Consider the following 57671-nt stretch of genomic DNA (forward strand, 5'->3'; position numbering starts at 1 on the left):
CTGGAAAACCTTTTGCGGTTCGAAGACGACGGTTTTTCGGTGTCGGTTGACGACATCCGCGCCTTTGGCGATTGGGCCAAAAACGGCGGTAATAACCCGCGCGAAATCGCCTATCGCCCTGCCCGCGTATTGATGCAGGATTTCACCGGCGTGCCTGCTGTTGTGGACCTTGCCGCGATGCGCGACGGGATCAAAGCGTTGGGCGGCAATCCCGAAAAGATTAACCCGCTGGTCCCCGTTGATCTGGTGATCGACCATTCGGTCATGATCGACGAATTTGGCAACCCGCGCGCGTTCCAGATGAACGTGGACCGCGAATACGAACGCAATATGGAACGCTATCAGTTCCTGAAATGGGGCCAAACCGCGTTCCAGAATTTCCGCGTTGTGCCGCCAGGCACGGGCATTTGTCACCAGGTGAACGTTGAATATCTGGCGCAAACCGTTTGGTCGGACACAGACCAGAACGGCGATATGGTCGCCTATCCTGACACTCTGGTCGGGACAGACAGCCACACCACCATGGTCAACGGCATGGCCGTTTTGGGCTGGGGCGTTGGCGGGATCGAAGCAGAGGCCGCCATGCTGGGCCAGCCGATTTCCATGCTGATCCCCGAAGTCGTCGGTTTCAAACTGACCGGCGCGATGGTCGAAGGCACCTCTGGCACCGATTTGGTTCTGAAAGTCGTTGAAATGCTGCGCGCCCACGGCGTTGTTGGCAAATTCGTGGAATTCTACGGCGACGGTCTGGACAATCTGCCACTGGCACAACGTGCGACGATTGCGAACATGGCGCCTGAATACGGTGCGACCTGTGGTTTCTTCCCGATCGACGCCGAAACCCTGCATTACATGGAACAAACCGGCCGCGACAAAGATCGCATCGCATTGGTCGAAGCCTACGCCAAAGAAAACGGTTTCTGGCGCGGTGCCGACTATGCGCCGATCTATTCGTCGACGCTGGAACTGGACATGGGCACCATCGTGCCTGCAATCTCGGGTCCAAAACGTCCGCAGGATTACGTCAAACTGTCGAACGCTTCGAACGCGTTCATGAACGTTGTGAACGAATACCGCGGCATCGACACATCCATGGCCGCCGAAGCGATGGAGGCCGAGGCCCCAACCCCGACCGCAGTCGAAGAAAAAGACCCTCGCAAATCGCACCCCGTCGAAGGCACCGATTACGAACTGCGCGACGGTTCGGTTGTGATCGCGTCGATCACGTCCTGTACCAACACGTCGAACCCCTATGTGATGATCGGCGCCGGTCTGGTGGCGCGCAAAGCCAACGAATTGGGCCTGACGCGCAAACCTTGGGTCAAAACGTCCCTTGCGCCGGGATCGCAGGTTGTGACCGAATATCTGAACGCGGCAGGCCTGCAGGATGATCTGGACGCGCTGGGTTTCAATCTGGTCGGCTATGGCTGCACGACCTGTATCGGCAACTCTGGCCCGATTGCGCCTGAACTGTCCAAGGCGATTGCAGACGGCGATCTGATCGCCACATCTGTGCTGTCGGGTAACCGCAACTTCGAAGGCCGCATTTCCCCTGACGTGCGCGCCAATTATCTGGCATCGCCGCCGCTGGTCGTGGCCTACGCCATCGCGGGCGATATGAACATCGATCTGGCGAATGATCCCATCGCGCAGGACAAAGACGGCAAAGACGTCTACCTAAAAGACATCTGGCCCACCGACGCTGAAATCGCCGAACTGGTGGACAAAGTCGTCACCCGCGAAGCATTCGTTGAAAAATACGCGGACGTGTTCAAGGGCGATGAAAAATGGCAAGCGGTCGAAGTATCGGGCGGCGAAACCTATGATTGGCCGCCTACGTCCACCTACATCCAGAACCCACCCTATTTCCAAGGCATGTCCGCAGAAAAAGGATCCATCGAAAACATCGAAGGCGCCAAGGTTCTGCTGATGCTGGGCGACATGGTCACAACCGACCACATTTCGCCTGCGGGGTCGTTCGCGCAATCCACGCCTGCGGGTCAGTATCTGATCGAACGTCAGGTCGCGCCGCGTGAGTTTAACTCCTATGGATCGCGCCGTGGTAACCACGAAATCATGATGCGCGGCACCTTTGCCAACATTCGGATCAAAAACGAAATGCTGGACGGCGTCGAAGGCGGCTATACCAAAGGCCCGGACGGCGAACAGACATCGGTGTTTGACGCATCCATGGCCTATCAGGACCAAGGCACCCCGCTGGTTGTATTCGGCGGCGAACAATACGGTGCGGGATCGTCCCGTGACTGGGCGGCCAAAGGTACGGCGCTATTGGGCGTCAAAGCCGTGATCGCGGAATCGTTCGAACGTATCCACCGATCCAATCTGGTTGGCATGGGCGTTGTACCGTTTGAGTTCACAGGCGGCGACACGCGCAAAACGCTGAATCTGACAGGCGATGAAACGGTGACGATCATGGGTCTGGACAGTGTGAAACCGCTGCAAACCTTGCAGGCTGATATCACCTATGCCGATGGCACGACCAAAACCATCGACATCAAATGCCGGATCGATACCGCGCCAGAAATTGAATACGTCGAAAACGGCGGCGTGCTGCACTATGTGCTGCGCAATTTGGCCAAAGCCTAATAAAACAAAGCCCCGCCAATTTGGCGGGGCTTTCGTTAATGGTGTTCGAAACGGCGCGCTATAATGGGGCTATCCAGTTTTTCAAACTGACGTTCACGATCATTCGCCCACCGCAGCAATTCACATTCGCGTTTGGTCAGACACATCCGCGCGGACGGACCATAAGCGTCCCACCCCGCGTGCAACTGTGGCAGTGCGTCAAACAACGCGTCGCGGTCGGCTGGCCGGATCAAACGCAACGATTCAGGACCAGGCAACAGGCTTTCGCTCAGCATGCCGTCAGCCATGATGACCTCGTGTTGGTTTAATGCGAAATGGCAGTATTGAACCAATGCGCGGGGTTCTGGCCGGATGGTTGTGCCGTTCACCAAATGTTTGGCGGGGGCAAATACTTCGTCTGCGGCGAATAACATGTCCACGATTTCACCATGCAACAAAATGCGATGATTGGGCGATACGTAGACGGGCACATCATTATCAAACAGCCCTGCTTCGATCCGGATCGGGGCATTTTTTCCGGTGCCCAAAACGAACTGCGATCCGATCCAGCGCACCTCTTGGGGGCCGTGATCCAGCGTTTCGACAAAATCGCCGACCTTGATTTGTTCCACGGGCACGTAACCGCGCGTGGTTTCGATTTCGGTACCAGCCACATAGCAGACAAACATCTGGTCCACTGCTGAAACATGGATACCTGAATATTCAACTTCGTTCCATGTGCCCAATGTGATGCTGGTGACGTCCGAATAATGGCCCGCTGGGATTTCATTATCCAGCAAACGCACACCGTACATGCCGTTGGTGAACAGCGTCACCTCCATGTTCACAGTAAGGGTCGTGCCGTTATGAACGATGGTGGACCCTGTATACAGCGCAACCTCGTGCGGGGTCAGCGTCATTGACGGGCCTGATACGGTTTCAAAACCATTTAACGGCCCGCCGTCCAGATCTTCATCATAGATCAGACCGTCATTGTTCCAGTCATTTAGCGTGATTTCCACATAGCCGGACGGATCAACGGACAAACCATCGCCGCGGTGATCCAAATTGTTGCCGGACAGGATGTTAAACCCGGGCCAAGTGCCCGTGTAATTAAACCATCCCCAGCTTTGAACGCTCGCCATTTTTACACCATACTACTCTTTGTTTATAGTAACGGCGCGGCGGGGATCGCTTTTAGGATGAGTTGCCAAGATATGGCACAAAAATCCTTCACAACTTATCCACAGACTTATGCCTAGGCTAAGTGACTCTATCCACAGGATTCCCCCCGAATCCGGTTTGCCGAATCCACGGGTCACAGCGACTTTGGGGTATGGATATTCAATTCGCACATATGCGCCTATCGGCCGACGACGCTTACCCGCCTCTTCCTAGTGAACGGGCCTATGCAGTTGTGATCATCGCCCACGAAGAAACGTCAGCCTTCTGGCGTCGCGGGTTGGCGGAACGCATGGCAACTGGCGCCTGCGTTCAGGCGAATATCTGGGGCGAAGACAGCGAAGACTGGGAAAATGATATCAACGCAGCAAACGCGTTGTCGATCATGACCGAAGAACGCGCGGAATATTTCCCCGACATCGTGGTCAGCTGCCAATCCATGCGCCCGATTGACGACGTGTTCGATTTCGCGACAGCCCATATGGGTACGACAGAAGCAGAAGAACTATCGCTATTGATCGTTCTGGAAATCGGCACGCCCGCCTACCAGCACAATCTGCAGGCTATGGCATACCGATCTGCTGCCGAATTTGGCGCGATGGCGCGACTGGCCTGTTAATCGGCCAGCGCATTTTCCAAGGCGGGTAAAAACCGCTGTTCATAGTCCGACCCGACCAATGGGCCGATGAACCGGAACAGCACTTTGCCATCCCCATCGATGATGAATGTTTCTGGCGGCGCAGTCACGCCCCAGTCAATTGCGACCCGTCCCGACCGATCAAAGCCTGTGGCGACGAACGGATTGCCCAATTCATCTAGATAATCAGCGGATGCCGTTTCGGTATCGCGGAAATTCACGCCTACGATGCGATATCCCTGTTCGGCCAGTTCGTGCAAAACGGGGTGTTCCGCGCGGCAAGGTGGGCACCAGCTGGCCCAGAAATTCACGATGGTGATTTCGCCCGTTGTCAGCGTTTCAACCGTCGCCAATTCGGTCCCCGGCACCGATTGCGCGGGCAAAACAGGTGCATCACGGCCAATCATGGTCGATGGCATGTCATCATCGCTGCCCCAGAACATACCCGCAAAAAACAACGCGGCCACGCCTGCAAAGGCAATCGGCGGGATCAGTGCAAGTTTTGGGAACTTAGCCATTTTTGCCCTCGATCGCTGCCAAACGCGCTTTGGCTTTTTTGCTTTGACGCAGGGATTGGACGATCAATCCAACCAGCAACGTGATGGTCACGCCATAGCTGGCCCAAACGTGGAATGTGTGTTTTCCGAAATCAATCATGACTGTCTCCGATTGCGAGCCTCGAGCGCGTCTGCGCGGCGCAGGCGGATTTGCGTGTTTGTGCGGATCAAAACCAGCGCGACGAACAACAGGACAAAGCCCCCCATCGAAATGACCGAAGGCCACCAGAACGACGGGTCGATGTGCGTTTCTTTGTCCGCCGAAAAGGTCGAATCCTGATGCAACCCATTGCCCCAGAACCGCACGGCATAGCGCGACAGCAGCGCGAACAACGATCCAACGATACACAGAACCGACGTCAGGTCAGCGGCGGTATCGTTATCTTCGATCGCGGACCACAGCGCGATGTAGCCCAGATAGAACAAAAACAGGATCAGGAACGATGTCAGGCGCGGTTCCCACGCCCACCATGTGCCCCACGTCGGCTGGCCCCAAATCGCACCCGTTGCCAGCGCGATCACGGTCATCACCATGCCAATCGGCGCCGCTGATTTCGCGGCCAGTGCCGACACGTGGTGACGGCGCACGATCCAGATGATCGATGCCACCATCATCATCAGCCATGCGTTAATCGCCATCAGGGCCGATGGCACATGCACGAACAGGATTTTCACCGAATGGCCGAAATTGATCGCCTCGGGCGTTAGAAACAGGCCCCAGCACAGGCCGACAGTGATCAAAGCCAGCGATCCATACAGCGCCCAAGGCGCAATCGGAGCTGTCGTGGCCATGAATTTCTTTGGATTTGCGTATTCCCAAATCGACATCGGTTCCTCTTTCTTCGGTCGGCCTAGCGCAGGTTAACGCGCAAGGCAGCTGCGGCCGCAATAGGCAAAAGGGCGAATGCCCCCGCCGTGATCCCCGCCAGCATAACAAACGGCGTTTGCACGGCCATCGCTTCGGCACCGCGGCGGACGGCTTCGGCACCGAAAATCAGCGTCGGAACATATAAAGGTAGCACAAGCAGCGACAGCAATAGGCCACCGCGTCGCAGGCCAACAGTTAACGCCGCGCCAAACGTTCCGATCATCGACAACGCAGGTGTACCCAGCAAAAGCGAAGCGAACAAATACCCATAAGCCTCTGGTTTCATGTGCAAAAGGATACCCAAGGCTGGTGCCGCCAGCGTTAGCGGCAACCCCGTTGTGACCCAATGCGCCACGGTCTTGGCCAGAACCGCGCCCTCGAGCGGCAAAGGCGACGTGGCGAGCAGAGCCAGCGATCCGTCTTCGAAATCCAGCGCGAAAATGCGGTCCAGCGACAACAGGCACGACAGCAACGCCGCGACCCACAAAATGCCCGGTGCGATAGGTTCCAAAACGGCGCGGTCAGGGCCAACGCCAAAGGGGATCAGAACCACCACGATCAGGAAAAACGCAAGCCCCAGACCGAACCCGCCCCCTGCCCGCACGGCCAATCGCAGGTCACGAATAAACAGCGCGATCACAGGAACGCCTCGTCACTGGATCCCAGATCGTCGATGGCCGCGCGATAGGGTTCCAGATCCAATTCGCGCGCTGTCAGGCCCAGATCAATATGGGTCGCGATCACGGCAATCCCGCCGTTCGCCAGATGCCGGTTTTGGATAAAGTCCGCGAACAGTTTCACCGAAAAACGGTCCAGCGATACGGTCGGTTCGTCCAGAAACAAAACCTTGCGTTTGATCACGCCCAAACGGCCCAGCCCCAGACGGCGTTTTTGGCCCGCAGACAACGTGCCCGCAAACCGTTCGCGCAGGTCCGCCAGATCGAAATCAGTGTACACGGTTTCAGGCACATCCGTTCCATAGATATCCGCCCAAAACGCCAGATTTTCGGCCACCGTCAACTGCGCCTTAATCCCGTCGGCGTGGCTGGCATAGGCGGTGTCTTCGTCGTCTACCTGTATGTCACCCGATAACGCAGGTTGCAGCCCCGCCAACGTGCGCAGCAATGTCGTTTTGCCGATCCCATTGGCCCCGCGCAGGATCAACGCCTGCCCGTCTGGTACATCGAACGACACGTTCGACAAAACGGGGCGACCGCCACGGGCGCAGGTCAGGTTATCGACGCGCAGCATCAGATGGGCAGGATCGCCAGCGCAACGCGGCGACCTTCGGACAGAAGAACGTTAAAGGTACGGCAAGCCGCAGGTGACGCCATCGTTTCAAACGCAACGCCCGCGGTTTCCAGCGCGCTGCGCAATTCGGCAGGAATATAGGCGATGTTTTCGCCTGTGCCGATGAACACAACGTCGGTCTGATCTTTCATAGCGATCAGCGCATCGGCGTCGTCATACCCGCCCCAAGACGCAACGCCCGTCGAGGTCACAACCAACGGGCCGTTGAACACTTCGCCTCCGATACGGAAAAAACCGGGGCCGTAGCCGTCGACGGGTTTTGCATCAGTAAAGACAACTTCGTTCAGGCGCATTGCTAATCCTCTAGATGGTCAAGGGCCGCGAACGGCCCCTGAAAATTTACGTATCCATGTCCATGAACTGATTGCCCGTAGGTTTCTTTTCCTTGGACCAGTCACGTTTGACACCCAACATTAATACGATGTTCTTTGCGACATAGATCGAAGAATACGTACCAACGATGATACCCCAAGTGATCGCGAACACGAACGACCGGATCACATCGCCGCCCAGAACCAACAGCGCGATCAGCGCCAGCAGCGTGGTGCCCGAGGTCATGATCGTGCGGCTAAGGGTTTCGTTCGCAGACATGTTCAGCACATCCACCAGAGGTGTGTTTTTGAATTTAATCAGGTTTTCACGCGCACGGTCGAACACAACCACAGTATCGTTGATCGAATACCCCACGATGGTCAGCAGCGCCGCAATCGTCGCCAGATCGAATTTGATCTGGAACACCGCCCATAGGCCAATCGTCAGCGCAACGTCGTGGATCAACGCGACAACGGCGCCCACCGCGAACTGCCATTCGAACCGCAGCCAGATGTACAGAACGATGACCACCAGCGCGGCCAGAACGGCATAGACGGCTTTCTGGATCAATTCGCCCGACACCTTTGGACCAACCGATTCAACGGACGCAAAGGTGACCGCAGGATCAATCGCCACCAGCGCCGCGCGGACGTTTTCTACGATGTCTTCGGAAATGCTTTCTTGGCCTTCTTGAGCCTGAATGCGGATCATCGCAACGTGCTGATCGGCGTCAAAGGTCGGATCGAAAACCTCGGTCACGACGATATCGCCCAGCCCCAATGGTTCGATCGCGGCACGGTAATCCGACACGACGATTTCATTGGTTGAATCCGTACGGATCGTAGTCCCGCCTCGGAAATCGATGCCGAAATTCAGGCCGAACACAAAGAACGCGATCACGGACGCCACAACCAATACCGCCGACGCGCCAAAGGTGACCGAAGCAAAGCGGAAGAAATTAAAGTTGGTGTTGTCTGGAATTAAACGTAGCCGCATTGGATCACACCTCGATGGATTTTGGACGGCGGCGTTGGAACCACCAGACGATGAACAGACGGGTTACGAACAGCGCCGTAAAGACCGAGGTGACAATGCCGATCCCCAGCGTGGTCGCAAAACCGCGCACAGGGCCCGACCCGACGAACCACAAAATAGCCGCCGTCAGGATCGTGGTGATGTTCGCATCCACAATCGCGGACATAGCACGTTCATAGCCCAGTTCGATTGCGCGCGCCGGACCTTTGGCTGTTTTCAATTCTTCGCGGATACGTTCGTAAACCAACACGTTGGCGTCCACCGCCATACCCATGGTCAGTACGATACCTGCGATACCCGGCAACGTCAGCGTCGCGCCAAGGATCGAAAGCGCGCCCATAATCAGGCAGACGTTCAGAACCAATGCCACGTTTGCGATCCAGCCGAACAGGCCATAGGTCAGCCCCATAAACACCATGATCAGCGCGAAACCAACCATCGCCGCCATCTTACCCGCCTGAACGCTGTCCGCGCCCAGCTCAGGACCGATGGTCCGTTTTTCTAGGAAATCCAGACCAGCAGGCAGTGCACCTGCGCGCAGCAGAACCGCCAGATTGGTGGATTCTTCGATAGTGAACGATCCCGAAATGATGCCCGAACCGCCCGTGATCGCGGTACGAATGGTCGGCGCGCTGATGACTTCGTTATCCAGAACAATCGCGAACGGCGCACCTACGTTTTCGGATGTGTAGGTGCCGAATTTACGTGCGCCCGCAGGGTTGAAACGGAACGACACAGCAGGCTGACCGTTCTGGTCAAAGCTGGGCTGCGCATCTACCAATTCTTCGCCCGACACAACAGCGGTGCGTTCCAGCACGTAATAAACGCCGTCCTCTTCGATGGAAGGCGCTAGGAAATTACCGACGCCCGCGCTTTGGGTCGCGTCTGTGGTGCGGCCAACAACAGGGTGGAAATTCAACTGCGCCGTGGTGCCGATCCAGCCCTGCAGCTCTTCTGCAGACTTGGCACCTGGCACTTGGATCAGGATACGGTTGTCGCCCTGACGCTGAATGGTGGGTTCACGCGTGCCCGCGGCGTCAATACGGCGGCGGATGATTTCCAGCGCCTGTTTAACGGTGCGATCGTCGCTCGCCAGTTTTTCCGCATCAGACAATTCAACAGTGATTTCATTGCCTTGGGATGTGACCTTTAACGTCGAAGCCCCCGCGCCCGTCAGCGTCACAACAGGTTCGGACAAACCGCGCACCAGCTCAACAGCACGTTCGATACCAGCCGCTTCGCTGATACGGACGCGCAGAACACCGGCTTCGGACTCTTCGCGCGTGATGAACCCTACGGTGTCACGTTCAGCGGCCAGAACGTCACGAACCTCGGGCCACATGGCATCCATGGTCGTGGCGTATACCTCTTCCACGCGGACTTCGGCCAGCAAATGCGCCCCACCGCGCAAATCCAGACCTAGGTTCACAAGGTTGCTAGGCATAAACGATGGCCAAAGCGCGACATCCGCTTCGGCCTGTTCAGTGGAAATCCCACTGTCGATCAGAGCGACAGCATCATTGTGCTGTTCGACCCGACCGTAGAAAAAATTCGGCAGCGTAAAGATAACCCCGGCCATGAGGACCAGTAGGATCAAAACCTGTCGGAATCGCGAAATCTGGAGCATATCCGGGGCCTTACCTTACTTTGCTGGTTCGGTTTTATTCACTACCTGAGTGATGGTCGAACGCACAACGCGGACCGAAACGCCGGTCGCGATCTCAACTTCAACTTCGTTGTCGTCTTTGACTTTCGACACTTTACCGATGACGCCGCCTTGGGTGACAACCTGATCACCACGGCGCAGCGCAGCCACCATTTCCTGATGTTCTTTCACTTTCTTTTGCTGAGGACGGATCAGCAGGAAATACATGATCCCGAAGATCAGAATAAAGGGGACGATACCTTGAATGGCCTCCATCGGGCGCTCCTTCGTTTATTGGGTATGCGGGCCCACCCCGCAAAGTCGCGGCACGTTATTCCGCCCATGAAAGATTGGCAACCGCAGGCAGAGGCGTTCTGTTCACATACTTGCGCAATGACGGGTGATCCGCTTTAGTCGACGCACGTTTTGCGTGTGAAAGACATTTGAATGCCTGAATTTACGTTTCATTTTCCGCCCGCCAGCTATTCCGACTGGCTGCCGATTGTCCTGCTAACCATAATTGCGGGCAGTTTCGCTATTTATCGGATCATGCCGACGCCCGAAGAAAAACGCGATCCACTGATGATTCTGCAGGAAAATCTGGGGCTGACGAAACTGCCGGTGACCGTGGTTATGCTAGGCGCGGCCATGTGGGGGCTGCTCTTGATTGCGCTGGTCGGCGGATTGATGTGGACGATTGTTGATGCGTTGCTTCACATGACCCCCGCTACCTCAGAGGAGCAAACTGAGCTTCGCGGGATATTGGTCACTCTGACAGCCATGACCGCAACATTGGGTGCTGTCGTGGCTTTTCCCGTGACACTGGTCCGTATCCAACATTCAGCGAAACAGAACGACCTGACGGATGAACGACTATTTAACGACAAACTGAACGACGCATCCCAAAACCTAGCCGCTTGGCGCGAAGTGACCAAAGTTGTGGGTCACGGAAAAGAGCAGCGCGTTCTAACAACCCGCGAACCCGATCTGGTTACCCGCGCCACGGCGATTGATCGTCTGTTCGGATTAATCCGAGAACGTCCAGAGGAAGCCAGCCGCATCGCCGCAATGCTATCGCTATACGTGCGCGAACACACCGTTCAGGTCGGTGACAAAATCCCCGATGTACCCGCCGAACCAACGCCCGAAAATGCGTCGCCCGATGAACTGAGCGACTGGGCGGACGGCCTAGCACCTAAACGATCCGATTTACAAAAGGCCGTCCAAGCCATCGGCCGCATTCGCGACTTACCCAATGTGGAGTTAGAGGACACCGCCATCGACCTACGCGGCGCAAACCTGCAAGGCATGGACTTGAGCGGACTGAATTTTGGCAAGGGCAAATGGCGAAACGCGCGATTACAGGGAGCGCATCTAAACAAGACAAAATTACAGGAATCGGACCTAAGCTGGGCGCATTTGCAGGGGGCAGAATTAGATGGAGCGAAACTACAGGGGGCGAACCTAACCTCGGCGAACATGCAGAGAGCGGACCTAAGCTTCGCACAATTGCAGCAAGCGGACCTGAGGTTTGTGAAATCACAGGAAGCGCACTTGGGTTTCGCGCAATTGGAGAAAGCAAACCTAAGCGGGGCGAATATGCAAGAGTCGAGCCTATCTTGGGCGAATTTGCAGGGAGCGGACCTAATGGAGGCGAATTTGCAGGGGGCGCACCTCGAGGAAACGCAATTGCAAGGGGCATTCCTTTACATAACGAAATTGAACGGCGCGCACCTATACGGCGCAGAATTTGACACCCTCACATTTGTATCAGACGCCATTGTCAACGGTGCGTCGGTAACAAGTATAGATATAGAGAACCTACCGCAATTCGCCGAACACCTTGCCTCAATTTTTGGCGATGGGACGAACACCGTCACGCCTTGGCCCGAACATTGGCCCAAAGACGAACTTAGCTATGATGAATTCAACCGCGCATGGCGCGATTGGGTGGCGGAACATCATCCAGACGTGCTCGAATATTTACCCGATTACGCCCGCAACGCCAAATAACCCACCAAAACCAAAGGGGCCGCAGATGCGGCCCCTTCGTTTTGTTTATGCCTTGCGGGCTTAGCCGATGGTTGCGCCGTCGTTGCGCCAAACGGCGACAACTGCGCTGCGTGGTTTGCCGGTGTTGTCAGGCCAGCTACCGCCTGGGTGCTGAACGCCGACAAAGGCAACCTTGCGATCCGCGGACCAGCACAGGCCAGTGACCTCGGCGCCGTTTGGCACGGTCATGAAACGTGCGATTTCGCCGGTCTCTGGGTTGCCAACCAGCATCTGGTTGTTGCCTTGGCCTTCGAATTCGCCTTCGTTACTGTCGTCACCATCGGTCTGGATCCACAGCATGCCTTCGCTGTCGAACGCCATACCGTCGGGCGAGTTGAACATGTTGCCCGCGTTCACGTTGTCCGACCCTGCATAGGCGTTGTCGTAAACGGTCGGGTTGCCCGCCATCACGTACAGATCCCATGTGAATTCGGTCGACCCGTGGTCTTCGTTCGCTGGGGTCCAGCGCACGATCTGGCCATAGTTGTTCGTCTCGCGCGGGTTTGGACCCACGGCTGGGGTGTCATCGCCGCCAGCGTTCGGTTTCACGCCGCGGTTTTTGTTGTTGGTCAGGGCGCAATATGCCTCGACCTTTAGCGGGTTACAGGCGACCCATTCAGGGCGGTCCATCGTGGTCGCGCCAACAGCAGACCCTGCCATACGCGAGAAAACCAGGATTTCTTCTGCCGACATGCCCGTGGTTTCCGGCGTCAGAGCCAGCCATTCGCCCGTCTGATCATCGTTGAATTTCGCGACATACAGTTGGCCGTCAGACAGCAGGCCTTCGGTCGAACCGCCGTCCGTGTAGGTGCCGTTGGACACGTATTTATAGATGAATTCACCGCGTTCATCGTCGCCCATATACACAACCACGCGGCCATCAGCGGCCTGAACCATTTCCGCGTTTTCGTGTTTGAAACGACCCAGCGCCGAATGTTTCACAGGGGTGGATGTTGGGTCTGCAGGATCGATTTCAGTGATCCAGCCGTGACGGTGCGGTTCGTTCGGCTCTGCCGTCAGATCGAAACGCGCATCGAATTTTTCGTAGGCATAACGGCCTTCGCCGCCGATGCCGTAACGGGCGTAACCCGCGCCGACAGGCTCAGCACCCGTTGCGCCGAAATAACCGTTAAAGTTTTCTTCGCAGGTCAGATATGTGCCCCACAAGGTTTTACCCGAACCACAGTTGTTCATGGTGCCAACTGGCGACATGCCCATTGGGTCTGCGTTGGTTTTGACCAGATCGGTGCCAGCCACAGGGCCGTCCATGGTCATCGGAGTTTCGTGGGTGATGCGGCGGTTATATGGGCTGTCTACGACGACTTCGTAGCCGTTGCCGTTGTCAGCAACTTCCATCACGGTCACGCCTTGCAGGTTCTTCAGCAGGGTCACTTCGTCTGCGGTGCGCGGGGTGCCTTCGGCGTCGGCAGGCAGGTTGATTTTCGGGTTCACGTATTCCGAATTCACCGCGATCAGCTGTTTGCCGTCTACCTCAAACAGCTCCATGCCGTCGGTGTTTTCGCCGAACACTTTGTCCGACATATCGACCGACACGCCGTTTTCTGCGTCATAGGCGCCGTTGGCTTCGGAAAATAGCGCGTCGCCCCAGCGGACCAGCGTTTTCCATTCGTAGCCTTCTGGCACGTGGATGTCGTGGTCGGTTGCGATGCCGATTGGCGCAAATTTGAATGCAGCCGCCTGCGCGTTTGCCGACGTTGCCGATCCCATGACCGACCCCATAACCGCAGCGCCCGAACCGAACGCCAGAACGCCGCCCAGAAAACCACGGCGCGAAATGGCGCGTTCGACTACAGCGTCGAATTCGTTTGCGTCAGGGCGCGGATCGCGCAGTTCGTCAAAATCGTCCCAAGACAGATCTACATCTTTAATATCGGTCATTTTCTGGCCTATTCATTGCAGCTGGAAATTTTGTGCACCCAGTGGTGCATGGCCGCGCTGATAAGCCGGATCCGTGACAATCCTGCGAACTCTAGGTAACGAAATTATTAAATGTGACGCCGAATATCACAGCGCGCCAATGCATTGCCTTGGCTCTTTAGTTTTGAAATTTCACATGCCATAAGCGCAGCGTCATAAAACAAAAGGACGACACCCATGCATGACATCCGATTCATCCGCGAAAACCCAGCCGCATTTGACGCAGCGCTGTCGCGTCGTGGAGCGTCCCCGATGTCGTCAGAGGTTCTGGCCCTGGACGAGGCGCGCCGCGCCCTGATCCACGCTGCGGAAACCGCGACCGCCGAACAGAACAAAGCGTCCAAAGAAGTCGGCGCCGCCAAAGGCCGCGGTGACGAAGACGAATTCCAACGTCTGCGCGCGCTGGTTGCCGAAAAAAAGGCTGAAATCGCCGCCATGAACGAAGAGGCCAAACAAAAGGACGTCGAACTGACGAACCTTTTGCTGACCATTCCGAACATGCTGTACGATGACGTCCCCGAAGGCGCATCCGAAGACGACAACGTTGAAATCGGCCAGTGGGGCACCCCGCGCACATTCGATTTCAAACCTGTCGAACATTTCGAACTGGCCTCTGTTCAGGGCGGCATGGATTTTGAGGCAGGCGCGAAACTGTCGGGCAGCCGTTTTGTCGTGCTGAAAGGCGGCGTTGCGCGTATCCACCGCGCGCTGGCGCAGTTCATGCTGGATTTCCATGTCGACAACCACGGCCTGACCGAGGCGATCACCCCCGTCATGGTCCTAGAGGACATGATGTACGGCACGGGCCAGCTGCCGAAATTCGGCGAAGACAGCTATCAAACGACCAACGGCTGGTGGCTAATCCCAACGGCAGAGGTCACGCTGACCAACCTTGTGAACGGCGACGTGATTGAAGAATCCGCGCTGCCGATGCGCTATGCCGCGCACACCCAATGTTTCCGTTCCGAAGCAGGTTCCGCAGGCCGCGACACATCGGGCATGCTGCGTCAGCACCAGTTCGAAAAGGTTGAAATGGTGTCGATCGTGCACCCCGACGATTCCGAGGCCGAACATGCCCGCATGACCCGTCAGGCCGAAGCGATCCTAGAGGCGCTGAACCTGCCATACCGCACGATGAAACTATGCGCAGGCGACATGGGCGCAGGCATGAAACGCACCCACGACCTAGAGGTATGGCTACCCGGTCAGGACAAATACCGCGAGATTTCGTCGGTTTCGACCGCTGGCGATTATCAGGCCCGCCGCATGAACGCACGTTTCAAACCAACCGAAGGCGGCAAACCACAGTTTGTGCATACGCTGAACGGGTCGGGTCTGGCTGTTGGCCGTACCCTGATCGCGGTGCTGGAAAACGGTCAGAACGCGGATGGGTCGGTCACCCTGCCCGATGCGCTGCACCCGTATCTGGGCGGCAAAACCATCCTGACGCTCGACGGCACGCTGGCCTAAGCCAACGATATATCGATGACAAAAGCGGGCGTTTTGCGTCCGCTTTTTTCGTTGCGGCACAGGACATTGGGAAAAATTGCGCTACCATCGGGTTAACTCAATATAACCCTTGGTTTTCCGATGTACCGTTTATTGCCTTATCTGACCGCCCTATTCACCGCGACCTTTGTTCTGGCCCCATTAGTCACCGCGCCGTTCACTGGATACGAGGCGGACCAGATCCCCGTATTCATGGATCAACCGCCCATCCAGCCCGCAGGCTATGCGTTCAGCATCTGGGGCCTGATTTACAGCTGGCTGGTGGTGTCGGCGATCTATGGCCTGATCAAACGCCGCTATGATGGCGCGTGGCAGAACACGCGCGGGCCATTGGCGCTGAGCCTCGCGTTAGGCACGTTGTGGCTGGCGATTGCGAACGCCACTGTGATCTGGGCGACCGTGATCATCGTGATCATGGCGGGCCTTGCAATCCTTGCCCTGCTGCGTAGCCCGTCCAAAGACCGCTGGTGGCTCAAGGTGCCTGTAGGCCTATATGCGGGTTGGCTGACGGCGGCGTCTTGCGTGTCGTTCGCCATCATGATCGCAGGCTATGGCATCCTGTCCTATCAGACCGCATCGATCCTGTTCCTTATCGTCGCCATGGGGGCGGCCATCGCCATCAAACTGATGCCGCCATCCGGTATCGCCTATGGCGCGGCGGTCATCTGGGCGCTTATCGGGGTCATCATACAAAACAGCACCGACAATCTGGTGATGTCGGTGCTGGCGGTGATTGGTATTCTGGCAATCGCCGCAGTGATTATTCGCCGCGATTTTGCTTAAGGTGTTTGTGCAAACGACCGGTCTGTTTTTTCTTCTTGTTCTTATACGGGTTCTTTTCACCCTGATCACGCAGGAACAAACGGATCGGCGTCCCCGGCATATCAAAGTCAGCCCGCAAGCCATTGATTAGATAGCGGTTATAGCTATCCGGCACTTTATCTGGGTGCGACGTCATTACCACGAACTGCGGCGGACGGGTTTTCACCTGCGTCATGTAGCGCATCTTGATCCGCTTGCCCTGCGGTGCGGGCGGCGGGTGCTGTTCCAGCATACCAACCAGCCAACGGTTCAGGGCCGATGTCGACACACGGCGGTTCCATACTTCGTAGGCTTTCATGATTGCGGCGTTCAGACGATCCAGACCTTTGCCCGTTTTCGCCGATACGGTGACCATAGGCGCGCCGCGCAACTGAGGCAGCAGACGTTCGAATTTTTCGCGCAGGTCTTTTAGCTTTTCCTGCTTTTCGTCCTCTAGGTCCCATTTGTTCACGGCAACCACAACGGCGCGGCCTTCGCGTTCGGCCAAATCGGCGATGCGCAAATCCTGCTGTTCAAACGGGATTTCCACGTCCAGCAAAATCACCAGAACCTCGGCGAATTTTGCAGCGCGCAGACCGTCAGATACCGACAGCTTTTCCAGCTTTTCCTGAACCTTGGCCTTTTTGCGCATACCGGCGGTATCAAAGATACGCATCGGCACGCCTTCCCATTCGGTTTTCACCGAAATCGCGTCACGCGTGATGCCAGCCTCTGGGCCGGTCAGCAGACGTTCTTCGCCAATGATTTTATTGATCAGCGTCGATTTACCCGCGTTCGGACGCCCCACAACCGCGATCTGAAGCGGTCTTGCAGTGGTCGGCATCGGGATGGGTGGTTCATCACCTTCTTCGAAATCGTCCCAGTCTTCGATGTCCACATCGACGTCTGGCATATCTTGGGCTGCGCGTTCGGCGAACTGTTCCGAAATCGGGATCAGCGTGTGATACAGTTCATCCAGACCTTCACCATGTTCAGCAGATAGGCGGATCGGTTCGCCCAAGCCAAGGCTATAGGCCTCTAGCACGCCGCCTTCGCCTGCGCGGCCTTCGGCCTTGTTCGCGGCCAGAATGACGTTGGCGTTTTTCTTGCGCAGGATATCGGCGAACACTTCGTCCGATGGCGTGATACCCGCGCGGGCATCGACCAAGAACAGACAAACATCGGCCATTTCTACCGCGCGTTCGGTCAGACGGCGCATACGCCCCTGCAACGAATTATCGGTCGCTTCTTCCAAACCGGCGGAATCGATAACGGTAAAGCGTAGGTCGCCCAAACGCGCGTCACCTTCGCGCAGATCGCGCGTCACGCCAGGCTGGTCATCTACCAAAGCCAGCTTTTTACCGACAAGGCGGTTAAACAACGTTGATTTGCCCACGTTCGGGCGACCAACGATCGCAAGTGTGAATGTCATGGCCAGAGCCCTTTCAGATCAAGATCGGGGCGATACACCAATTATTGATCAACGAAAAGCCAACAATTGCCCGTCTTTGTTCACAACGTATAAAACGCCGCCCGCAACAACAGGTGCCGAAGCAGCCCCGGACGGCAATTCGATTTGATTGACCAACGCGCCCGACACAGGGTCAAACAGACGCAGCGCGCCGTCCGATGATGCCACGACCACGTGACCACCCGCGACAACGGGGCCATAATGCGCAACAGCCGCGCGGGATTTGCCCATACGGCGTTCGATCAGGTCAGGCATCTGCACCGACCAAACCACATCACCCGACCGCGCATCCAGACGCACCAATTCGTTGACGTCGTTCACCGCAAAAACGGACCCGCCTACTGGATAGACAGTGTTTACCGCGCCTTCGCGTGCCGACCAACGGCGTGTCCCGTCCGCAATATTCAGCGCAACAATCATACCGGTGGAGTTGCCGTAGTACACCGTCGACCCATCAACCACAGGGCCTGCGGTGATACCGTCCAGCGCATTCAGGGCATACCCCAGACGTTCGCCTCCGACGCTATCGCTCCAGCGGGTTAGGCCACCGTTTTTGAATGCGCCGACCAATTGGCCGGATGAGAACGGAAAGATCGCGTATTCGCCCGTCACCGCAACACCGGGGCCGTACCCGTATTGAGCGGAAACAGGGTTGCTGTTTTTGGTGTAGCGGATTGTGCCATTTTCGGCATCGATCGCCCAAGCACGGTTATCTTGGCCGACGACATAGACAACACCGCCCTGATAGGTCGGCGCCGATGCGCCCGAAGCGCCCAGATCCTGACGCCAGATCACACCGCCGTTTGCAGGCGAAAGCGCGATCAATTCACCAAACGCAGTGGTCGCAAAGATCATGCCGCCACCATAGGCCAGTGCAGCGCCAGACAGTTCGCTTTGTTCGCCCGCTGGGATCAACGTCACCGACCATAGCGCAGCGCCATTCGTTGCCGTGGCTGCCAAATTCAGTGCGGAATCGACCGTATAAACCACGCCATCCGCAACAATCGGATCGGCCGTGATACGATTACGGCGGGTATCCCCCTGCCCGATGCTGGCCGCAAACGCCAACGTCGGTGCAGCCGACAACGCCAAATGCGGCATGTTGTGCGTAGCCGATCCGCCGCGATGCGTCCAATCGGTGTTCGCAACCTGTGCACCCAATGAAATCGGGGCCGCAACATTGGCAGTTTCCACCTGCTGGGTCGCCATTCCGTCACGGATATCCAGACGTTCGCCCGGCAAAATGACGTCACGTTGACCACATGCCGCCAACATAGCCAGAGCGCATCCGGTGCCCATAATCGTTTTGAATGTCACTGCCTGCACTCCGACCGTATTGTTATTCTGCGGCCTGACCGCCAAGCGCCACAATCAATTGTCCAACGCGATTGCGCAACCCCTGGCTGGCCGTCGCATCGGCGGAAATCGACTGAAGCGTTTCAATCGCAGCGTCCACATCACCCATCTGCGCCTGTGCAACCGCGATCTGTTCACGCGCCAACATGGCAAACGGCGCACCTGGCACCGCCATGGTTTCAAAACTAGCAATGCGCGTTTCGGGGGATTCGTCAGCCGATTGCAAAACCAGCGCCTTGAAACGGCCCAGTTCACGATAGATCGGGCGGGCATCTTCTAACCCTGCCAGCGCGGTATAGGCGGCAATCGCGGCGTCTGTGTCGCCATTTTCAGTGGCCGCTGCACCTGTCAGCATCAGTTCAACCACATCCTGCGGCAATTGCGCCAACGCTTCTTGGCGCTGTGCCCATTCGCTTTCGTTCAAGGCGTCAAAGATTGCATCGCCCTTGGACTCTGCTGCGGCGCGTTGTTGGGATGCACGGAATTCCACAAATGCAGTCGCGCCAACCAAACCGACAACAGCCAATCCAGCAATCCAACCATATTTACGGATGTATCCGAACAGCTGATCGCGGCGGACTTCTTCGTTCACCTCGTCGATGAAACTTTCGTTGTTGCTCATGTTTGTTCTCGATTTTGTCGTAATCTTTGCTTTGTCTTATCCAAAACATGAATAGAATGCCAAGGGAATTGGGCGTTGATTAACGCTAGGGGGGCCGCGGCATGCCGCATAATTTTAATCTGAACGAAGTAGTTTAACGTATATTCGCTTAAATCGGTGTGTCTTGCGCCGATAAAATAATAACAAACGCGCCGCATTTCAGCGTCACCGCGTCACGAAAGGCCAATCCAATGCGCATCATGCCGCTTGCAACCGCAATCATCGTTTCGGCTTTTTTATATTTCTTGGTGTTTGAACGTGACCGCCTGATGGCTGTGGCGGGCAGCGACGTGCCTATGGATGCCGCCCCAACCGACGAAATGACCGACACTGCGGTCGATGAAACGCTGATCAAGGTGGTCGTTCAACACAGCCAAGAAAGCGAAATCGAAAGCGCCGTGATCCTGCGTGGCCGCACCGAAGCCGCGCGCGCCGTTGTTGTGCGTGCTGAAACATCCGGCCAAATCTCTGGCGAACCGCTGCGCAAGGGCGCATTTGTGAACGCAGGCGATACGCTGTGCCAAATCGATGTCGGCACCCGCGAAGCATCCGTCGCCGAAGCCCGCGCCCGCCTGACCCAAGCCCAAGCAGGACAACCCCAAGCCGCCGCCGCGCTGGTTCAGGCCCAAGCCAGCCTACGCGAGGCAGATGTAAACCTGAACGCAGCCCGCGCCCTGCGCCAAGACGGCTATGCCACCGAAACCCGTCTGGTCAGCGCCGAGGCAGCCTATGAAGCCGCCCAAGCGGGATTGGAATCGGCCCGCGGCGGTCTATCCAGCGCCGAAGCGGCCATTACCAGCGCCGAAGCGGGTCTAGCGGCCGCCGAACGGGAACTGTCCCGCATCACCATCACAGCGCCATTTGCGGGCATTTTGGAAACGGACACTGCCGAACTGGGGTCATTTCTATCGATGGGCGGGGATTGTGCCACCGTCATCCAGCTGGACCCCATCAAATTGGTGGCCTTTGTGCCCGAATTGGATGTGAACAAAGTCACCGTTGGCGCCCCTGCCGCTGCGCGCCTTGCCTCGGGTGGCGAAGTCATGGGCCGCGTGACGTTCCTGTCCCGCGCGGCCGATGAAACCACCCGCACCTTCCGTACGGAAATCGAGGTCGCAAATGCGGATCTGGCCATTCGTGATGGACAAACCGCTGAAATTATTGTCGGAACGGATGGGCGCATGGCGCATCTGGTTCCGCAATCCGCGCTGACCCTGAACGACGATGGCGCATTGGGTTTGCGTCTGGTTGACGCCGATAACGTCGTTCAATTCGCCGCCGTGGATCTGCTGCGGGACACGATTGATGGCGTTTGGGTATCGGGCCTACCCGCCGAAGCCGACATTATCACCGTCGGCCAAGAATATGTTGTCGCAGGCGTCAAAGTCGCGCCCGTCTATGCGGAGGCATCCCAATGACCGGCATGATTGACTGGGCCGCAAATCGGGCCCGTATGGTCATTTCCTTTATCGTCCTGTCCATCGTGGCTGGGGCGATTGCCTATGTCAGCCTCCCGAAAGAGGGCGAGCCTGACATTGAAATCCCCGCGCTGTTCATTTCCGTCCCGTTCCCTGGCATCTCTGCTGCTGACTCGGAAAGTTTGCTGGTTGAACCCATGGAAACCGAATTGGCGGATCTGGACGGGCTGAAAACCATGATGTCGGTCGCGTCCGAAGGCTATGCAGGTGTGTCGCTGGAATTTGAATTCGGATGGGACAAAACAAAAATCATGGCCGATGCGCGCGACGCCATGAATTCCGCCCAAGGGTCATTTCCCGACGGCGCAGACCAATATTCGATCAACGAAATCAATTTCTCGGAATTTCCGATCATCATTGTGAACCTGACCGGTGACGTCCCAGAACGCACATTAATCAACGTTGCCAAAGACCTACAGGACGAACTGGAAGCAATTGATGCAGTTCTATCCGCCAATCTAACAGGCCAGCGCGACGAAATGGTCGAAGTTGAAATCGATCCCCTGCGGCTAGAAGCCTACAACGTGACCGCAGGCGAATTGATCAATGTGGTGGTCAACAACAACATGCTGATCGCCGCGGGCGAAGTTGAAACCGCCCAAGGGTCATTTTCCGTTAAAATCCCGTCATCGTTCGACGAAGTGCAGGATATTTACGACCTGCCCGTCAAAACCAACGGTGACCGCGTGATCACTTTGGGCGATTTGGCCACCATTCGCCTAACGTTCGAAGACCGCGAAAGCACAGCCCGTTTCAATGGCGTGAAAACCGTGGCTTTGCAGGTGGTTAAGGCACGCGGTTACAACCTGATCGATACCGCTGCTTTGGTCCGCGACACTGTTGACGCAAATGCCGCAAACTGGCCCGCTGAATTGCAGGTCGCCGTCAACGTCGGCACGTCGAATGACCAAAGCCGTACGGTCGCATCCATGGTATCGCAGCTAGAGGGATCGGTTCTGACCGCGATTGCTCTTGTCATGATTGTGGTGCTTGCGTCGCTGGGTACGCGGTCCGCGTTGCTGGTTGGCTTTTCCATTCCGACATCGTTTTTGTTGGCGTTTCTTATGCTTGGCATTATGGGCGTTACGATTTCAAACATCGTGATGTTCGGGCTGATCCTTGCGGTCGGGATGTTGGTCGATGGCGCGATTGTTGTCGTGGAATACGCGGACAAACGCATCGCCGAAGGTGCAGGCCCAATGCATGCCTATACCGAGGCCGCAAAGCGCATGTTCTGGCCCGTGATTTCATCCACCGCGACAACGCTTTGCGCGTTTTTGCCAATGTTGTTCTGGCCGGGTGTTCCGGGGCAATTCATGGGGATGCTGCCGGTCACGCTGATCTTCGTTTTATCGGCGTCGCTGGTTGTCGCGCTGATTTACATGCCCGTAATGGGCGGTGTGTTGGGCCGTACCAGCCGCAGTTTCAGCGTCGCATCCGATGTTTTGCGCGTCAAACTCCCATGGGCTTTGCGCGCGCTGTTGGTGATCCCAGCAGCTATGATCGCCTACACGGGCGCGATGTTGGCCCTGAACCCAGGGTATCTGTCCGGCAACGATGTGCAAACGGCGAATGCCATTGATGCGCTGCCGGGGTTTGCCGTGTTCCTGATTGGGGCGGTTGCGCTGTCGATCACGGTCGGCGCCGCAAAAATCATTCGCACCCCCAAATCGGTCAAAGCAGGGTATCAGCGATCCCCCTTTGGCTGGTTCATCTGGTTTGTCGCGGGCAACCCGATCATGCCTTTGGTGACCGTCGGAATGATCCTATTCTTCGTCGTATCAACCTTTAGCTATTTCGGCGCGAACAACAACGGCGTCGAATTTTTCACCGAAACCGAACCCGAACAAGCGATTGTCTATGTTCAGGCCCGCGGCAACCTAAGCCTAGAAGAAAAGGATCATCTGGTTGCACAGGCCGAAGCCATCGCGCTGACGACTCCGGGCATCCAAACGGTCTTTGCCTTTGCTGGCGAAGGCGGGTTGAATTCGAACACCGCCGGCGCTGAAAGCCCCCGCGACGCCATCGGGCAGCTACAGATCGAATTAATCCCATGGGATGATCGCGCGGCTTTTGCCCGTGCGAACGGGCTGTCGGTCGCGGACCTAGACGGCAATGTCGTGATGGCAAACCTGCAGACCCGCCTGAATTCCATCGCGGGCATTCGCACTGAAACCATGGAATTGGCGATGGGCCCTGCGGCGACGAAACCTGTCGCCCTGCGCGTCATCGGCGAAGATTGGGATCAGCTGCTGGCCGCGACTGCAGATGTCCGTGCCTATTTTGATGCGATGCCCGCCCTCACCGCAATCGAAGACAGCCGCCCCCTGCCCGGCATTGATTGGGAAATCAACGTAGACGTCGAAAAAGCGGGCCGTTACGGCGCCGATGTCGCAACTGTTGGCGCTATGGTGCAGCTGGTCACGCGCGGCATTTTGCTGGATACGATGCGCGTCGACAGTTCCGACGAAGAGGTCGAAATCCGTGTTCGACTGCCAGAACAGGACCGCGTTCTGTCGACGTTGGACAGCCTAAAGGTCCGCACGACCGCTGGTCTGGTCCCCCTGTCGAATTTCATCACGCGCACGCCCGTTCCCCAATTGGCGCAGATCGACCGGATTGACCAGAAACGGTATTTCAACGTCAAAGCGGGCGTTGCCGATGGGTTCATCAAACTCACCAACACCGACACCGACGAATTCATTATCGTCGCCGAAACCGACCTGACCGATGACCAATTGGCCGACATCGAAAACGGCACCCTAAAACGCGAAGTCGTGAACGGCAACGAACGCATCGCCGTGATCGAAGATTGGCTAAACACCCCCGGAAACCTGCCCGCTGGGATCAGTTTTGAATGGGGCGGCGACATGGCCGATCAAGAGGAAAGCGGCGCGTTTCTCGCTCAGGCGTTTTCTGCGGCTTTGATGCTGATGTTCATTATCCTGCTGGCGCAGTTCAACAGTTTCTACAATTCCGTTCTGGTGCTGCTGGCTGTCATTTTGTCCACTGCGGGCGTTCTGATTGGCATGCTGGTGATGGGTCAGGCATTTTCGATCATCATGACGGGCACTGGCATCGTCGCACTGGCGGGGATCGTGGTGAACAACAACATCGTTCTGATCGATACCTATCAGGAATACACAACCTACATGCCCCGCAAAGAGGCGATTATTCGCACCGCCGAGGACCGCATTCGCCCTGTGTTGTTGACCACGATCACAACCATGGCCGGCCTTGCGCCTATGATGTTCGGGCTAAGCCTAGATTTCATGAATGGTGGCTATTCGGTCGACAGCCCAACGGCATTGTGGTGGAAACAGCTGGCCACGGCCGTTGTGTTCGGACTGGGCATCGCCACGGTTCTGACGCTGGTATTTACCCCCGCCATGTTGGCGCTGCGCGTCTGGGCGGGCACTTATGCGCATTGGATTCAGAACCAATTGGGCGGCAGCCGCGCAGCGCAAGACCGCGCGCTGAAACGCGCCGCGAAACAGGTAAAATCGCCAGAAATCATATGGGTAGAGCCCGAAACTGCACCGATTGTCGACACATCCCCTGCGGTGCGTGCAGCCGAATAAAAAACAAAGGGGCCCATGCGGCCCCTTTTCCTATTCAAATGCTACAATTCCCGCTCTTTTTCGTGATTTCCCAGATTGTTTTTTGATGCCTAGTATCAAGCAAAGAGTTTGGGAGGACTCATGCTACAAATCGCGCTTGGCTATGTTGCGGGCCTACTGACCCTGCTGAACCCTTGTGTTCTGCCGTTGTTGCCGATCATTGGTGCATCGGCGATGCAAGACAGCCGCCGCGCCCCCGTTTATCTGGCGGCAGGTCTGGCGCTATCGACCGCGTTGGTCGGTTTTATATTGGCCGTTGCGGGCCGCCGATTGGGGATCAATGAAACCCAAATCGCAAATGTCGGTGCCATTTTCCTAATCGTATTCGGTGTTTTGATCCTGATACCCGCACGATTTTCGCCATTTAAAATGCTGTCTGGCGTTGCTGGGAATGCCAACGAATTGGCCATGTGCCTGTCGGGATCGCCCACGGCAAATTTCGCAGCGGGTGGCGCATTAGGCATCACATGGAGCCCCTGCATTGGCCCGACCATGGGCGCGGCTGTCGCTCTGGCCTCAACGGGCGATGCGTATCTGGTGCCAGCCGCGATTATGCTGGCCTATGGTCTGGGCATCGGCACCGTGTTCCTTGCCCTGTCTTACGGCGGCCAAGAAGTGATCCGCCGCCGCAAAACCACACTACAACGTAATGCAACCACAGCGCTGCGGGTGTTTGGCATCATTTCGATCCTTGTCGGTCTGATGATCCTGACCCAAGCGCATAAATACGCCGAAATATGGCTGATCGGGATAATGCCGGACTGGCTTCTCTCGCTTTCGGTCAAACTTTAAACGAAAGGAAATCCAATGTTCACACGACGTGCCCTATTCGCCGCAGCATTGGCGATGACCGCCCTGCCTGCCTTTGCCCAAAATATCGAACGCCCGTGGGTGTCGACCGATGACGTTCAAGCCATGCTAGACGCAGGCGACACCGTTTTCGTGGATTTCAAGGCAACATGGTGCGGCACCTGCAAAGTGCAGGAACGCCAGATTGACGCGATCCTGACCGAAGATCCGTCCCTGATGGAACAAATCAAATTCGTGAACGTCGATTGGGATGACTATGGCGATAATGAATTTACCAAATCCATCAACATCCCGCGCCGTTCCACGCTGGTTCTGTTTGACGGACGGACCGAGGTTGGCCGTCTGGTCGCGATTACAGACCGCGACCAGATCTTTGATCTGATCGATATGGGCCTAGAATAATCTAGGCTGCGTTATCTTCGGCGGCCTGCTGGGCCCATAGACGTGCATAGCGCCCGTTTTGGTCTAGCAGGTGGTCGTGGCGGCCTTCTTCGACGATCTGGCCTTTTTCCAGAACGACAATGCGGTCCGCATCGGCAATGGTGGACAGACGGTGCGCAATCGTGATCACTGTGCGCCCCTGCCCCATAGCCGCCAACTGCGCCTGAATGTTCCGTTCTGTTTCCGTATCCAAAGCCGAGGTCGCTTCGTCCAAGAGCAGGATCGGCGGATTTTTCAAAATGGTGCGTGCAATCCCGACCCGCTGCTTTTCACCGCCCGACAGTTTTAAACCGCGTTCGCCGACTTGGGTGTCATAGCCATCCGGCAAAGACGTCACAAAATCATGGATACGGGCGGCTTTGGCGGCGGCGATCACGTCGTCGCGGGTCGCATCGGGGCGACCATAGGCAATGTTGTAACCAATCGTGTCATTGAACAGCACCGTGTCCTGCGGCACCACGCCGATGGATTTGTGCAAACTGTCTTGGGTCACATCGCGCACATCTTGGCCATCAATAGACACAGACCCGCCCGTCACATCATAGAACCGAAACAACAATCGACCGATGGTGGATTTGCCCGATCCCGACGATCCGACAATCGCGACCGTCTGACCGGCCGGAACATCCAGTGTGACGCCTTTCAGGATTTCACGTTCACTGTCATACCCAAAGCGAACGTTGTCGAACCGCACCGCGCCACCTTGCACTTTTAGAACATTTGCGCCCGATTTATCGGATACTTCTGATGGTTGTTCTAACAAATTGAACATTTCGGCCATATCGATCATCGCCTGACGAATTTCGCGATAGACCGAGCCCAAGAAATTCAACGGCATGGTGATCTGGATCATATAGGCGTTCACCATAACAAAATCGCCCACGGTCAACGTCCCGTTTTCAACGCCAATAGCGGCCATGACCATCACGGCAATCAGACCGCTGGTTATAATCAGGCTTTGCCCGAAATTCAGGAATGCCAACGAATAGGACGTCTTCAAAGCCGCTTTTTCGTATTGCTCCATTGCGCTGTCGTAACGCGACGCTTCCCATTTTTCGGCACCGAAATATTTCACGGTTTCGAAATTCAGCAGGCTGTCGACGGCCTTTTGGTTGGCGTCGGTATCCTGTTCATTCATTTTCTTGCGGATGCGCACGCGCCATTCGGTGACTTTGAACGTGAACTGCACATAGATCGCAATGGTGATCACCACGACGGCCAAATACCAAACGTCCAGTGCGAAATACAAAATGACCGCGATCATCAGCAGTTCCAGAACCAACGGGCCGATGCTGAACAGCAAGAACCGCAACAGGAAATCCACGCCTTTGACACCGCGTTCGATGATGCGGCTTAGTCCGCCGGTTTTGCGCGTGATGTGATACCGCATCGACAGTTGGTGGATGTGCGTGAACGTTTCAATCGCCAATTGGCGCAACGCACGCTGGCCAACGGGCGCGAACACCGCATCGCGCAGCTGTTGAAATCCGACATTCATCAGGCGGGCCATGCCATAGGCAACCGTTAGCCCGATCGCCCCAATCGCCAGCATTTCAGCGGCATCGGCTGTGCCGCTCATGATGTCGACAATCCGTTTATAGATCAGCGGCACCCCCGCCGACGCCAGTTTCGACAGCACCAGAACAGACAGCGCGATCACAACGCGGCGTTTCACCCATGCCTTGTCAGCGGGCCAGAGATACGGAAACACTTTTTGAAGGACATTCATGCCTTCGATTTTGTCGCCATTCAGGTTGGCGTCAGATTTTGGTAGCGGGCGCATTCAGGTTCTTTCTTGGATATCCATCAGAACCTAGGCGTCGCCCGCCCCAATGACCAGAGATCAGCCGTCAATTTCCGGCAAAACAAACACCTGACCCGGATAAATCAGGTCTGGATCGCGAATATCGTCGCGGTTGGCATCAAAGACGTAAACGTACAGGAACCCGTCGCCATAGGTTTCACGTGCAATCGCCCACAGCGTGTTGCCCGGCTGGACGGTCCGCGACGTGATCCGAGTGTCCTCGTTTACCTCTGCTTCGATGCTTTCGGCGACGATTTGCGGTTCTTCGCGTTTGAACGGCGTCTCAATGCGGCTGCGCACGGTGCCGTCTTCGGCGATTTCATCAACGCGCAGGGTATAGACACCCGTTTCGATATTCGGCAGCGTGATCGACCAATCCCCTGTCGGGGCGATGGGAGTCGATTTGATCGGGCTGTTGTCCAGATAGATTTGCACCGATCCGGGGAATGTCGCCCGCCCAGCCAAGGCGACATCGCCCGAAGGATCATAGGAAATCGTGTCCAACGACACGACCGACATCACCTCGGGCGCAGTTTCGGCGGGTTGGATGACCCGAATGCCGTCTTCGTTCGCCATCAGGATCTGAGGCTGCTGCGGTTCCACGCTTTGTTCCGCGATGTCGACCGTTGGTGCGGGGTCTGTTTCCGCCTGAACGGGTGTGTCGGTTTCCTCTGGCGCGGGGGTGACGATGTCGATGAGGGCCTCGGCGGTTTCGACGGCGACCTCGGCTGTGTTATCGGTGATCTGGGCGGCCAAATCAGTGGTCTGTTCCGGCTGAGTGAGTTCACGCACATCCGTTTCAGCGACCTCGGGCTGTTCGGCGGTGGCCGGTTCTGTTGTCGGCTCTGGGGCCATTTCCGTGGGCTGTTCGGTGGGCTGTTCGTCAACAGGCGCCTGCGCAACCTCGACACCGTCAGCGCTTGGCATGACCGTTGGGGAAACGATCACCGTTTCTGCCGCGCTGACCGCATCCCCATCGGGAGCGCCAAGCAAAGTCAGGATCCGCGTTTCAGCGGCAGCAGGCAACGTAAAGAACGCCGCGAACGCGCCATCAGGTCCGGCGATCACCGTTTCGATCACCTGTCCATCCAGCAAAATCGCAACATCGCCGCCGCCTTCAAACCGTCCCGCAATCACCGCGGTGCCATCGGGTTCAATCCGCACCGTATCGAATTTGGGCGCTGGCCGCTGGACGTCGTCCGCGTCGGCTGTCACGGGATCAGGTTCTGCCTGAACAATCGCAGTGTCGTCCGTCTGCTGAACAGCGGCAACCTCGGCAACCTCGGCTACTGTTTCTTCGGTGGGCGCTGGTGGATTGGCGATCAAAACGCCCAACACGGCCATGCCAGCCACACCTGCACCAACGACAACAGCGGTCGCATTCATTCCTAGTAATTTCGCCACGGTGTCCCCTTTTCGCAGCGTTTTGCCGCTATGCGGCATCAATTGTTGTCCGACCTTAGCAACGCGATTATGCAGGGTCAAAGATATGTTCATTCATAAAAGGCATCCGAAAGTATGAAATCAGTATGCGTGTATTGTGGGTCACGGTCCGGTCTGCGTCCTTCGTATGAACAATCCGCAGTGGACACTGGCGAAATGTTGGCCAGAAACGATTGGCGGTTGGTGTATGGCGCGGGTGATGTGGGCCTTATGGGTACCGTGGCGCGATCGGCACAATCCAAGGGCGCTAAAACATTCGGCGTGATCCCGATCCACCTGTTCGAACGCGAAGTCGGCAAACGCGATCTGGACAGCTTTATCGTCACCGAAACGATGCACGAACGCAAAAAGGTGTTGTTTATGAACGCCGATGCCATCGTTGTTTTGCCTGGTGGCGGCGGGTCATTGGATGAGTTTTTCGAAGTCCTGACATGGCGCCAATTGGGCCTACACAGCAAACCCATCTATTTGCTGGACGTCGATGGGTATTGGCAGCCGTTGGTCGGGCTGATTTCGCATGTGGTAGCCGAAGGGTTCGCCGGCCAAGACGTGTTGGACTATGTCACAACCGTGCCCGACGTCGCATCCCTAGAGGCTGCTTTGCGCGCTGATCTGTCCTGACGGATCGCGGCCACGCTGTAGATACCAACACCGGTCCAGATCAGCGCAAACGCGATTTTGTGCCAGACGGTGAAAGGTTCCAGAAAAACCGTGGTCGCAATGATGAACTGCAAGGTCGGGTTAATGTACTGCATGATCCCGACCGTCGACAATGCGACGCGGCGACTGCCATAGGCGAACAACACCAACGTCACGCCCGTCAACGGGCCCGACCCGAACAGCAAAACATGGGTCCACAGCGACAGATCCCGTTCGCCCCAAACCACCAAATAAAAGATAACGATTGGCGCCAGCACCAAAACTTCGGCTGTGACTGACACAACGGGGCCAAGGGTGATCCGTTTTTTGATCAATCCATAAATCCCGAATGTCCCCGCCAACCCCAGCGCGATCCATGGCGGCACGCCCAATCCAGCCGTCAGGATGATAACAGCCGCCGTTGCCAATCCGACTGCACATAATTGCCAAATCGACAACCGTTCGCCCAGAAACACGCGGCCCAACAGCACTGCGACGATAGGGAAAATGTAATAGCCCAGCGATGCTTCGACCGCGTAGCCGAATTTGATGGCAAAGATAAAACCGAACCAATTCGCCGCGATCAACAGCGCTGCAGCAGCCACGATGCCCAATTTCGGTGCCGAATTCACGGCCTGCCACAGCTGCCCAATGCGCCCCTGAAACACCAAAATGGTGCCGAAAAACACCAGCGACCACAACGACCGATAGCACAGCACCTCGATCGGGGGCATGTGCCGGAATTGCGCATAATACAGCGAAGAAAGGCCCCAGATAACGGTGGCCGTCACCAGAGCCAAAAGCCCTTTATTCTGCTCTGCCATGGGGTGCACCTTGAATGGGATTGCCCCCCTTACAGAACATGTATGCGGGGCGCATACAACCCCGCATAATACCTTTGATTAGGCGGCAGATCGATCAGACGAAAGGGTCCGCATTTCTGCGTCCAGACGGTTGGTCGCCTGATTGATTTCGTCCAGCGCCTCGGACTGTTGGCGCGACATCTGGGTGACGGTTTCAATCAACTGCGCAATTTCATTCGCACCGAACGAAATCTCGGCCAATGTTTCGCCGCTTGCCTCTACGATTTTGACGCCGTTTTTCACTTCATGCGCGGCCTCTTCGATCAGGCTGGATACGTCGCCCGCAGCTTTTGCCGAACGCGCAGCCAATTGCTGAACTTCGGTTGCAACCACAGCAAAACCGCGCCCCACATGGCCTGCGCGGGCGGCTTCGACCCTTGCGTTCAGGGCCAGCAGGTTGGTCTGGAACGCAATCTCGTCAATGATTTTGATGATCGAGGTGATTTTGTCAGATGCATTACGGATACGGTCCATCGCTTCGATTGCATCGCTGACGACTTTGGTGCCTTCGTTCGCTTTGACACGCATTTCACCGGCAAAGCCGTTCGCCATATCCGTGTTGGCCACAGCGTTCTGAACAGATTGAGCCAATTGTTCAGTCGACTGCGCCGTGCGTTCCAGATCCTGCGCTATACGCGCAGAGCGTTCGTTGCCTTTTTCTGTCGCGTCGCGCAGCGATGCCAAGGCTTCGGCCTCTTTGTCCAGCACGGCCTGCATAGCCGCCTGCGCATCACGGGTCCGATCACGGAAAATCGCAATGGTGCGGATTACATCCGACAACTGATTGCGCCCTGCTTTGGGCAGTTTCGCATCCAGATCGCCATCGATCATGCGTTTCGATGCAGACACGATTTCCGCCAGAATGCCCGCTTTGATCCGGCCCAATCCCCAAACCATCAGTCCGCAGAAAATCAATGTCACAACAAACAACGTCAGAACGCGGAACAGGGACGCGCGGGTTTCAGCCAGCTTTACGCCGATCGACGATTGCAGACTGTCGATAAGATCCAATTCGATACGGTGCAGCAGATTGATACGGCTGCTATAATCCGCAAAAACAGACGCGGCGCGCAGGTTTTCAATGTCTCCGGACAGGATACGATCACGTAGTCGCAATACCTTGGTCGTTTCAAAGGCGTTATCGACGCGGTCATAAGATGACTGAAGGATATCATCATCATACCGGACGAAATCCGCGAAATAGATGTCTTGGACCGTGGCCAAGGTAACCAAACGGCGCACATCTGCGTCCGTGATTTCACCTGCGGCGGTAATTCTTGCGGCAGCGGCGCGTTCCAATCCCATGCTGTCCTTTGCGCGCAAAAATGCGACCGTTGCGTGGACAAGGTTGGAAAAATCATCCACCGCAGTCATGTCGATCTGGTGGATAAGCTGTTCGATGATGTCCGTGTAGACGGCGACGGCCTCTTCCACCGTGACCGACTGGTTTGTGATCAGGCCTCTTTCCTCGTCCAGCAGGGCCATCAGGTCATTCGATTGAACAAAGGCAGAGCGGAAGGGGCTGTCGGAATGAATTGCAGACAGCGCCGATTCAAAACTAACACGCAGTTCATCAACTTTCGCGCGCTGTTCATCCATGCGGGCACCAAACTCTGTCCCGCCAGAGGCAAGGAACGTCGCAGACACGCCGCGTTCGATTTGCAATTCATGGATCAAGTTGACCGAAATGGCCGACACTTCGTACGCGTCGCCCAGATTGTGAACGCGTTCTAGATCGTTCGTTCGATCTAACGCGAACAACCCTGCATAAATCGCAGCCAAAACCAACGGGACACCGCCCACCAGCAAAAACACCGCCAAAGCAGAGTAATTTAGGATAATCCCACGTAAAAATCGACGCATTGGCCCGCCTGTGTCTGATTGCCTGTCGGGACCTGCAACGGCGAAACCGTGTAAAACTTTAGCGAGAAACGAAAAGGGCCGCCCAAACGGACGGCCCTTACGTTAATCGTTGTCGCGCAAATTACATGCGGCCTGCAACGTTTTCCCAGTTTACCAGGTTGTCCAAGAAGTTGGTCAGGTAAGCAGGGCGTTTGTTGCGGAAATCGATGTAGTACGAATGTTCCCAAACGTCACAGCCCAGCAGAGCAGTCTGACCAAAGCACAGTGGGTTCACACCGTTTTCTGTTTTGGTGACTTTCAGCGAACCGTTGGTGTCTTTGACCAACCACGCCCAGCCCGAACCGAACTGACCAGCGCCAGCAGCCGAGAATTGCGATTTGAATTCGTCAACCGAACCAAACGATTCAACCAGAGCCTTTTCCAGCTCGGTTGGCATTGCGTTGCCGTTTGGACCCATCATTTCCCAGAACTGGTTGTGGTTCCACAGCTGGCTGATGTTGTTGAAGATGCCGTTTTGCGCAACTGCCGATTTGTCGTAGGTGCCAACGATGATTTCTTCCATCGTTTTGCCTTCCCACTCGGTGCCGGCGATCAGTTTGTTGCCGTTGTCGACGTAGGCTTTGTGGTGGATATCATGGTGGTATTCCATGGTCTCTGCCGACATGCCTTTGGCAGCCAGTGCGTCGTGTGCGTATGGAAGATCAGGGAGTTCAAAAGCCATTTGAAAATTCCTTTTGTTCGTTTGTTTTAGTTGTGTTGTAACAAAGCGCATGTAGCCGGAACGTCAACCCCATTTCGCTGCCACAGGTGGACTTATGGCGGGCGTTCGCTATGCTGCATTGCAAAGATAGGGCGTAACGACGCCACACAGGCAGGTAATTGACAGGCAGCTATGGCTCCGAAACATAAATATACAATTCTTTCGATGATGAAGGACGAAGGTCATTCTTTGGTAGAATGGGTCGCGTTCCACAATCACATCGGTTTCGATAACATTTGCGTTTACACCAACAACTGCGGCGACGGCACCGACGATATGTTGATCCGCCTTCAGGAACTGGGCTGGTGTAAACATTTCCGCAACGACGTCCCCGAAGGCAAAAAACCACAGCCGAACGCGCTGGCGCTGGCCACCCAAAACGAAGAGGTGATGGACAGCGAATGGATTTTGACCATGGACGCGGATGAATTCCTGTCGGTCAAATGTGGCAAAGGCCGCATTTCCGATCTTGTCGAACACATCCCCGAAGAAGCCCAAGCCATGGCAATCACGTGGCGGTTTTTCGGGTCCAGCGGTTTAACGCCGTGGAACCCCGGTTTGGTGTCCGAAATGTATACCCGCGCCGCGCCGGATAAATTCAAAAAAGGCTGGGGCGTAAAAACGCTGTTCCGTCCCTACCCTGACGTGAAACTGGGCATTCACCGCCCGCACGTCAAAGGTGCGAAACAAAAACCTGAACGCGCCAAAATGCTGTACGATCAGGTTTGGGTGAACGGATCGGGCGAACGGATGCCCGACGAATTTTCGCTATCGGGCTGGCGTTCGACGAAACCGACGCTGGGCTACAAACTGGTTGAACTGAACCACTACGCCGTAAAATCGTACGAAGCGTACCTGCTGCGCCGCGTGCGCGGTAACGTGAACAACAAACCCGACAAATATAACGAAGCCTATTTTGCGCTATTCGACCGCAACGAACTAGAGGTGACCAACGTTCACCGTCATCTGCGCGGCGTTAAGAAAAAGATGGAGCGCATCCTAGAAGACCCCATCATGCGCGAATTGCAGGACAAGGCGCTGGAATTCCACGCCAACCGCGTAAAGGTTCTACATTCGTCGGGCGAATATGAAAAATGGGTGGACGAACTGAAAAAAGCGTCCGAGATCCCATTGGACAAACTGGACGAGGTTCTGTTCATTCAGCACCTTCCAAAGGTTTGGCAGGAAAAGGTCAAAGAACTGCAAGCCCAAGGCGTGCCCGATAAAACCATCGCCAAAATGATCACGCAAACGCAGACCGCCAAAAAAGGCGAAACCCGCGCGGCGTTGAAACAGGCTGCAGGCGCAGGCGAGCCGGTCAAAGAAGACACCGAAACCGCCGAAAAACGCGAAGCGCAAACCGAAAAAGCCATGACCTTGGACGACAATCCGTTCATGTCCGGCCCAGAGGCGGCTCAGCTGGGCGTCCCACTGCTGAAACAATCCGTTGCGCGCCTAAAGGCGTCAGCAGCCAAGGCAGATCAAACCGACGACAGCGCCCCCAAAGACGCCCCTACCCCCGAGAATTGAAAGCGAAAGATGGCACACCAAAGCACCGTCCTTATCTCGACGATGAAAAACGAAGGGCCGTACCTGCTGGAATGGCTCGCGTATCATAAATCGATCGGGGTTGATAGTTTCCTGCTGTTTTCCAACGACTGCACAGACGGCACCAATTTGATGCTGAACCGTCTGGACCAACTGGGCATCATACGCCACTTTGATAACCCCCAAGGCCCGCGGATGGACCCGCAGCGGTCCGCCTATAGCCGTGCCAACCGCACCGAATGGGTGCGCGAACACGATTGGGCGCTGATTGTCGATGCCGATGAATTTGTGAACGTCAAAGTGGGCGATCATTCCTTGGCTGCGCTGCATGACGCCTGCGGCCCAGCGGATGCAATTTCGATCCCTTGGCGCCTGATGGGGTCCTGCGGCGAAAAAGATTTCGACCCGAACCGTTTGGTGACCGAACGGTTCACCCGTGGCTCTACCTTTGACGCGCCTGAAAACGGGCTGGTTTGGGGGTTCAAAACCCTGTTCCGTCCGCAAAAGTTTGACTATTTCGGTGTGCACCGTCCCAAACTGCACAAATGGGAAGACATGCCCGAAGGCCAGATCAAATGGGTCAACGCATCAGGCAAGGACATGCCGCACAAAACGCTCAAGGGCGGGTGGCGGTTCGGCAAAGACACATTGGGCTACGACTATGCCCAAGTGAACCACTACGCGATCAAAAGCCGCGAAGATTTCCTGCTGAAACGTCTGCGCGGCACGGCCAATTCCAAAAACAAGGATCGTATCGATACCGAATATTGGGACAAATACGATCTGAATGCGAACGAAGATTCCAGCATTCAAACAGCCGAAATCCGCGCTATTATGGACGACTGGCTGCAGGACGCCGATCTGGCTGCATTGCACCGCGCCTGTATCCATGCGTCCCGTCTGGTGCTGAATTATCAGCTAGAGGTGCCCGAATATCGTGAATTTGTGGATACTGGTAAATTTCCACAAAACGAAAAAGAGAAAGACAAATGACAGCGCCCCGTTTTCTATGTGTTGGCACGCATCACAAAACGGGCACTGTCTGGATGCGCCGCACGTTCCACAAATACGCGACCGACAACAACATTCCGGTGGTGCGTGGGTACAACGGAAAACAGCTATCCACCCTGCCCGCGTCAGGTCCGGCGCTGGTGGTGCATTGGAATTCGCTGTTTCCCATTCCGTTCTATGACGCGCCGCAGGCCCGTTTTCTGCACATCATCCGCGACCCGCGCGACATTCTGATTTCAGGCGCGCGGTATCACCTGACGGCTCCGCTGGGGAACGAAAAATTCCTGCGGGTTGCGCGTGACGATCTGGGCGGAAAGACCTATCAGGAACACATCAACAGCCTGCCAACGGTCGTGGACCAAATGCTGTTTGAAATGGAAAACAAACACCGTGAAACCGTGCTGGAAATGCTGGTTTGGCCCTATGGGCATCGCCATGTCGTCGATCTGAAATTCGAAGACGTGGTTAACGACACCGACTGTGCGATTTTCCGCAGCGCTTTGGAAAAGATGGGCGTCGAAGGGTTCGATATCGATGGCGTGGTTAAATACTATTGGGACCACAGCCTATTTGGCGGTGCTGCCAACACCGAAGACCGCGCAGCCAATGTCAAACAGCACGTAAAATCGGGCAAACCCGCGCAATGGAAAACAAAATTGCCGCGCGAGGTTGCAGAAATCTATGTGCGGGAATTCGGTCAGGCGCTGATAACGCTGGGCTATGCCGACAATAACGACTGGGTCGACGAATGCCGCCCAGCATCGGAAATCTACCCCTAGGCCCCAGGCAAAATCCCGGGATTGCGGCGAACATAGCGATTGATGGCCGCCATCAATCCCTGAACATGATCGTTCTGTTTCAGCGCAGCGATCCGGTTTTTGGCATTATCCACGGCGCTGCGATGCAAAGGCCCCAGAACTGGATCCTTTAGCAGATCATCGCGCATTGCGCGCACTTCGGGCATCCAGCGGGCGATATTGTCGTTCCGAACAACGTTAAAATCGTATTTGCGCCAGTATTTTATGCCATAATCCGCAGTGTCGTGGTTGGCGTTTCCGCGCATACGTTTCAACAAAAAACTGTCGATCGACCGCAGCGGATAATGGTTTAACTGCACCAGATCGAACCCATAGTTCGGGTGTAGCAGGCTTTTGACATCGCGGGATAGATCAACGTCGGTGATCCGTGTCCCGCTGCCATTGCGCATCACCAATGTGTCCTGCGCAGCGGGGTCAAACACACAAGAATGGTTGTGAATTTCGATGGGCTTTGCCGCCATGCGCGTCATCGATTTCGTGCCGCGTTTGTTTTGCCGCGTAAAGAAATTGGAATGGTTATCCCAGCAATAATGAAACTGTTCGCCCATCAGCGCATCGGAATATTCACTCACGCCGCCATGACCGAAATTCAGCTGCGACATGGACCAGACATCCGTATCGGGCATCGCGTTGAACAAATCTTCGACCCTGCCCGCGCCTGTATTGATGCAGATAAATTCATCGGCATCAAAACTGGTCACCCAGTCGGATTTGCGCAGACGTGAAAACGTATTGATGTAGCGCACGACCTGTAGGTGATGTTTGGGGTTTCCCGTAAACATCGACGGGTTGGGCAAATGGCGGACCAACCCCAGTTCGTCCAAACGATCCAGCATGTCATCTGTGCCGTCCGAACAATCATTCGAAAACACCAAGATGTCATTCAGACCAATCAAACGATGATAGGCGACCCATTCCAGAATAAATGGGGCTTCGTCCTTCATTGTGGTGACGGACGTAATGCGCATCGATTAACCTGTGACCCGCAGATCGTCGCCATCATCCAGCATTACGCCCGGATGATTGTTCACATAGCGGTTCAAACGTTTCATCAGCTGCTGACCTTCTGGAGTCTGCTTGGCTGCTGCGATTTGGTCTTGCGCCTTGGCCACGGCGGCCTGATGCAGATCACGCAGTTCAGGATCCTGTAGATACGCATCGCGTTTTTCCGCAATGCGGTCTGTCCAGCGCAGGATTTTGTCGTCGTATTGATCATTGCGATCATAGCGGCGCCAATACGGCAAACCATAGTTCGCTTGCGCGTGGTTGGCGTTTCCGCGGCTGACCTTTAGCAGATAGCTGTCAATGGACCGCAAGGCATAATGGTTCAACTGCACCATCCCATAGCCGTAGTACGGATAATCCAAATGTTTGACATCTTTGCGCAAATCCAAATGGCGCAGACGTTCGCCTGACCCGTTATGAATGCGAGCCAGCCGCAATTTATCCTCATCGAACACTGGGGAATGGTTGTGCCATTCCACCGGTTCCGATGATGTATGGGTCAGAGTTTTCGCGCCGCGGCGGTTCGCATCCACATGATACGGTGCGCCATCACGCCAACAATAGCGGAACTGATCGGTGACCAGTGCGTCGCGGTATTCGGTGACGCCGCCGTGCCCGAAATTCAGCTGAGACAGCGACCACACATTGGCGTCCGGCTTTGCATTGAACAGGTCTGTCAGACGACCTTCGCCGACGTTGACGCACATAAATTCATCCGCGTCAAAACTGACAACCCAATCCGAACGTGACGGGCGCATCAGTTTGTTGAAATACCGAATGGCGGTCAGGTGGTGTTTGGCACCTTCGACCAAAAAGGATGGGTTGGTGAAATGACGTAGTTCGCCCAATTCATCCAGACGTTCCAACATGCGGTCGGTGCCATCCGTACAATCGTTCGTAAATACGACGATGTCGTTCACACCAATCAAACGATGGTATGCGACCCATTCCAACAGAAATGGGGCCTCGTTTTTCATAGGCGTGACGGATGTGATCCGCATTGTTTACTCTACCTCATTGTCGGGTCCACCTTGCAATAAACGGCCCAACTTAATTGTTGGTTTAAAGGTATCGCGCAAATAACTGTCGATCAATTGACAGTTTAAACAGAAAAACGCCCTGCGGCAGTCATGTCACAGGGCGTTTTGTAGAATTTTTGCTTTACTTTTTAGATCGCGTTAACAGGTCCCGCCTTGGCCGATGTGGACAACAGGCCAAATGCGTAATCCGCAACCGAACGGAAACACATCAGGTGATACGACCCATCAGGCAGCATCCAGAATGCGGCGGCAACCTGCGCCAGACGCGTGCGGCGCACCATGCCAGCCGTGAATTGATCCGCAGACAGATCAACGGGCGACAGTTTGGCCAAGACTTCGTTCGCGTAATCGCCCGAAATGGAAATCAACGCGCGCGCATCCGATACGTTCACAGCCAGAAAATGGGTGCCCTTTAGCGCCGCATCAAAGGCCGCGACCGTTTCCACCGCCTTTTCGTAGGGCAGGATGACCAGCAGTTCGTCAGGCGACATCCACAACACCGTGTGATCACCCGATTGTACGAAATGGCGGACATCCGGCACCCCTGCCCCAGTGATCTGGGACAGCGCCGCGCCGAAATTTTCATCCTCGAAATCACCGCGCAGGGTGATCATGCCGGTTAGACCCAGTTCACGAACAGTGACGTCGCCTTTGGCCTCTTGGCCGTTCAAAGCGCTTACAACGTTAGACATTCTGCTTTTCTCCGTCTTTGTCGTAGAACACAGGATCAACAATCTTGGCTTTGACCATTGTGCCGTCTTCTTTGTTGAACTCGATCACTTCGCCCATGCGGTCGGGGCCGTTTTTGACCAAGGCCATCGCGATCCCGCGTTTCAGGGTCGGCGAATAATAGGTCGATGTGACACGGCCCTGAACATTGCGCTGACCGTTCGGGTTGTTGCCATCCGCAGGCACATAGGCGCCGTCTTCGATCACGGAACCGTCCAGCGTTTCCACACCAACCAGTTTCCAGCGGTCAGGCGATGCCATGAACGACCGTTCCTGCGCGCGTTTGCCCAGATAGTCGTCCTTTTTCTTGGACAGGGCCCACTGCAGGTTCAGGTCCTGCGGGATGATCGTGCCATCGGTTTCGTCACCGATCATGATGAACCCTTTTTCGGCTCGCATGATGTGCATGGCTTCGGTGCCGTATGGCATGACGCCGAATTCTGCGCCCGCCTCTAGCAAGGCATCCCAGAATGCCGCGCCTTGGGCTGCAGGGACCGCGACCTCGAACGACAATTCGCCAGAGAACGAAATACGGTGCACACGCGCGTCAAAGCCGCCCAAAGTGCCGTCTTTGAACTCCATGAACCCGATCGCGTCTTTGGACACGTCCATGCCGCCCAGTTTTTCCAACAGCTGGCGGGCTTTGGGGCCAGCGATGGCGACTTGGGCGTATTGTTCGGTGACGTTGGCGGTGTAGACTTTCCAGTCCCACCATTCGCACTGAAGCCAGTCTTCCATCCAGTCGTGGATATGCGCCGCACCGCCCGTGGTGGTGTGACACAGCCACGTGTCGTCGTCCAAACGGATGACAACGCCGTCGTCCATCAGAAACCCGTTTTCATTGCACATCAGGCCATAACGACATTTGCCGACTTTTAGGTTGGACATCATGTTGGTGTAGAGCATGTCCAGAAATTTGCCCGCGTCGGGGCCCTTGACGATGATTTTACCCAATGTCGACGCATCCAGCAGACCCACGTTTTCGCGGGCGTTCAGGATTTCGCGGTTCACGGCGTCTTTGGTTTCTTCACCATTTTGAACATAGGCAAATGGTCTGCGCCATTGGCCGCCCACAGGTTCCCATTCGGACCCGTTGGTGTCGTGCCATTTGAACATCGGCGTTTTACGCACAGGTTGGAACAATTCGTCCCGCGCAACACCCGTGATCGAGCCCAGCGAAATAGGCGTATAGGGCGGACGGAACGTCGTGGTGCCCACATTCGGAATGGTCGAATCCAGCGCGGCAGATAGGGTTGCCAAACCGTTGATATTGGACAGTTTCCCCTGATCGGTCGCCATACCTAACGTGGTGTAACGTTTGGTGTGTTCGACGCTTTCGTACCCTTCTCGGGCGGCCAGTTGAACGTCCGACACTTTGACGTCGTTCTGATAATCCAGCCACGCCTTGGACCGCAGTTTGATACCCGCGCCTTGTGGCATCATCCAAACGGGTTGGATCGCAGCCTCGGCTGGTTCATTGGTGGTCACGGTTTTGCCCGCATCCGCCAGAACGGCAGCGGTCGACAGGTGACCATTTGCAGAACCGACGACAGACACAAACGCCTGACCATCAGCACCCAAAGGCGGTTTCGCAGGGTTCGGACGGAACATCGACAGATCGTCGTCCCACGTCAGTTTACCACCGCAGTGCGACCACAGGTGAACGACAGGCGACCAGCCGCCCGACATCGCGACGCAATCACAGGCGATTTCTTCGATCACGCTGCCTTCGCCCGCTTGCAGACAGATCTGCACGCCGGTAACACGCTTTTTGCCTTTGACCTTGGCGATGGCTTTGCCCTTCATCACTTTGATGCCCAGCTTTTCAGCTTCGGCCGCGATGGGGCCAGCGCCGCTGGAACGAGCGTCGATGATGGCAGGCACGGACAGACCCGCCTGTTTCAGCGTGATCGCCGTGCGGTAGGCATCGTCGTTGTTCGTGACAACAACGGTGCGATCACCGCAAGACACGCCCCAATTCACAACGTAATCGCGCACGGCAGATGCCAGCATCACGCCAGGAATATCGTTGCCATAGAACGACAGAGGACGTTCAATCGCGCCAGTGGCCGACACGATTTCACCCGCTCGGATGCGCCACAGACGGTGACGCGGGCCCGATTTATCGGACAGGTGATCGGTCAAACGTTCGTAGCCCAGAACATAACCGTGGTCATAAACGCCAGCGACCATGTTGCGGCTGCGCACGGTGACGTTTTCCATAGCGTTCAACGCGGCCAAGGTATCAGAAACCCAATCCGCCGCCGATTTACCGTCGATTTCGACGCCGTCCACAACGGCACGGCCACCGAAATCAGCGGTTTGTTCCAGCAGCAGAACGCGTTTACCCTCGATGCCTGCTTTCAGCGCGGCAGCCAGACCAGCGATGCCGCCGCCCGCAACCAGAACGTCACAGAAGAAATAGAAATGTTCGTAGGTGTCAGCGTCTTTTTCTTTTGGCACCTGACCCAGACCCGCCGATTGACGGATGAAGGGTTCGTAGACGTATTTCCAGAACGGACGCGGATGGATGAACATCTTGTAATAGAAACCCGCAGGCAGCCAGCGAGCGAACAGCTGGTTCACCGCGCCGATATCGAATTCCAGCGACGGGTAATGGTTCTGCGATTTGATCGTCAGACCGTCGAACACCTCTTGGGTGGTGGCGCGCTGGTTGGGTTCGAAACGGTTGCCGGTCCCCATGTTGAACAGGGCATTCGGTTCTTCGGCGCCCGATGCGACCACGCCGCGCGGGCGGTGGTATTTGAACGAACGGCCCATCATCATCTGGTCATTCGCCAGCATAGCGGATGCCAGTGTGTCGCCCTGATAACCGCGCAGACGTTTGCCGTTAAAGGTAAATTCGACAGGTTTCGAACGGTCGATCATTCGACCCAAAGATTGCAGACGGGTGCTCATGCCTTTTCCTTCCACGACCAGCCGGGGTGTTTTGCGGTGATTGCTGCAACGATGTCAGCAGGCGGTTCTGTGGTTTGGGCGGGGTATGTGCCGTAAACCTCTAGCGTGGCGGTATCGCGGGCGCACAGGAACCATTTCCCGCAGCCGTTCGCATGACGCCACCGTTCCAGATGCACGCCTTTTTTGTTTTCGCGCATGAACAGATATTCTTCGAACGCTTCGTCACTGTCGCCGATGGTGGCGCGTTTCAGGTGCGCTTCGCCGCCGGCATGCAGTTCGGTTTCTTCGGCATGAACGCCGCAATAAGGGCAATGAAGGATCAACATGTCGCGTTCCTTGTGTTGGGCCATCCACACGAAAACAGGCCGGCAAAGCGCGCGGCTTTGCCGACCTGTGACAGTCGGGAATGCAAAATAGGGTTATTGACCGACGGCGTCTTCGATGGCTTCGCCAGCTTCTTGCATGGCAGTGCCGCCACCATCGATGGAAATAGTAAGGTCGTCAGATTGTTCCGCACCGGTCCAGACGAAATAGCCCAGAACAGCGACGACAACGACCAATGCGCCCACGATGAACGCAAGGCCAGAGTTTGTGCCGGACGAATTGTTTGTTTGGTCAACCATTGCTGATCTCCTGTAAAATCACTTGTTACAGGTACAACGCAGGTATGGGCGAAAAGGTTCCGCATTAGTGCGCAACCCCCGCGGCAACGGATTCGTCGATGAATTTGCCTTCGCGGAAACGGTACATGTCGAATTCAGCCGTCAGAGGGCTGTGACCTTTGGCCATCAATTCGGCCATGCCCCAACCCGATCCTGGGATCGCTTTGAACCCGCCGGTGCCCCAGCCGCAGTTCACAAAGATGCCTTCGACAGGGGTTTTCGACAGGATCGGAGACCGGTCACCGGTCATGTCCACGATACCGCCCCACTGACGCAGCATTTTCAAACGGCTGACCATCGGGAATGTTTCGACCAAGGCGCGAACAGTTTCTTCGATATGGTGGAACGATCCGCGCTGGGTGTAGTTGTTGAACGCGTCTGTGCCGCCGCCGATCACCATTTCGCCTTTGTCGGATTGCGACATGTACCCGTGCACGGTGTTCGCCATCACGACCACATCCATGCAAGGTTTGATCGGTTCAGACACCAACGCCTGCAGCGCGACCGATTCAATCGGCAGACGGAACCCCGCCATTTCGGCCAAGGTCGACGTGTGACCCGCAACAACCATGCCCAGTTTGTCGCAATCAATGTCGCCTTTGGTGGTGTTCACGCCCACGACTTTGCCGCCTTCGGTGCGCACGCCAGTGACTTCGCACTGCTGGATCACGTCCATGCCCATGTCGGAACAGGCACGCGCATAGCCCCACGCCACAGCGTCGTGACGCGCGGTGCCGCCGCGTTTTTGGTACAGACCGCCCATAACAGGATAGCGCGGGCCGTCGATGTTGATGATCGGCACCAATTTTTTCAGCTGCTCTGGCGTGACCCATTCGGTCGCAACGCCCTGCAATTGGTTCGCCAAAACGGTCCGTTTGTAGCCGCGCACCTCGTGATGGGTTTGGGCCAGCATGATCAGACCGCGGGGACTGAACATCACGTTGTAGTTCAGGTCCTGCGACAGGTTTTCGTACAGCGACAGCGCTTTGTCATAAATCGCTGCCGATGGGTCCTGTAGGTAATTCGAACGGATGATCGTGGTGTTACGGCCCGTGTTGCCGCCGCCCAGCCAGCCCTTTTCGATAATTGCGACATTCGTGATGCCGTAATTTTTGCCCAAATAGTAGGCCGTCGCCAGACCGTGCCCGCCTGCCCCTACGATGATCACATCGTATTTTTTCTTGGGCTGAGGCGAACGCCATGCGCGTTCCCAACCAGAATGATAACGTAGACCCTCTCGGGCTACAGCGAATACGGAATAGCGTCTCATGCGTGCGAATCCCCTTTGTTGGTCGCGGGCATCCCTGTTTCCCCCTAAGTGCAAAAAATCGCAGACCAAATGTCGACTGGACACGCCCGATTATTGCACCTTTGCGACATAGATTAACCGTTCGCGCCAAATCGGTATCGGGTCATGCGGACGCAGGGCCTTTAATCGCGGTGAAATGACCGTTAGGTATTCATGGCACATCAATTGGAGGCGCATGGATGTTCTGGATCATTGCTACCTTACTCGCGCTTGTCGCGGGCGGCATGTTGGTGCTGCCTTTGGCCCGCAAAAATGAAACGGAAACAACCGGCCCATCAGATGTCGACATCTACAAAACCCAGTTGGCCGAAATCGAACGCGACCTAAATCGCGGCATCCTATCGCCCGAAGAAGCCGAACAAGCCAAAACCGAAGTCGCACGTCGGCTATTGGCCGCTGATAAAACGGCGGCGCATAACAACGGTGAAACGCCGCGCAAGGTCGCGATCGGCGCGGCTGTCCTGTCGTTGGCTGCGGTGGTTGCCGGTGGTTTGGGCCTATACGCTGTTCTGGGCGCGCCCAATGCAGACGATCTGCCCCGCGAACAGCGGATCGCAGACGCCCGCACGCAATACGACAACCGCCCAACACAGGTCGAGGCAGAAGCTGCACAGCCCGCCGCCGAAGACATCGACCTACCCGACAACCTGCGCGACACTGTCGAACGTGTACGCCAAAACGCAGTGGACAACCCAGATGACATGGCCGCGCTGCGCGATCTGGCGCGGATGGAAATCATCATGGGCAACACCGCAAATGCCGCGCGCGCCCAAGGCCAGATTGTGACGTTGCTGGGCGGAAACTCTGCCCCAATCGACGAAAAAGAGGCGCTGGCCGAATTGATGATTTCTGCCGCGGGCGGGATCGTGACGGCCGATTCAGAACGCATCCTACGGGTGATTTTGGATGAAAATCCGAACAGCCTGACCGGCCTATATTGGGTTGGCGCGTTGTTCATGCAAAACGGCCGCCCCGATCAGGCGTTTGTCTATTGGGACCGCCTGCTGCGCAACGCGCCGGCGGATGCCGAATGGATCGCAGACGTCCAACAAACCACGATGGATCTGGCATGGTACGCAGGCCGCGAAGATTACACGCCGCCCGTGAACACCCTGCGCGGGCCAACCGCCCAAGACATTGAAAACGCTTCAGGAATGGACGCCGAATCCCAAGCGAACATGATCCAAGGCATGGTCGACGGGCTGATGGCGCGATTGGCAACCGAAGGCGGAACACCAGACGAATGGGCGCAGTTGATCCGCGCCTTGGGCGTGCAAGGTGACACCGAACGCGCTGCGGCCATTTGGGGCGAAGCACAGCAAAACTTTGCCGGCAATGACACCGCGCTGGATGTCATCCGCCCCGCCGCTGTATCCGCAGGAGTCGCCGAATGATCCTACAAACTGTTGACGAATTTGCAGGTGCGATCCCGCCGTTCCGTGCTATTTGCGGGCTAGATCTGGGCACCGTGACAATCGGCGTTGCTGTGTCTGATGGCATGCGTCAGGTTGCGACCCCGTTAGAGACGATCAAGCGTAAAAAATTCGGCGTGGACGCGGAAAAGTTATTGGCGATCTTGGCCAAACGCGACATCGCGGGCATCGTTTTGGGGCTGCCGTTAAACATGGACGGCACCGAAGGCCCGCGCGTGCAATCCACCCGCTCCTTTGCCCGAAATTTGGAAAAACTGACGGATATACCGATCACGTTCTGGGATGAACGTCTGTCCACGGTCGCAGCCGAACGCGCATTGCTAGAGGCGGATACGTCCCGAAAACGTCGCGACGAGGTGATCGACCACGTTGCGGCAGGCTATATCCTGCAAGGGGCGCTGGACCGTTTGCGCCACTTAGGAGCCTAAAGTGACCGACGATATCTGGAAACGGGCCGAAATCGAAAGCCCATGCAAAAAACTATGCGCCATCCACCCTGAGGCAAAAATTTGCACGGGGTGTTTTCGTACGCTGTCCGAGATCGGCAATTGGTCCCGCATGACGCCCGCAGAACGCCGCACCATTATGGATGACCTGCCCGCCCGCGAACCCGCGTTGAAAAAACGGCGGGGCGGACGGGCGGCCAGATTGGACCGTTTGAATTAGAAAACCTGTTCGCTGAGCGCTGCGATGTGGTTTGCGCGGACTTTGGATGCAGGTTCCCCACCGATGCACCAATCATCCGGCGACACGGTGCGGCACACACCGCGCACGTCCGCGGCATTCAATCCTGTCTCGCACGCGATCAGTGCGGTCAACCGCGCCATAATCGCATGTTTGGTTTCCGTCGGTCGCCCCTGAAAGATCAGGAATTCAAAGAACGGCGATGGTTTTCCCACCTGCCCTGCGGTTGCAAATCTCGTTTCACCATAAGGTTTGATGTAAATACGAACGCGGTCGATCGGGCTGTTCAGGCAGTCGGCCATAATCTGTGAAGCCTGCGTCAGTAGATTGGTTTCGACATCAGGTGACAGATGCGGTTCGGGAATATTCATAAACACGACTGGCATAGCAAATCCTACTCTTTACGGTGTCCCATGGCGGCGCCCGCCATCCAATGACATAACATTGCCTGTCATCGCCTCGGCCTCTGGTGCCAATAGCGTTGCAACGGCCCAAGCCACCTGATCGGGATCAACCAGCGTGTTCAGCGACGATTCCGCACGCATACCGTCCAACACATGGTCGGGCGTGGTATCATTGGCTTTGGCGCGCACTTCGACAATGCGGTGCAAACGGGGGGTATCTGCTGGACCCGGCGCGATGGTATGCGCCGAAACGCCCCGCGCGCCATAGGCCTGCGACAATTGCCGCATCAGCGCGATAATCGACGCGTTTGCGATACCTGCGGCGCAGGCATAATCGGTGGGTTCAATCCCATAATGCCCCGCGATGCCGACCAAACGCGACCCGCGTACCAGATGGGCATCCACCGCGCGAGCTAGCCGCATCATACCGCCTGCTTTGATATTCACCGATTGCGCAATGGCATCGGGCGCTAGGTCCAACACATGACCCGGCGCGGCCAGTCCCGGCCCGTGGATCGCCATGCGAACCGGCCCAGTCAGCGCTGCGGAAATATCCGCAATCGCGCTATCGTCTGCGATATCCGCAACACACGGCACAACATTCGGAAAATCAGCGGCCAAAGCATCTAGACTGTCGCGGCTACGCCCAACAGCGATCACCGTCATGCCCAATCCCGTCAGACGCGCCGTAATCGCTCGCCCGAAATCGCCCGTCGCGCCGACCAATACGGCTGTTTCACCTTGAAATGTCATAGTTTGATACACACGTTGCGCATTTCGGTATAGAATTCCAGCGAATGAACCCCGCCTTCGCGGCCAATACCCGACTGGCCCGATCCGCCAAATGGCGTGCGCAGATCGCGCAGGAACCATGAATTGACCCAAGTGATCCCGACCTCAACCTCGGCCGCGACGCGGTGCGCGACGGACAGGTTCGTTGTCCAGATCGTGGTCGACAGACCATAGTCCGTCGCATTGGCCAGTTCGATGACTTCGTCGACGGTATCGAACGGCGCGACGTGACAGCACGGTCCAAAGATTTCTTCGGTAACGACGGGGTGATCTTCGGCCAGTCCAGTCCAGATAGTGGGTTCGACAAAGGCCCCGTTCGCCAGATCGCCATCCATGTCAGGCACGCCGCCACCGCAGATGATATTCGCGCCGCCTTCGCGGGCTTTGTCATAATAGGACAGCACTTTGGCCTGATGTTCTTTGGAAATCAGCGGGCCGTAGTTTGCGGTTTTATCGTCAGGCGCGCCGAATTTAACAGCCTTAGCTTTCTCCGCCAAAGCGTTGACGAATTTATCAAAAATTGGGCGTTCGACATACAAACGTTCGGTCCCCAGACAGACCTGACCCGTGTTCAAAAACGCCGAACGGAAAATCCCGTTCACGGTCGCATCCAGATCACAATCGGCGAAAATAATGCCAGGGTTTTTGCCGCCCAGTTCAAACGACACGTCCCGCAGACCACGCGCGGCGGCTTTCATGATCGCTTCGCCCGTGCGGGTTTCACCGGTAAAGGTGATCGCGTCCACATCAGGATCTTGGGTCAGGAATTCGCCCGCCGCATCGGTGCCGTGGCCATGAACCACGTTGTAAACGCCGTCAGGAATGCCGACCTCTTTCATCACTTCGCCCAGTAGGGCTGCGGTGGCGGGGGTTTCTTCGGATGGTTTGACGACAACCGCGTTCCCGCAGGCCAGCGCGGGGCCGACTTTCCATGTCATCAACAGGAACGGCGCATTCCATGGGGAAATCACGCCAATCACGCCTTTGGGTTTGCGCAGCGCATAGTTCAACGCGCCGTCCCCATCGGGCGTATCCATCATAAAGCTTTCTGTGGGAACGTTTTTCACCACATCAGCAAAGATTTTGAAATTCGCAGCGCCACGCGGGATGAACACATGTTCCATCACATGGCGCGGCTGGCCTGTGTCAGCCATTTCGGCATCGACGAATTCGTCAAACCGCGCGGTGATCCCATCGGCAACCGCATGCAGCAGTTCCAAACGTTTGGCGACAGGCATCTTTCCCCAAGGCCCGTTCATCGCGCGTTTGGCGGCCTGCACTGCGCGGGCAACATCCGACTGGCTGCTTTTGGCGATTTTGCCGATCACCTTGCCCGTAGCTGGGCTAACCTTGTCAAAGGTTGCGCCATTTTCGGCATCCACAAAGGCGCCGTCGATAAAGTTTTTAACGTCGTACATATCAGCCCCGATTATGCAGTTTCAGCCAAAAGGCCGCGTTCTTTGGCCATGGTCATGGCGGTGTCGATGATCATGTCCTCTTGTCCCGCGATCATGCGGCGTTCGCCCAGTTCGACCAGAATATCGCGCGCAGGCACGCCAAACCGTTCGGACGCGCGTTTCGCGTGCAATAGGAACGTCGAATAAACACCAGCATAGCCCAATGTCAGGGCTTCGCGATCGGCACGGACGATTTGATCCATCATCGGCACAACGATGTCTTCGGCGGCATCCATCAGCGCGAACAGATCAACACCCGTTTTGACGCCCATACGGTCCAGAACGGCGGCCAAAACTTCGGTCGGGCAATTGCCTGCGCCCGCCCCTAGGCCCGCCAAAGACGCATCGATACGGTTCGCACCTGCCGCAATTGCGGCGATGGAATTCGACACACCCAGACCCAGATTGTGGTGCCCGTGGAACCCGATCTGGGTTTCCGGTTTCAGCGTATCGCGCAGGCGGCTGATCGCATCGGTGACGTCCTGACCCAGCATATAGCCAGCCGAGTCTGTGACATAGATGGTTTGCGCGCCATAGCTTTCCATCAGTTTGCCCTGATGGGCCAAACCAGCGGCGTCATTCAGGTGCGCCATCATCAAAAAGCCCGTGGTATCCATACCCAATTCGCGGGCATAGGCGATGTGCTGAGGCGCAGTGTCGGCCTCGGTGCAGTGGGTGGCGACGTGAACGGAGCGCGCCCCGCAATCATAGGCCTCTTTCAGTTCTTTCATGGTGCCCAAACCAGGGATCAACAGAACCGATACGACAGCTTGGGTCATTTTGTCGGCGACGGCTTCGATATATTCGGCATTCGATGCCAACGCGAACCCGTGCTGCAGCGAATTGCCCCCCAGCCCCGCGCCATGCGTGACCTGTAGATACGGCATCCCCGCCGCGTCCAATGCGGTTGCAACGCGCACCATTTCATCGACGCTGATCTGTTCACGTTTCGCATGCATCCCGTCGCGCAGGGTCATGTCATGTAGGGTGACCGAACGGCCCTCTAGCGTGCTTTTCATGCCATTTCTCCTACTGGTGTTAGTTGTACACGGCCCGCGATCATTTCTTTGGCGATCATTTCGGCAGTGTGGGTTGCGGCGGCGGTCATGATGTCCAGATTGCCCGCGTATTTAGGCAGGAAATCCCCCAGACCTGCGACCTCCATAAAGACGGCGACGGTATTGCCGTCGAACGTGGGGCCGTTCACCAAACGGTAGCCCGGCACGTATTTCTGCACCTTGCCGATCATGTCGCGGACGGATGCGATAATCGCATCGCGATCAGGTTCGCCCGTGGTACGGCAATAAATGGTGTTGCGCATGATGACGGGCGGTTCGGCGGGGTTGATGATCGCCAACGCCTTGCCTTTTATCGCGCCGCCAACTTTTTCAATCGCAGAAGAGGTCGTGTAGGTGAATTCATCCAAATTCGCCCGCGTGCCTGGCCCCACCGATTTCGACGACAAACTGGCAACGATTTCGGCGTATTCGACCTCTTGGATCGTGGACACAGCGTTGACGATTGGAATGGTGGCCTGACCCGCGCAGGAAATCATGTTCAGGTTCATGTTTCCGGCATTCAGATATTCCGTCAGATTGACGGGCGGCACACACAGCGGGCCAATAGCGGCGGGCGTCAGGTCGATCATCATCACGCCCAGTTCGTTCATTTTACGGCTATTTTCAGCATGAACATAGGCCGAGGTCGCATCGAACGCGATCTGGATCCCGTCCTCTTTGATGTGCGGCAGGATGGCGTCGATGCCTTTGGATGTGGTTTTCAGCCCCATGTCCGCTGCGCGTTTCAACCCATCGGATTCCGGATCGATTCCGACCATCCAGACGGGTTCCAGCACGTCGCTGCGTTGCAGTTTATAGATCAGGTCGGTGCCGATATTGCCCGACCCGATCAGGGCACATTTAATTTTGGACATGGGGCTCTCCTCTATCTCAGCGTTAGTCGGTGAAACGCACCGAAACGCTGCCCAATTCGTGGAATGATGCGCGCACGTGATCACCCGGTTTGACCGCATAGGCCGCCGTGATCGCACCGCTTAGGGCAATGCTGCCTGCGGTCAGTGTTTCGCCCATTCCGTGTAAAATGCGGACCATCAGCGCGATGGCTTCGGCGGGGTCGTTCAGAACCTCGGCCCCTGCCCCCAGCGCAACGATGTCGCCGTTGATTTCCATGACCGCACCAATCGTCCGCAGGTCGATCCCATCAGGGCGGCGCGGATAGCTGCCGACGACATAGCGCGCGGACGATGAATTATCGGCGATCACGCTTTGCATATCGAATTTGAACCCTGTGAAACGGCTGTCGATGATTTCAATCGATGGGATCAGAAAATCGGTGGCAGCCATCACATCCGCCGCAGTGCAATCCGCGCCCGATAGCGTTTCTTTCAACACAAAGGCGATTTCGCATTCGACGCGCGGGTGGACCATTTCGGACACCGAAATTTGTCCGTTTTCGGCAACGGCCATTTTGTCGGTCAAAAACCCGATCGATGGGTTATCAACGCCCATCTGGATCATTTTGGGTTTCGACGTCAGGCCGGCTTTCCACCCTGTCAGGCGATGACCACGAGCGATGAAACTATGACGCAGCGCGTTTTGCACGGCATAAGCATCATCCACGGTCATGTCGGGGAAATCTTCGGTCAATTTACGGATCGCGTGACCATAGGTTTGAGCGGTTTCCACGCGTTCGGCCAAACGGGCGATGTCTGTCTGCGATAACGTCATGCCAGCGCCTTTCCAGTAAAGTGAACGCTGCATTTTCCCATGCCTGCGATTTCAACAGACAGCGTGTCGCCGTCCTGCATTCCCACCAACGCAGCCTGCGATCCCGACAGGATCACTTCGCCTGCTTTCAGCGGCATACCCAATGGGCCCAGCGTGTTAGCCAGCCAAGCAACAGCATTCAGGGGCGATCCCTGCACAGCCGCGCCGCAGCCGGATGTTGCCACATCGCCGTTTTTACAAACGACCATTCCTGACAGACGCAAATCAACATCGCGCGGATCGATCTTTTCGCGGCCCAGAACGAACACACCGCATGATGCGTTGTCGGAAACCGTGTCCTGAATGGCAATTTTCCAATCCTGAAAACGGGTATCGACGACTTCGAAACAGGGGGTGACGTATTCGGTGGCTTGCAGCACATCCAATGCCGTCACGCCCGGGCCTGTTAGGTCATGTTTCAGAACAAAGGCCAATTCGCCTTCGGCGCGAGGCTGCATCAGCGTGCCCAGATCAATGGTATCGCCGTCCTGAAACAGCATCGCATCGGTCAGAATGCCGAAATCGGGCTGATACACACCCAATGCATCCTGAATGGCTTTGCTGGTCAGGCCGATCTTTTTGCCGATCACCTTTTCGCCGTCAGCAATACGGCGGTCCATCATGCGCGACTGGATGCGATAGGCATCTTCGATCGTGCTGGTTGGTTCCAAAGCTGCAATTTTATCAATGGGCTGACGTGTGCGCTGTGCGTCGAACAGCATATCGCCTAGCGCGTCAATGCGTGCCTGATCGATCATATTTCCCCCTTACCAAAACGCGACAGAACGGCGCGTTTGGCCTCAATGTGTTGATTAGTGATATCGCGGTGCATACCATACCTTCCAATACTTTATCGGACCCGACTCCATTCAAAAAACGTATCGAACATAAATTCGGACGCAACCAGAGTTAGAAATGCATATCGATATTAGACAACTGAGGTATTTCGTAGCAGTCGCCGAAGAACTGAACTTTGGTCGCGCTGCGGATAAACTCCACATCTCGCAACCCCCGGTCACGCGGCAGGTTCAGCAGTTGGAACAAACGCTGGGCAGTCCCTTGTTCGTGCGTCACGCCAAAGGGGTCACGCTTACCCCCGAAGGCGCGTTGTTCCTAGAAGAGGCCAAAGCCATGCTGGCCCTGCTGGAACAAGCCGCAGAAAAGGTGAAACACGCCCGCAACGGCGAATTGGGGCGCATCGATGTGGCGATATTCGGCTCTGCCGTCTTTGGACGTATTCCCGAAATCGTGCTGGCGTTCCGCCGCAAATACCCCGCGGTAAAGGTCGCGCTGCACACCATGTCGAAACAGCGTCAGCTGGATGGATTGCTGAACAGATCGGTGGATGTGGCATTCAACCGCCTGATGACTCCGCAAAACGGCCTAACAGTCGAAGAGCTGGCGCGCGAACCGCTGTATATCGCGGTCGCAGAGGGCAGCGAACTGGCCCAGATGGACGCCGTTCCGTTTTCCGAATTGGGCAAACACCCATTGGTCCTGTTCCCCACGTCGAAATTGCCCGGCTTTATCGACAAAGTGCGCGCCATGTGTGCCAGCGCAGGTTTTGTCCCCAACATCGCCCAAGAGGTCGGCGATGCGGTCAGCGGATTGGCTTTGGTCGCGTCGGGATTCGGCATTTGCATTGTCCCCGAATCCATCCTCAACGTGCATTTGCCCGGCACAGTGTTTCTGCCGATCTGTGATTTCGACGGCGATCTGACGCTGGATCTATCCTGTGTCTACAGAGCAAACGAACCCGCCCCGGTCATAGAAAATTTCCTTTCCGTCGCGCGCGAGGTCTGCGCGACCACGCCGTTCAATACGAAAACCGTATCAAGTCAGGATTGAAATAGTATTGGAACGTAATGCTCGATACCGCGATGCTAGGTTTCAACGATCGACGCCAACCGCGTTTTGACCGTTGCACACATCAGGAGGACACCCGTGCCAATCATCGAGGTACATATCGCCCAAGGCCGCAACATGGATGCAAAGCGTAAGCTGTTCCAAGGCATCACCGCCGCTGCCGTAGAATCGCTGGGCGTTAAATCGGAACAGGTACGGATCATCCTGCGGGAAATCGACGAAGGCCATTTTGCCGTCGGCGGAGAACCAAAACTAAACGTTTTCGGCGTCGCCGACGCAGCCGAATAATTTACGCATCTTTGACCTTGAGGAGAGGTCAACCTAGAGGGGGAGAAACCATGAGTTTCAAAGAGCCACTACACGAAATCGCGCATCTGGCGATTACTGAACTATACACACCCAAATTCGATGAATCCCTGCGGTTTTTCACCGAACTTTTGGGCATGAGCATCACCGAACAAGAAGACGGCGTTGCCTACCTGCGCGCTTACGAAGATCGCTACCACCATTCGCTGAAACTGACCGCATCGAACGAGGCTGGCATCGGCGCTGTATGCTGGCGCACCACCAGCCCCCAAGCGCTGGAACGCCGCGTCGCCGAATTGCAGGCGCAAGGCATCGCAGGCGAATGGGTCGAAGGCCACAAAGGTTATGGCCGCGCTTATGAATTCAAAACCACCAGCGGCCACCGCCAGCGTTTGTTCTGGGATGTTGAATACTACAAACCAGCCGATCACGAAAAATCCCGCCTGCTGAGCCGCATGAGCCGCCGTCCAAACCGCGGTGTCCCTGTGCGCCGTCTGGACCACATCAACCTGATGTCGACCAACCCAACCGCGGACGGTGAAATGTTCCAGAACGCGCTGGGTTTCCGCAAAAACGAACGCGCGGTTATGGGCGACACGGAACTGGCGTGCTGGCTGTCGACCAACCCATTGGTACACGAAGTCGCATTTACCATCGACCAACACAGCTCGGGCGGTCGTCTGCACCACGTTGCGTTCTGGTACGGCAACCCAGGTCAGATGTTGGATATCGCTGACCTATTGGCCGAAGAAGACATTCAAATCGAAGCAGGCCCAGCCCGCCACGGCATTTCGCAGGCCTATTTCATGTATGTCTACGAACCCGGCGGCAACCGCATCGAACTGTTCGGCGATCAGGGCTATCTGATCTTTGACCCTGAATGGCAGTGCCTGACATGGGACGAAAACAACTTCATGAAAGATGGCGCCATTTGGTTTGGCGGTGAATTGCCACCGGATTTCTTCATCTACGGCACTCCAATCGTCGAAGAGGCTATTCACGCCCTGCGCGTTGCCAAAGGCGAAGTCGCAGCTCCGGCTGAAATGGAACCTGCCGAATAAGTCATGCCCTTCCTCCCAGAAAGGCATTCGCCCCGCGACCTTATTGGTCGTGGGGCTTTTTGTTGTCTTGCGACGCTTTGGTAATTTCGATATCCAAAAGGGGTCGAAAAAATTTTTGGCTGGTTCGGTTATTCCAGTCCCCGCAATCGGGAATTTACACATGGGCTACCCCATGATGCCGCGACACCGAAACCCATAACGGGGCGGTGTCGGCATGCAAACGCGACATCCCCCAGCTATCAGAGTGCGAGATGTCGAAGAAAATTATTATTATCAATCAGATCGTTATGACCTGCCTCATGGCGTTTTCCATGTCGGGCATCATGCTGTTGATCGCCATGGGGCCAGTCCCTGGATTTATCGGAATATGGATTCCAAATTTCCTGATCGCATGGCCCATCGCGTTCATTGCCACCAATCTAGCGTGGCCGATTGCGTCGTTTATCACCCGCAAAATTGCGGGCGGCAGCCTCGCACATTAATCGCGCAGCCAGTCGCGGAAATTGTCGAACTGAGGACGGAAAAACGCCATGCGCCGTCCCGCAGGGGGCACTTTGTTTTTCGCGTCAGGCGCTGTGCCGTGAATGACCATGCGGTCCAGCAAAACGGATTGCCCTGCGGTCATTGGCAATTCCACCCGTTCGCAGCATTCGAACACTTCGGCGCGGGCATCGGCGTAGATTCCGGTCACGTCAATGTCCGCCCACATGGCGGGCGGCATCCCTGCAAACGCCACGGTAAAGGATTCGCGCATGATCTCTTCGCTGCCGGGCCAAACGACCAACGGGGCGTGGCTGCAGTCATTCACCGCAACGGCCGCAATATAGGCATGCGGTTCACGCAAATGACGGCGTTTTTGCGGGCCTTCAGCCATGAGCCCATCCAGATGCGCCGCATCCCGAGCCAGACGATATTTATGCGCCTTGTCGGTCTCATCGGCGTCTTTGCGCGGATAGCCTTTGTAGATCACCGAAAGCTGCGCAGGATGCAGGTCCAGCCCCGGAACCATGCCTTCCCACGGGGTGCGCAACGGGACGCCGTTAATCGCGCCATGTGCGTCAGTCGGCAGCGCATCAACGCCCACGAACCACGTTTTCCCGTGGCGCAGCCATTTGGCCTGTTGCGCGGGGTCCGCCAAAATTGCATCGGCTGCCGTATTCGCGGCCTTGGCCCATGCTGTCATGTCAGCCGTTTTATCAAACTGAACAAAACCACCGTCTATCATAGCAGATACCCCAACGCCGTTTCGACGGTTTCGATCCCTGCCCCGTCCCGCGTTGCGTTTTCCGACAGATAACGCCGCCATCCGCGCGCACCCGCACGCCCCATAAAGGCACCCAGCATGTGACGGGTCACCTGATGCAACCGTCCGCCATTCGACAGATGGTTTTCGATGTAAGGCAACATATCGCGCACGATCTGAACAGGGTCCGTATCTTCGCCCTGCCCGTAGATGCGGCGGTCTGCCTGACACAGAATATCAGCCGGATTGTGATAGGCCGCGCGCCCGATCATGACGCCGTCCAGACCCATCGACAGCTGCTGTTCGGCCACGTCCAGTGTCGCGATCCCGCCGTTGATCGAAATATGCAAATCAGGATTATCGCGTTTGATCTGATGGACCAGATCGTAATCCAGCGGCGGAATATCGCGGTTTTCTTTCGGGCTAAGACCCTGCAGCCACGCCTTGCGCGCGTGAATGGTGAACCGTTTGACGCCCGCTGCGCTGACTTTTTCGATGAATTCGGGCAGCACGTCCTGCGGTTCTTGATCATCGACCCCAATACGGCATTTCACCGTCACCTCGACCGGAGATGCAGCAATCATTTCAGCAACGCATTCGGCAACCAGATCAGGCGATTTCATCAAAATCGCGCCAAACGCACCCGACTGCACACGATCTGACGGGCAACCGCAGTTCAGGTTCACCTCGTCATAACCGTAACCTGCGGAAATTGCGGTCGCTTCGGCCAATTGTTTGGGATCAGATCCGCCCAACTGAACGGCGACAGGATGTTCAACCGCGTCAAAGCCCAACAGCCGATCACGATCCCCGTGAATAACCGCAGGGGCCGTCACCATTTCGGTATACAGCAGCGTGTGTTGGGACAGCATACGGTGGAACACGCGGCAATGCCGGTCTGTCCAATCCATCATGGGCGCAACGCTTAGCCGCGCGCTATGGGACAAGTCAGAATG

Annotated in this window: 55 protein-coding genes (2 of these 55 cut by a window edge); 20 read left to right on the forward strand and 35 right to left on the reverse strand. The window is 56.2% G+C overall.

Going from position 1 to position 57671, the window contains the following annotated elements; translation table 11 throughout:
* Positions 1-2607 carry the 3' portion of an aconitate hydratase AcnA gene (acnA, locus tag ACXAGA_RS11045; protein WP_475117528.1) on the forward strand. Its footprint begins 147 nt before the window's first position, so the window shows 2607 of its 2754 coding nt (coding positions 148-2754); its start codon lies off the left edge, out of view; the stop codon is at positions 2605-2607.
* Positions 2608-2642: 35 nt separating this feature from the next.
* On the opposite strand, the gene ACXAGA_RS11050 is transcribed toward acnA, so the two are convergent.
* Positions 2643-3731 carry a Hint domain-containing protein gene (locus ACXAGA_RS11050; protein ID WP_475117529.1) on the reverse strand — a complete coding sequence of 363 codons (1089 nt, stop codon included), beginning with the start codon at positions 3729-3731 and terminating at the stop codon, positions 2643-2645.
* A gap of 191 nt (positions 3732-3922) precedes the next feature.
* On the opposite strand from ACXAGA_RS11050, the gene ACXAGA_RS11055 reads away from it, so the two are divergent.
* Positions 3923-4387 carry a DUF7684 family protein gene (locus tag ACXAGA_RS11055; RefSeq protein ID WP_475117530.1) on the forward strand — a complete coding sequence of 155 codons (465 nt, stop codon included), beginning with the start codon at positions 3923-3925 and terminating at the stop codon, positions 4385-4387.
* On the opposite strand, the gene ACXAGA_RS11060 is transcribed toward ACXAGA_RS11055, so the two are convergent.
* From ACXAGA_RS11060 to yajC, 9 genes are read right to left on the reverse strand one after another with little or no spacing between them, the layout of a single operon-like run.
* Positions 4384-4923 carry a DsbE family thiol:disulfide interchange protein gene (locus tag ACXAGA_RS11060; RefSeq protein WP_475117531.1) on the reverse strand — a complete coding sequence of 180 codons (540 nt, stop codon included), beginning with the start codon at positions 4921-4923 and terminating at the stop codon, positions 4384-4386. The genes ACXAGA_RS11055 and ACXAGA_RS11060 overlap by 4 nt on opposite strands.
* Positions 4916-5062: a heme exporter protein CcmD gene (gene ccmD, locus ACXAGA_RS11065; RefSeq protein WP_475117532.1), complete on the reverse strand. Its 147-nt coding sequence runs from the start codon at positions 5060-5062 to the stop codon at positions 4916-4918. Before ccmD ends, ACXAGA_RS11060 begins: the two co-directional genes overlap by 8 nt.
* The gene (locus tag ACXAGA_RS11070; protein WP_475117533.1) at positions 5059-5790 is read right to left on the reverse strand and encodes a heme ABC transporter permease; all 732 of its coding nucleotides are present in this window, start codon (positions 5788-5790) and stop codon (positions 5059-5061) included. The genes ccmD and ACXAGA_RS11070 overlap by 4 nt, the downstream gene beginning before the upstream one ends.
* Before the next feature lie 23 nt (positions 5791-5813).
* Entirely contained in the window at positions 5814-6470 is a 657-nt protein-coding gene (gene ccmB, locus ACXAGA_RS11075) for a heme exporter protein CcmB (protein ID WP_475117534.1), read from the reverse strand.
* Positions 6467-7081, reverse strand: a complete 615-nt coding sequence (ccmA, locus tag ACXAGA_RS11080) for a heme ABC exporter ATP-binding protein CcmA (protein WP_475117535.1) — start codon at positions 7079-7081, stop codon at positions 6467-6469. Before ccmA ends, ccmB begins: the two co-directional genes overlap by 4 nt.
* Positions 7081-7434 carry an Mth938-like domain-containing protein gene (locus ACXAGA_RS11085; protein WP_475117536.1) on the reverse strand — a complete coding sequence of 118 codons (354 nt, stop codon included), beginning with the start codon at positions 7432-7434 and terminating at the stop codon, positions 7081-7083. Before ACXAGA_RS11085 ends, ccmA begins: the two co-directional genes overlap by 1 nt.
* 46 nt (positions 7435-7480) lie before the next feature.
* Positions 7481-8449, reverse strand: a complete 969-nt coding sequence (gene secF, locus ACXAGA_RS11090) for a protein translocase subunit SecF (protein ID WP_475117537.1) — start codon at positions 8447-8449, stop codon at positions 7481-7483.
* A gap of 4 nt (positions 8450-8453) precedes the next feature.
* Positions 8454-10115, reverse strand: a complete 1662-nt coding sequence (secD, locus tag ACXAGA_RS11095) for a protein translocase subunit SecD (protein WP_475117538.1) — start codon at positions 10113-10115, stop codon at positions 8454-8456.
* A 15-nt stretch (positions 10116-10130) separates the two neighbouring features.
* On the reverse strand, positions 10131-10409 hold the full coding sequence (gene yajC, locus ACXAGA_RS11100; RefSeq protein WP_475117539.1) for a preprotein translocase subunit YajC: 279 nt from the start codon (positions 10407-10409) through the stop codon (positions 10131-10133).
* A gap of 171 nt (positions 10410-10580) precedes the next feature.
* Here yajC and ACXAGA_RS11105 point away from each other — a divergent pair, with 171 nt between their 5' ends.
* Positions 10581-12146 carry a pentapeptide repeat-containing protein gene (locus ACXAGA_RS11105; protein ID WP_475117540.1) on the forward strand — a complete coding sequence of 522 codons (1566 nt, stop codon included), beginning with the start codon at positions 10581-10583 and terminating at the stop codon, positions 12144-12146.
* Positions 12147-12206: 60 nt separating this feature from the next.
* Here the strand turns inward: ACXAGA_RS11105 and ACXAGA_RS11110 are convergent, their stop codons facing one another.
* Positions 12207-14084 (reverse strand): PhoX family protein, encoded by a 1878-nt coding sequence (locus tag ACXAGA_RS11110; protein ID WP_475117541.1) that lies wholly within the window; start codon positions 14082-14084, stop codon positions 12207-12209.
* A 216-nt stretch (positions 14085-14300) separates the two neighbouring features.
* Between ACXAGA_RS11110 and serS the strand changes: the two genes are divergently transcribed.
* Together serS and ACXAGA_RS11120 are read left to right on the forward strand one after the other, a co-directional pair.
* Positions 14301-15593, forward strand: coding sequence for a serine--tRNA ligase (gene serS, locus ACXAGA_RS11115; RefSeq protein ID WP_475117542.1), 1293 nt, complete (start codon positions 14301-14303; stop codon positions 15591-15593).
* Between the two features lie 120 nt (positions 15594-15713).
* Positions 15714-16415: a hypothetical protein gene (locus ACXAGA_RS11120; RefSeq protein ID WP_475117543.1), complete on the forward strand. Its 702-nt coding sequence runs from the start codon at positions 15714-15716 to the stop codon at positions 16413-16415.
* On the opposite strand, the gene der is transcribed toward ACXAGA_RS11120, so the two are convergent.
* From der to ACXAGA_RS11135, 3 genes are read right to left on the reverse strand one after another with little or no spacing between them, the layout of a single operon-like run.
* Positions 16393-17865, reverse strand: a complete 1473-nt coding sequence (gene der / locus ACXAGA_RS11125) for a ribosome biogenesis GTPase Der (RefSeq protein ID WP_475117544.1) — start codon at positions 17863-17865, stop codon at positions 16393-16395. The two genes, ACXAGA_RS11120 and der, sit on opposite strands and share 23 nt — an antisense overlap.
* Before the next feature lie 48 nt (positions 17866-17913).
* A complete protein-coding gene (locus ACXAGA_RS11130; protein ID WP_475117545.1) occupies positions 17914-19221 on the reverse strand; it encodes a PQQ-like beta-propeller repeat protein in 1308 nt (435 codons plus the stop codon).
* A 22-nt stretch (positions 19222-19243) separates the two neighbouring features.
* Positions 19244-19882 carry a hypothetical protein gene (locus ACXAGA_RS11135; RefSeq protein ID WP_475117546.1) on the reverse strand — a complete coding sequence of 213 codons (639 nt, stop codon included), beginning with the start codon at positions 19880-19882 and terminating at the stop codon, positions 19244-19246.
* A 230-nt stretch (positions 19883-20112) separates the two neighbouring features.
* Between ACXAGA_RS11135 and ACXAGA_RS11140 the strand changes: the two genes are divergently transcribed.
* From ACXAGA_RS11140 to ACXAGA_RS11155, 4 genes are all read left to right on the forward strand, one after another.
* Entirely contained in the window at positions 20113-21339 is a 1227-nt protein-coding gene (locus tag ACXAGA_RS11140; RefSeq protein ID WP_475117547.1) for an efflux RND transporter periplasmic adaptor subunit, read from the forward strand.
* Entirely contained in the window at positions 21336-24980 is a 3645-nt protein-coding gene (locus ACXAGA_RS11145; RefSeq protein ID WP_475117548.1) for an efflux RND transporter permease subunit, read from the forward strand. The genes ACXAGA_RS11140 and ACXAGA_RS11145 overlap by 4 nt, the downstream gene beginning before the upstream one ends.
* 120 nt (positions 24981-25100) lie before the next feature.
* A complete protein-coding gene (locus ACXAGA_RS11150) occupies positions 25101-25811 on the forward strand; it encodes a cytochrome c biogenesis CcdA family protein (RefSeq protein WP_475117549.1) in 711 nt (236 codons plus the stop codon).
* Positions 25812-25826: 15 nt separating this feature from the next.
* Positions 25827-26231: a thioredoxin family protein gene (locus ACXAGA_RS11155; RefSeq protein ID WP_475117550.1), complete on the forward strand. Its 405-nt coding sequence runs from the start codon at positions 25827-25829 to the stop codon at positions 26229-26231.
* Between the two features lies 1 nt (position 26232).
* Here ACXAGA_RS11155 and ACXAGA_RS11160 read toward each other — a convergent pair whose 3' ends face one another.
* Positions 26233-28053 carry an ABCB family ABC transporter ATP-binding protein/permease gene (locus tag ACXAGA_RS11160; protein WP_475117551.1) on the reverse strand — a complete coding sequence of 607 codons (1821 nt, stop codon included), beginning with the start codon at positions 28051-28053 and terminating at the stop codon, positions 26233-26235.
* 60 nt (positions 28054-28113) lie between these two features.
* Positions 28114-29478, reverse strand: a complete 1365-nt coding sequence (locus ACXAGA_RS11165) for a LysM peptidoglycan-binding domain-containing protein (RefSeq protein WP_475117552.1) — start codon at positions 29476-29478, stop codon at positions 28114-28116.
* 114 nt (positions 29479-29592) lie between these two features.
* Between ACXAGA_RS11165 and ACXAGA_RS11170 the strand changes: the two genes are divergently transcribed.
* Positions 29593-30138: an LOG family protein gene (locus ACXAGA_RS11170; protein WP_475117553.1), complete on the forward strand. Its 546-nt coding sequence runs from the start codon at positions 29593-29595 to the stop codon at positions 30136-30138.
* On the opposite strand, the gene rarD is transcribed toward ACXAGA_RS11170, so the two are convergent.
* The 3 genes from rarD to ACXAGA_RS11185 all read right to left on the reverse strand — a co-directional run bounded on the left by rarD (position 30075) and on the right by ACXAGA_RS11185 (position 33603).
* Positions 30075-30980, reverse strand: a complete 906-nt coding sequence (gene rarD / locus ACXAGA_RS11175) for an EamA family transporter RarD (RefSeq protein ID WP_475117554.1) — start codon at positions 30978-30980, stop codon at positions 30075-30077. The two genes, ACXAGA_RS11170 and rarD, sit on opposite strands and share 64 nt — an antisense overlap.
* Positions 30981-31058: 78 nt before the next feature.
* Positions 31059-32882: a methyl-accepting chemotaxis protein gene (locus ACXAGA_RS11180; protein WP_475117555.1), complete on the reverse strand. Its 1824-nt coding sequence runs from the start codon at positions 32880-32882 to the stop codon at positions 31059-31061.
* A 121-nt stretch (positions 32883-33003) separates the two neighbouring features.
* Positions 33004-33603, reverse strand: a complete 600-nt coding sequence (locus ACXAGA_RS11185) for a superoxide dismutase (RefSeq protein ID WP_475117556.1) — start codon at positions 33601-33603, stop codon at positions 33004-33006.
* Positions 33604-33774: 171 nt separating this feature from the next.
* On the opposite strand from ACXAGA_RS11185, the gene ACXAGA_RS11190 reads away from it, so the two are divergent.
* From ACXAGA_RS11190 to ACXAGA_RS11200, 3 genes are read left to right on the forward strand one after another with little or no spacing between them, the layout of a single operon-like run.
* The gene (locus ACXAGA_RS11190) at positions 33775-35172 is read left to right on the forward strand and encodes a glycosyltransferase family 2 protein (RefSeq protein ID WP_475117557.1); all 1398 of its coding nucleotides are present in this window, start codon (positions 33775-33777) and stop codon (positions 35170-35172) included.
* A gap of 9 nt (positions 35173-35181) precedes the next feature.
* On the forward strand, positions 35182-36183 hold the full coding sequence (locus tag ACXAGA_RS11195) for a glycosyltransferase family 2 protein (protein ID WP_475117558.1): 1002 nt from the start codon (positions 35182-35184) through the stop codon (positions 36181-36183).
* Positions 36180-36980 (forward strand): hypothetical protein, encoded by an 801-nt coding sequence (locus ACXAGA_RS11200; protein WP_475117559.1) that lies wholly within the window; start codon positions 36180-36182, stop codon positions 36978-36980. Before ACXAGA_RS11195 ends, ACXAGA_RS11200 begins: the two co-directional genes overlap by 4 nt.
* On the opposite strand, the gene ACXAGA_RS11205 is transcribed toward ACXAGA_RS11200, so the two are convergent.
* The 7 genes from ACXAGA_RS11205 to ACXAGA_RS11235 all read right to left on the reverse strand — a co-directional run bounded on the left by ACXAGA_RS11205 (position 36977) and on the right by ACXAGA_RS11235 (position 44644).
* Entirely contained in the window at positions 36977-37987 is a 1011-nt protein-coding gene (locus ACXAGA_RS11205) for a glycosyltransferase family 2 protein (protein ID WP_475117560.1), read from the reverse strand. The two genes, ACXAGA_RS11200 and ACXAGA_RS11205, sit on opposite strands and share 4 nt — an antisense overlap.
* A gap of 3 nt (positions 37988-37990) precedes the next feature.
* The gene (locus tag ACXAGA_RS11210; protein ID WP_475117561.1) at positions 37991-39025 is read right to left on the reverse strand and encodes a glycosyltransferase family 2 protein; all 1035 of its coding nucleotides are present in this window, start codon (positions 39023-39025) and stop codon (positions 37991-37993) included.
* A 167-nt stretch (positions 39026-39192) separates the two neighbouring features.
* The gene (locus ACXAGA_RS11215) at positions 39193-39756 is read right to left on the reverse strand and encodes a sarcosine oxidase subunit gamma (protein ID WP_475117562.1); all 564 of its coding nucleotides are present in this window, start codon (positions 39754-39756) and stop codon (positions 39193-39195) included.
* A complete protein-coding gene (locus ACXAGA_RS11220; RefSeq protein WP_475117563.1) occupies positions 39749-42712 on the reverse strand; it encodes a sarcosine oxidase subunit alpha family protein in 2964 nt (987 codons plus the stop codon). The genes ACXAGA_RS11215 and ACXAGA_RS11220 overlap by 8 nt, the downstream gene beginning before the upstream one ends.
* Entirely contained in the window at positions 42709-43038 is a 330-nt protein-coding gene (locus tag ACXAGA_RS11225; protein ID WP_475117564.1) for a sarcosine oxidase subunit delta, read from the reverse strand. The genes ACXAGA_RS11220 and ACXAGA_RS11225 overlap by 4 nt, the downstream gene beginning before the upstream one ends.
* A gap of 93 nt (positions 43039-43131) precedes the next feature.
* Complete coding sequence (locus tag ACXAGA_RS11230; protein WP_475117565.1) at positions 43132-43335, reverse strand: hypothetical protein; 204 nt, start codon at positions 43333-43335, stop codon at positions 43132-43134.
* A 64-nt stretch (positions 43336-43399) separates the two neighbouring features.
* Positions 43400-44644: a sarcosine oxidase subunit beta family protein gene (locus tag ACXAGA_RS11235; protein ID WP_475117566.1), complete on the reverse strand. Its 1245-nt coding sequence runs from the start codon at positions 44642-44644 to the stop codon at positions 43400-43402.
* A gap of 218 nt (positions 44645-44862) precedes the next feature.
* Between ACXAGA_RS11235 and ccmI the strand changes: the two genes are divergently transcribed.
* The 3 genes from ccmI to ACXAGA_RS11250 are packed head-to-tail and all read left to right on the forward strand — an operon-like array spanning position 44863 to position 46782.
* On the forward strand, positions 44863-46077 hold the full coding sequence (gene ccmI, locus ACXAGA_RS11240) for a c-type cytochrome biogenesis protein CcmI (RefSeq protein ID WP_475117567.1): 1215 nt from the start codon (positions 44863-44865) through the stop codon (positions 46075-46077).
* Entirely contained in the window at positions 46074-46544 is a 471-nt protein-coding gene (gene ruvX / locus ACXAGA_RS11245; RefSeq protein ID WP_475117568.1) for a Holliday junction resolvase RuvX, read from the forward strand. The genes ccmI and ruvX overlap by 4 nt, the downstream gene beginning before the upstream one ends.
* A 1-nt stretch (position 46545) precedes the next feature.
* Positions 46546-46782: a DUF1289 domain-containing protein gene (locus ACXAGA_RS11250; protein WP_475117569.1), complete on the forward strand. Its 237-nt coding sequence runs from the start codon at positions 46546-46548 to the stop codon at positions 46780-46782.
* On the opposite strand, the gene ACXAGA_RS11255 is transcribed toward ACXAGA_RS11250, so the two are convergent.
* Genes ACXAGA_RS11255 through ACXAGA_RS11285 form a run of 7 tightly spaced genes read right to left on the reverse strand, consistent with a single transcriptional unit; the run spans position 46779 to position 52997 of the window.
* Positions 46779-47186 carry a tautomerase family protein gene (locus ACXAGA_RS11255; RefSeq protein WP_475117570.1) on the reverse strand — a complete coding sequence of 136 codons (408 nt, stop codon included), beginning with the start codon at positions 47184-47186 and terminating at the stop codon, positions 46779-46781. The two genes, ACXAGA_RS11250 and ACXAGA_RS11255, sit on opposite strands and share 4 nt — an antisense overlap.
* 15 nt (positions 47187-47201) lie before the next feature.
* Positions 47202-47957: an SDR family NAD(P)-dependent oxidoreductase gene (locus ACXAGA_RS11260; protein WP_475117571.1), complete on the reverse strand. Its 756-nt coding sequence runs from the start codon at positions 47955-47957 to the stop codon at positions 47202-47204.
* Positions 47954-49414, reverse strand: a complete 1461-nt coding sequence (locus ACXAGA_RS11265) for a 2-hydroxymuconic semialdehyde dehydrogenase (RefSeq protein WP_475117572.1) — start codon at positions 49412-49414, stop codon at positions 47954-47956. The genes ACXAGA_RS11260 and ACXAGA_RS11265 overlap by 4 nt, the downstream gene beginning before the upstream one ends.
* Before the next feature lie 11 nt (positions 49415-49425).
* The gene (gene dmpG / locus ACXAGA_RS11270; RefSeq protein WP_475117573.1) at positions 49426-50472 is read right to left on the reverse strand and encodes a 4-hydroxy-2-oxovalerate aldolase; all 1047 of its coding nucleotides are present in this window, start codon (positions 50470-50472) and stop codon (positions 49426-49428) included.
* On the reverse strand, positions 50469-51386 hold the full coding sequence (locus tag ACXAGA_RS11275) for an acetaldehyde dehydrogenase (acetylating) (protein ID WP_475117574.1): 918 nt from the start codon (positions 51384-51386) through the stop codon (positions 50469-50471). Before ACXAGA_RS11275 ends, dmpG begins: the two co-directional genes overlap by 4 nt.
* Before the next feature lie 22 nt (positions 51387-51408).
* On the reverse strand, positions 51409-52233 hold the full coding sequence (gene dmpH / locus ACXAGA_RS11280; RefSeq protein ID WP_475117575.1) for a 2-oxo-3-hexenedioate decarboxylase: 825 nt from the start codon (positions 52231-52233) through the stop codon (positions 51409-51411).
* On the reverse strand, positions 52197-52997 hold the full coding sequence (locus tag ACXAGA_RS11285) for a fumarylacetoacetate hydrolase family protein (protein WP_475117576.1): 801 nt from the start codon (positions 52995-52997) through the stop codon (positions 52197-52199). Before ACXAGA_RS11285 ends, dmpH begins: the two co-directional genes overlap by 37 nt.
* Positions 52998-53154: 157 nt before the next feature.
* On the opposite strand from ACXAGA_RS11285, the gene ACXAGA_RS11290 reads away from it, so the two are divergent.
* From ACXAGA_RS11290 to ACXAGA_RS11305, 4 genes are all read left to right on the forward strand, one after another.
* Positions 53155-54087 carry a LysR substrate-binding domain-containing protein gene (locus ACXAGA_RS11290; protein ID WP_475117577.1) on the forward strand — a complete coding sequence of 311 codons (933 nt, stop codon included), beginning with the start codon at positions 53155-53157 and terminating at the stop codon, positions 54085-54087.
* 96 nt (positions 54088-54183) lie between these two features.
* Positions 54184-54393 (forward strand): tautomerase family protein, encoded by a 210-nt coding sequence (locus ACXAGA_RS11295; RefSeq protein ID WP_475117578.1) that lies wholly within the window; start codon positions 54184-54186, stop codon positions 54391-54393.
* Positions 54394-54443: 50 nt separating this feature from the next.
* The gene (locus ACXAGA_RS11300; RefSeq protein WP_475117579.1) at positions 54444-55472 is read left to right on the forward strand and encodes a VOC family protein; all 1029 of its coding nucleotides are present in this window, start codon (positions 54444-54446) and stop codon (positions 55470-55472) included.
* 251 nt (positions 55473-55723) lie between these two features.
* Positions 55724-55954 (forward strand): DUF2798 domain-containing protein, encoded by a 231-nt coding sequence (locus tag ACXAGA_RS11305; protein ID WP_475117580.1) that lies wholly within the window; start codon positions 55724-55726, stop codon positions 55952-55954.
* On the opposite strand, the gene ACXAGA_RS11310 is transcribed toward ACXAGA_RS11305, so the two are convergent.
* Both ACXAGA_RS11310 and dusA read right to left on the reverse strand, forming a co-directional pair.
* Positions 55951-56697 (reverse strand): hypothetical protein, encoded by a 747-nt coding sequence (locus ACXAGA_RS11310; RefSeq protein WP_475117581.1) that lies wholly within the window; start codon positions 56695-56697, stop codon positions 55951-55953. The two genes, ACXAGA_RS11305 and ACXAGA_RS11310, sit on opposite strands and share 4 nt — an antisense overlap.
* Positions 56694-57671: the 3' portion of a tRNA dihydrouridine(20/20a) synthase DusA gene (gene dusA / locus ACXAGA_RS11315; protein ID WP_475117582.1), read on the reverse strand. 12 nt of this gene lie beyond the right edge of the window; the window shows 978 of its 990 coding nt (coding positions 13-990); its start codon lies off the right edge, out of view; its stop codon occupies positions 56694-56696. The genes ACXAGA_RS11310 and dusA overlap by 4 nt, the downstream gene beginning before the upstream one ends.

The sequence above is a fragment of the Marivivens sp. ABH4_498 genome, from assembly GCF_056160585.1.

Bases quoted from the DNA above. Each gene is read 5' to 3' on its own strand.
- ACXAGA_RS11050 (WP_475117529.1), bottom strand. From the start codon at position 3,731: ATGGCGAGCGTTCAAAGCTGGGGATGGTTTAATTACACGGGCACTTGG.
- ACXAGA_RS11055 (WP_475117530.1), top strand. From the start codon at position 3,923: ATGGATATTCAATTCGCACATATGCGCCTATCGGCCGACGACGCTTAC.
- ACXAGA_RS11060 (WP_475117531.1), bottom strand. From the start codon at position 4,923: ATGGCTAAGTTCCCAAAACTTGCACTGATCCCGCCGATTGCCTTTGCA.
- ccmD (WP_475117532.1), bottom strand. From the start codon at position 5,062: ATGATTGATTTCGGAAAACACACATTCCACGTTTGGGCCAGCTATGGC.
- ACXAGA_RS11070 (WP_475117533.1), bottom strand. From the start codon at position 5,790: ATGTCGATTTGGGAATACGCAAATCCAAAGAAATTCATGGCCACGACA.
- ccmA (WP_475117535.1), bottom strand. From the start codon at position 7,081: ATGCTGCGCGTCGATAACCTGACCTGCGCCCGTGGCGGTCGCCCCGTT.
- ACXAGA_RS11085 (WP_475117536.1), bottom strand. From the start codon at position 7,434: ATGCGCCTGAACGAAGTTGTCTTTACTGATGCAAAACCCGTCGACGGC.
- secF (WP_475117537.1), bottom strand. From the start codon at position 8,449: ATGCGGCTACGTTTAATTCCAGACAACACCAACTTTAATTTCTTCCGC.
- secD (WP_475117538.1), bottom strand. From the start codon at position 10,115: ATGCTCCAGATTTCGCGATTCCGACAGGTTTTGATCCTACTGGTCCTC.
- yajC (WP_475117539.1), bottom strand. From the start codon at position 10,409: ATGGAGGCCATTCAAGGTATCGTCCCCTTTATTCTGATCTTCGGGATC.
- ACXAGA_RS11105 (WP_475117540.1), top strand. From the start codon at position 10,581: ATGCCTGAATTTACGTTTCATTTTCCGCCCGCCAGCTATTCCGACTGG.
- ACXAGA_RS11110 (WP_475117541.1), bottom strand. From the start codon at position 14,084: ATGACCGATATTAAAGATGTAGATCTGTCTTGGGACGATTTTGACGAA.
- serS (WP_475117542.1), top strand. From the start codon at position 14,301: ATGCATGACATCCGATTCATCCGCGAAAACCCAGCCGCATTTGACGCA.
- ACXAGA_RS11120 (WP_475117543.1), top strand. From the start codon at position 15,714: ATGTACCGTTTATTGCCTTATCTGACCGCCCTATTCACCGCGACCTTT.
- der (WP_475117544.1), bottom strand. From the start codon at position 17,865: ATGACATTCACACTTGCGATCGTTGGTCGCCCGAACGTGGGCAAATCA.
- ACXAGA_RS11135 (WP_475117546.1), bottom strand. From the start codon at position 19,882: ATGAGCAACAACGAAAGTTTCATCGACGAGGTGAACGAAGAAGTCCGC.
- ACXAGA_RS11140 (WP_475117547.1), top strand. From the start codon at position 20,113: ATGCGCATCATGCCGCTTGCAACCGCAATCATCGTTTCGGCTTTTTTA.
- ACXAGA_RS11145 (WP_475117548.1), top strand. From the start codon at position 21,336: ATGACCGGCATGATTGACTGGGCCGCAAATCGGGCCCGTATGGTCATT.
- ACXAGA_RS11150 (WP_475117549.1), top strand. From the start codon at position 25,101: ATGCTACAAATCGCGCTTGGCTATGTTGCGGGCCTACTGACCCTGCTG.
- ACXAGA_RS11155 (WP_475117550.1), top strand. From the start codon at position 25,827: ATGTTCACACGACGTGCCCTATTCGCCGCAGCATTGGCGATGACCGCC.
- ACXAGA_RS11160 (WP_475117551.1), bottom strand. From the start codon at position 28,053: ATGCGCCCGCTACCAAAATCTGACGCCAACCTGAATGGCGACAAAATC.
- ACXAGA_RS11170 (WP_475117553.1), top strand. From the start codon at position 29,593: ATGAAATCAGTATGCGTGTATTGTGGGTCACGGTCCGGTCTGCGTCCT.
- rarD (WP_475117554.1), bottom strand. From the start codon at position 30,980: ATGGCAGAGCAGAATAAAGGGCTTTTGGCTCTGGTGACGGCCACCGTT.
- ACXAGA_RS11180 (WP_475117555.1), bottom strand. From the start codon at position 32,882: ATGCGTCGATTTTTACGTGGGATTATCCTAAATTACTCTGCTTTGGCG.
- ACXAGA_RS11185 (WP_475117556.1), bottom strand. From the start codon at position 33,603: ATGGCTTTTGAACTCCCTGATCTTCCATACGCACACGACGCACTGGCT.
- ACXAGA_RS11190 (WP_475117557.1), top strand. From the start codon at position 33,775: ATGGCTCCGAAACATAAATATACAATTCTTTCGATGATGAAGGACGAA.
- ACXAGA_RS11195 (WP_475117558.1), top strand. From the start codon at position 35,182: ATGGCACACCAAAGCACCGTCCTTATCTCGACGATGAAAAACGAAGGG.
- ACXAGA_RS11200 (WP_475117559.1), top strand. From the start codon at position 36,180: ATGACAGCGCCCCGTTTTCTATGTGTTGGCACGCATCACAAAACGGGC.
- ACXAGA_RS11205 (WP_475117560.1), bottom strand. From the start codon at position 37,987: ATGCGCATTACGTCCGTCACCACAATGAAGGACGAAGCCCCATTTATT.
- ACXAGA_RS11210 (WP_475117561.1), bottom strand. From the start codon at position 39,025: ATGCGGATCACATCCGTCACGCCTATGAAAAACGAGGCCCCATTTCTG.
- ACXAGA_RS11215 (WP_475117562.1), bottom strand. From the start codon at position 39,756: ATGTCTAACGTTGTAAGCGCTTTGAACGGCCAAGAGGCCAAAGGCGAC.
- ACXAGA_RS11220 (WP_475117563.1), bottom strand. From the start codon at position 42,712: ATGAGCACCCGTCTGCAATCTTTGGGTCGAATGATCGACCGTTCGAAA.
- ACXAGA_RS11225 (WP_475117564.1), bottom strand. From the start codon at position 43,038: ATGTTGATCCTTCATTGCCCTTATTGCGGCGTTCATGCCGAAGAAACC.
- ACXAGA_RS11230 (WP_475117565.1), bottom strand. From the start codon at position 43,335: ATGGTTGACCAAACAAACAATTCGTCCGGCACAAACTCTGGCCTTGCG.
- ACXAGA_RS11235 (WP_475117566.1), bottom strand. From the start codon at position 44,644: ATGAGACGCTATTCCGTATTCGCTGTAGCCCGAGAGGGTCTACGTTAT.
- ccmI (WP_475117567.1), top strand. From the start codon at position 44,863: ATGTTCTGGATCATTGCTACCTTACTCGCGCTTGTCGCGGGCGGCATG.
- ruvX (WP_475117568.1), top strand. From the start codon at position 46,074: ATGATCCTACAAACTGTTGACGAATTTGCAGGTGCGATCCCGCCGTTC.
- ACXAGA_RS11255 (WP_475117570.1), bottom strand. From the start codon at position 47,186: ATGCCAGTCGTGTTTATGAATATTCCCGAACCGCATCTGTCACCTGAT.
- ACXAGA_RS11260 (WP_475117571.1), bottom strand. From the start codon at position 47,957: ATGACATTTCAAGGTGAAACAGCCGTATTGGTCGGCGCGACGGGCGAT.
- ACXAGA_RS11265 (WP_475117572.1), bottom strand. From the start codon at position 49,414: ATGTACGACGTTAAAAACTTTATCGACGGCGCCTTTGTGGATGCCGAA.
- dmpG (WP_475117573.1), bottom strand. From the start codon at position 50,472: ATGAAAAGCACGCTAGAGGGCCGTTCGGTCACCCTACATGACATGACC.
- ACXAGA_RS11275 (WP_475117574.1), bottom strand. From the start codon at position 51,386: ATGTCCAAAATTAAATGTGCCCTGATCGGGTCGGGCAATATCGGCACC.
- dmpH (WP_475117575.1), bottom strand. From the start codon at position 52,233: ATGCAGCGTTCACTTTACTGGAAAGGCGCTGGCATGACGTTATCGCAG.
- ACXAGA_RS11285 (WP_475117576.1), bottom strand. From the start codon at position 52,997: ATGATCGATCAGGCACGCATTGACGCGCTAGGCGATATGCTGTTCGAC.
- ACXAGA_RS11290 (WP_475117577.1), top strand. From the start codon at position 53,155: ATGCATATCGATATTAGACAACTGAGGTATTTCGTAGCAGTCGCCGAA.
- ACXAGA_RS11300 (WP_475117579.1), top strand. From the start codon at position 54,444: ATGAGTTTCAAAGAGCCACTACACGAAATCGCGCATCTGGCGATTACT.
- ACXAGA_RS11305 (WP_475117580.1), top strand. From the start codon at position 55,724: ATGTCGAAGAAAATTATTATTATCAATCAGATCGTTATGACCTGCCTC.
- ACXAGA_RS11310 (WP_475117581.1), bottom strand. From the start codon at position 56,697: ATGATAGACGGTGGTTTTGTTCAGTTTGATAAAACGGCTGACATGACA.